Annotated in this window: 49 protein-coding genes, 2 tRNA genes, 2 rRNA genes and 1 riboswitch (2 of these 54 cut by a window edge); of the genes, 41 read left to right on the forward strand and 12 right to left on the reverse strand. The window is 48.8% G+C overall.

The window, feature by feature from the left end; genetic code table 11:
* From R4537_RS05575 to thiH, 11 genes are all read left to right on the forward strand, one after another.
* Positions 1-1,464 (forward strand): 23S ribosomal RNA (locus tag R4537_RS05575) (it extends 1,423 nt beyond the left edge of the window).
* 130 nt (positions 1,465-1,594) lie between these two features.
* A 5S ribosomal RNA gene (rrf, locus tag R4537_RS05580) occupies positions 1,595-1,710 on the forward strand.
* 75 nt (positions 1,711-1,785) lie between these two features.
* Positions 1,786-1,862: transfer RNA gene (locus R4537_RS05585), tRNA-Asp, on the forward strand.
* A 28-nt stretch (positions 1,863-1,890) separates the two neighbouring features.
* Positions 1,891-1,967, forward strand: a tRNA-Trp gene (locus R4537_RS05590).
* A 231-nt stretch (positions 1,968-2,198) separates the two neighbouring features.
* Positions 2,199-2,579, forward strand: a complete 381-nt coding sequence (gene crcB, locus R4537_RS05595) for a fluoride efflux transporter CrcB (protein ID WP_071177978.1) — start codon at positions 2,199-2,201, stop codon at positions 2,577-2,579.
* A gap of 52 nt (positions 2,580-2,631) precedes the next feature.
* Positions 2,632-2,730, forward strand: a riboswitch (TPP riboswitch).
* Between the two features lie 100 nt (positions 2,731-2,830).
* Positions 2,831-4,768, forward strand: a complete 1,938-nt coding sequence (gene thiC, locus R4537_RS05600; protein WP_071177979.1) for a phosphomethylpyrimidine synthase ThiC — start codon at positions 2,831-2,833, stop codon at positions 4,766-4,768.
* 3 nt (positions 4,769-4,771) lie between these two features.
* The gene (locus R4537_RS05605) at positions 4,772-6,094 is read left to right on the forward strand and encodes a thiamine phosphate synthase (RefSeq protein ID WP_071177980.1); all 1,323 of its coding nucleotides are present in this window, start codon (positions 4,772-4,774) and stop codon (positions 6,092-6,094) included.
* Positions 6,081-6,857, forward strand: coding sequence for a thiazole biosynthesis adenylyltransferase ThiF (gene thiF, locus R4537_RS05610; RefSeq protein ID WP_071177981.1), 777 nt, complete (start codon positions 6,081-6,083; stop codon positions 6,855-6,857). Before R4537_RS05605 ends, thiF begins: the two co-directional genes overlap by 14 nt.
* Positions 6,857-7,057 (forward strand): sulfur carrier protein ThiS, encoded by a 201-nt coding sequence (gene thiS, locus R4537_RS05615; RefSeq protein ID WP_217631768.1) that lies wholly within the window; start codon positions 6,857-6,859, stop codon positions 7,055-7,057. The genes thiF and thiS overlap by 1 nt, the downstream gene beginning before the upstream one ends.
* A 5-nt stretch (positions 7,058-7,062) precedes the next feature.
* Positions 7,063-7,833 (forward strand): thiazole synthase, encoded by a 771-nt coding sequence (locus R4537_RS05620; RefSeq protein ID WP_071177983.1) that lies wholly within the window; start codon positions 7,063-7,065, stop codon positions 7,831-7,833.
* Entirely contained in the window at positions 7,830-8,942 is a 1,113-nt protein-coding gene (gene thiH / locus R4537_RS05625; RefSeq protein ID WP_071177984.1) for a 2-iminoacetate synthase ThiH, read from the forward strand. The genes R4537_RS05620 and thiH overlap by 4 nt, the downstream gene beginning before the upstream one ends.
* A gap of 258 nt (positions 8,943-9,200) precedes the next feature.
* Here thiH and R4537_RS05630 read toward each other — a convergent pair whose 3' ends face one another.
* Both R4537_RS05630 and R4537_RS05635 read right to left on the reverse strand, forming a co-directional pair.
* A complete protein-coding gene (locus tag R4537_RS05630; protein ID WP_071177985.1) occupies positions 9,201-10,994 on the reverse strand; it encodes an aminopeptidase P family protein in 1,794 nt (597 codons plus the stop codon).
* 132 nt (positions 10,995-11,126) lie between these two features.
* Positions 11,127-12,068 (reverse strand): LysR substrate-binding domain-containing protein, encoded by a 942-nt coding sequence (locus tag R4537_RS05635; RefSeq protein WP_071177986.1) that lies wholly within the window; start codon positions 12,066-12,068, stop codon positions 11,127-11,129.
* A gap of 116 nt (positions 12,069-12,184) precedes the next feature.
* Between R4537_RS05635 and R4537_RS05640 the strand changes: the two genes are divergently transcribed.
* Both R4537_RS05640 and tsrA read left to right on the forward strand, forming a co-directional pair.
* Positions 12,185-13,375: a multidrug effflux MFS transporter gene (locus R4537_RS05640; protein WP_071178044.1), complete on the forward strand. Its 1,191-nt coding sequence runs from the start codon at positions 12,185-12,187 to the stop codon at positions 13,373-13,375.
* Between the two features lie 103 nt (positions 13,376-13,478).
* A complete protein-coding gene (gene tsrA, locus R4537_RS05645; RefSeq protein WP_000060371.1) occupies positions 13,479-13,763 on the forward strand; it encodes an H-NS-like global regulator TsrA in 285 nt (94 codons plus the stop codon).
* 88 nt (positions 13,764-13,851) lie between these two features.
* On the opposite strand, the gene asnC is transcribed toward tsrA, so the two are convergent.
* Positions 13,852-14,313: a transcriptional regulator AsnC gene (gene asnC / locus R4537_RS05650; RefSeq protein WP_001195187.1), complete on the reverse strand. Its 462-nt coding sequence runs from the start codon at positions 14,311-14,313 to the stop codon at positions 13,852-13,854.
* A 225-nt stretch (positions 14,314-14,538) separates the two neighbouring features.
* Here asnC and R4537_RS05655 point away from each other — a divergent pair, with 225 nt between their 5' ends.
* The 3 genes from R4537_RS05655 (at position 14,539) to R4537_RS05665 (ending at position 18,047) form a co-directional block, all read left to right on the forward strand.
* Positions 14,539-16,695: a sensor domain-containing protein gene (locus R4537_RS05655; protein WP_071178045.1), complete on the forward strand. Its 2,157-nt coding sequence runs from the start codon at positions 14,539-14,541 to the stop codon at positions 16,693-16,695.
* 59 nt (positions 16,696-16,754) lie between these two features.
* Entirely contained in the window at positions 16,755-17,540 is a 786-nt protein-coding gene (locus R4537_RS05660) for a class I SAM-dependent methyltransferase (RefSeq protein WP_071177987.1), read from the forward strand.
* Between the two features lie 123 nt (positions 17,541-17,663).
* On the forward strand, positions 17,664-18,047 hold the full coding sequence (locus tag R4537_RS05665; protein WP_032480446.1) for a hypothetical protein: 384 nt from the start codon (positions 17,664-17,666) through the stop codon (positions 18,045-18,047).
* Between the two features lie 95 nt (positions 18,048-18,142).
* Here the strand turns inward: R4537_RS05665 and R4537_RS05670 are convergent, their stop codons facing one another.
* Both R4537_RS05670 and uspA read right to left on the reverse strand, forming a co-directional pair.
* Positions 18,143-19,030, reverse strand: a complete 888-nt coding sequence (locus tag R4537_RS05670) for a carboxylate/amino acid/amine transporter (RefSeq protein ID WP_071177988.1) — start codon at positions 19,028-19,030, stop codon at positions 18,143-18,145.
* A gap of 56 nt (positions 19,031-19,086) precedes the next feature.
* Entirely contained in the window at positions 19,087-19,512 is a 426-nt protein-coding gene (gene uspA, locus R4537_RS05675) for a universal stress protein UspA (RefSeq protein ID WP_071177989.1), read from the reverse strand.
* 164 nt (positions 19,513-19,676) lie between these two features.
* Here uspA and ftnA point away from each other — a divergent pair, with 164 nt between their 5' ends.
* From ftnA to R4537_RS05750, 15 genes are all read left to right on the forward strand, one after another.
* Entirely contained in the window at positions 19,677-20,204 is a 528-nt protein-coding gene (ftnA, locus tag R4537_RS05680) for a non-heme ferritin (RefSeq protein ID WP_000951037.1), read from the forward strand.
* A gap of 75 nt (positions 20,205-20,279) precedes the next feature.
* Complete coding sequence (uspB, locus tag R4537_RS05685; RefSeq protein ID WP_000623073.1) at positions 20,280-20,603, forward strand: universal stress protein UspB; 324 nt, start codon at positions 20,280-20,282, stop codon at positions 20,601-20,603.
* Between the two features lie 141 nt (positions 20,604-20,744).
* A complete protein-coding gene (locus tag R4537_RS05690) occupies positions 20,745-21,932 on the forward strand; it encodes a BaiN/RdsA family NAD(P)/FAD-dependent oxidoreductase (RefSeq protein WP_071177990.1) in 1,188 nt (395 codons plus the stop codon).
* A 123-nt stretch (positions 21,933-22,055) separates the two neighbouring features.
* Positions 22,056-22,877: a TnsA endonuclease N-terminal domain-containing protein gene (locus R4537_RS05695; RefSeq protein ID WP_064114578.1), complete on the forward strand. Its 822-nt coding sequence runs from the start codon at positions 22,056-22,058 to the stop codon at positions 22,875-22,877.
* Positions 22,867-25,020 carry a DDE-type integrase/transposase/recombinase gene (locus tag R4537_RS05700; RefSeq protein ID WP_071177991.1) on the forward strand — a complete coding sequence of 718 codons (2,154 nt, stop codon included), beginning with the start codon at positions 22,867-22,869 and terminating at the stop codon, positions 25,018-25,020. The genes R4537_RS05695 and R4537_RS05700 overlap by 11 nt, the downstream gene beginning before the upstream one ends.
* Positions 25,010-26,458, forward strand: a complete 1,449-nt coding sequence (locus R4537_RS05705) for an ATP-binding protein (RefSeq protein ID WP_071177992.1) — start codon at positions 25,010-25,012, stop codon at positions 26,456-26,458. The genes R4537_RS05700 and R4537_RS05705 overlap by 11 nt, the downstream gene beginning before the upstream one ends.
* A gap of 20 nt (positions 26,459-26,478) precedes the next feature.
* A complete protein-coding gene (locus tag R4537_RS05710) occupies positions 26,479-27,900 on the forward strand; it encodes a TnsD family Tn7-like transposition protein (protein WP_071177993.1) in 1,422 nt (473 codons plus the stop codon).
* A 270-nt stretch (positions 27,901-28,170) separates the two neighbouring features.
* Positions 28,171-29,082, forward strand: coding sequence for a WYL domain-containing protein (locus R4537_RS05715; protein ID WP_071177994.1), 912 nt, complete (start codon positions 28,171-28,173; stop codon positions 29,080-29,082).
* 8 nt (positions 29,083-29,090) lie between these two features.
* Complete coding sequence (locus R4537_RS05720) at positions 29,091-32,216, forward strand: N-6 DNA methylase (protein WP_175463826.1); 3,126 nt, start codon at positions 29,091-29,093, stop codon at positions 32,214-32,216.
* Positions 32,213-33,529 (forward strand): nucleotide-binding domain-containing protein, encoded by a 1,317-nt coding sequence (locus R4537_RS05725; RefSeq protein ID WP_071177995.1) that lies wholly within the window; start codon positions 32,213-32,215, stop codon positions 33,527-33,529. Before R4537_RS05720 ends, R4537_RS05725 begins: the two co-directional genes overlap by 4 nt.
* A complete protein-coding gene (locus R4537_RS05730; RefSeq protein ID WP_217631767.1) occupies positions 33,519-34,097 on the forward strand; it encodes an SLATT domain-containing protein in 579 nt (192 codons plus the stop codon). Before R4537_RS05725 ends, R4537_RS05730 begins: the two co-directional genes overlap by 11 nt.
* Positions 34,090-37,191: a type I restriction endonuclease subunit R gene (locus tag R4537_RS05735; RefSeq protein ID WP_071177997.1), complete on the forward strand. Its 3,102-nt coding sequence runs from the start codon at positions 34,090-34,092 to the stop codon at positions 37,189-37,191. The genes R4537_RS05730 and R4537_RS05735 overlap by 8 nt, the downstream gene beginning before the upstream one ends.
* Positions 37,191-37,907 (forward strand): M48 family metallopeptidase, encoded by a 717-nt coding sequence (locus tag R4537_RS05740; protein WP_071177998.1) that lies wholly within the window; start codon positions 37,191-37,193, stop codon positions 37,905-37,907. Before R4537_RS05735 ends, R4537_RS05740 begins: the two co-directional genes overlap by 1 nt.
* 150 nt (positions 37,908-38,057) lie before the next feature.
* A complete protein-coding gene (locus R4537_RS05745; protein ID WP_071177999.1) occupies positions 38,058-39,257 on the forward strand; it encodes a hypothetical protein in 1,200 nt (399 codons plus the stop codon).
* Positions 39,258-39,318: 61 nt separating this feature from the next.
* Positions 39,319-39,486, forward strand: a complete 168-nt coding sequence (locus tag R4537_RS05750) for a hypothetical protein (RefSeq protein ID WP_172858795.1) — start codon at positions 39,319-39,321, stop codon at positions 39,484-39,486.
* Positions 39,487-39,546: 60 nt separating this feature from the next.
* Here R4537_RS05750 and R4537_RS05755 read toward each other — a convergent pair whose 3' ends face one another.
* Positions 39,547-40,458, reverse strand: a complete 912-nt coding sequence (locus tag R4537_RS05755; RefSeq protein ID WP_071178000.1) for a DMT family transporter — start codon at positions 40,456-40,458, stop codon at positions 39,547-39,549.
* Between the two features lie 122 nt (positions 40,459-40,580).
* On the opposite strand from R4537_RS05755, the gene rmuC reads away from it, so the two are divergent.
* From rmuC to R4537_RS05795, 8 genes are all read left to right on the forward strand, one after another.
* Positions 40,581-42,101 carry a DNA recombination protein RmuC gene (rmuC, locus tag R4537_RS05760; RefSeq protein ID WP_071178001.1) on the forward strand — a complete coding sequence of 507 codons (1,521 nt, stop codon included), beginning with the start codon at positions 40,581-40,583 and terminating at the stop codon, positions 42,099-42,101.
* A 44-nt stretch (positions 42,102-42,145) separates the two neighbouring features.
* Positions 42,146-42,928: a bifunctional demethylmenaquinone methyltransferase/2-methoxy-6-polyprenyl-1,4-benzoquinol methylase UbiE gene (gene ubiE, locus R4537_RS05765; protein WP_000132703.1), complete on the forward strand. Its 783-nt coding sequence runs from the start codon at positions 42,146-42,148 to the stop codon at positions 42,926-42,928.
* A 26-nt stretch (positions 42,929-42,954) separates the two neighbouring features.
* Positions 42,955-43,560 carry a ubiquinone biosynthesis accessory factor UbiJ gene (locus tag R4537_RS05770; RefSeq protein ID WP_057555636.1) on the forward strand — a complete coding sequence of 202 codons (606 nt, stop codon included), beginning with the start codon at positions 42,955-42,957 and terminating at the stop codon, positions 43,558-43,560.
* Positions 43,557-45,191, forward strand: a complete 1,635-nt coding sequence (gene ubiB, locus R4537_RS05775; protein WP_000801143.1) for a ubiquinone biosynthesis regulatory protein kinase UbiB — start codon at positions 43,557-43,559, stop codon at positions 45,189-45,191. The genes R4537_RS05770 and ubiB overlap by 4 nt, the downstream gene beginning before the upstream one ends.
* Before the next feature lie 58 nt (positions 45,192-45,249).
* Positions 45,250-45,498, forward strand: coding sequence for a Sec-independent protein translocase subunit TatA (tatA, locus tag R4537_RS05780; RefSeq protein WP_000508969.1), 249 nt, complete (start codon positions 45,250-45,252; stop codon positions 45,496-45,498).
* A gap of 3 nt (positions 45,499-45,501) precedes the next feature.
* A complete protein-coding gene (gene tatB, locus R4537_RS05785) occupies positions 45,502-45,903 on the forward strand; it encodes a Sec-independent protein translocase protein TatB (RefSeq protein ID WP_000459621.1) in 402 nt (133 codons plus the stop codon).
* A gap of 88 nt (positions 45,904-45,991) precedes the next feature.
* Positions 45,992-46,744, forward strand: a complete 753-nt coding sequence (gene tatC / locus R4537_RS05790) for a twin-arginine translocase subunit TatC (RefSeq protein ID WP_071178002.1) — start codon at positions 45,992-45,994, stop codon at positions 46,742-46,744.
* Positions 46,745-47,055: 311 nt separating this feature from the next.
* Entirely contained in the window at positions 47,056-48,057 is a 1,002-nt protein-coding gene (locus R4537_RS05795) for a cytochrome-c peroxidase (protein ID WP_002030107.1), read from the forward strand.
* A 105-nt stretch (positions 48,058-48,162) separates the two neighbouring features.
* On the opposite strand, the gene dinF is transcribed toward R4537_RS05795, so the two are convergent.
* The 3 genes from dinF to lexA form a co-directional block, all read right to left on the reverse strand.
* Positions 48,163-49,518, reverse strand: a complete 1,356-nt coding sequence (gene dinF / locus R4537_RS05800) for an MATE family efflux transporter DinF (RefSeq protein WP_071178003.1) — start codon at positions 49,516-49,518, stop codon at positions 48,163-48,165.
* 79 nt (positions 49,519-49,597) lie between these two features.
* The gene (locus R4537_RS05805; protein ID WP_001216392.1) at positions 49,598-50,410 is read right to left on the reverse strand and encodes a class I SAM-dependent methyltransferase; all 813 of its coding nucleotides are present in this window, start codon (positions 50,408-50,410) and stop codon (positions 49,598-49,600) included.
* 84 nt (positions 50,411-50,494) lie between these two features.
* Positions 50,495-51,124: a transcriptional repressor LexA gene (lexA, locus tag R4537_RS05810; RefSeq protein ID WP_069647603.1), complete on the reverse strand. Its 630-nt coding sequence runs from the start codon at positions 51,122-51,124 to the stop codon at positions 50,495-50,497.
* Positions 51,125-51,443: 319 nt separating this feature from the next.
* On the opposite strand from lexA, the gene plsB reads away from it, so the two are divergent.
* Complete coding sequence (gene plsB, locus R4537_RS05815) at positions 51,444-53,870, forward strand: glycerol-3-phosphate 1-O-acyltransferase PlsB (protein ID WP_071178004.1); 2,427 nt, start codon at positions 51,444-51,446, stop codon at positions 53,868-53,870.
* A 79-nt stretch (positions 53,871-53,949) separates the two neighbouring features.
* Here plsB and ubiA read toward each other — a convergent pair whose 3' ends face one another.
* Together ubiA and R4537_RS05825 are read right to left on the reverse strand one after the other, a co-directional pair.
* Positions 53,950-54,804, reverse strand: a complete 855-nt coding sequence (gene ubiA, locus R4537_RS05820) for a 4-hydroxybenzoate octaprenyltransferase (RefSeq protein WP_071178005.1) — start codon at positions 54,802-54,804, stop codon at positions 53,950-53,952.
* The gene (locus R4537_RS05825; RefSeq protein WP_001072869.1) at positions 54,805-55,344 is read right to left on the reverse strand and encodes a chorismate lyase; all 540 of its coding nucleotides are present in this window, start codon (positions 55,342-55,344) and stop codon (positions 54,805-54,807) included.
* Between the two features lie 203 nt (positions 55,345-55,547).
* On the opposite strand from R4537_RS05825, the gene R4537_RS05830 reads away from it, so the two are divergent.
* Positions 55,548-55,958: a flagellar basal body-associated protein FliL gene (locus R4537_RS05830; protein WP_000920142.1), complete on the forward strand. Its 411-nt coding sequence runs from the start codon at positions 55,548-55,550 to the stop codon at positions 55,956-55,958.
* A gap of 119 nt (positions 55,959-56,077) precedes the next feature.
* Here the strand turns inward: R4537_RS05830 and R4537_RS05835 are convergent, their stop codons facing one another.
* On the reverse strand, positions 56,078-57,671 hold the 3' portion of the coding sequence (locus R4537_RS05835; protein ID WP_071178006.1) for a methyl-accepting chemotaxis protein. 386 nt of this gene lie beyond the right edge of the window; 1,594 of the gene's 1,980 nt are visible here — the last part of the coding sequence; the start codon falls outside the window, past its right edge; it ends in the stop codon at positions 56,078-56,080.

Consider the following 57,671-nt stretch of genomic DNA (forward strand, 5'->3'; position numbering starts at 1 on the left):
GTGGGCCAGGCGACGGTTGTCCTGGTTCAAGTGCGTAGGCTTAAGAGTTAGGTAAATCCGGCTCTTTCTAAGGCTGAGACACGACGTCGAGCTGCTACGGCAGTGAAGTCATTGATGCCATGCTTCCAGGAAAAGCCTCTAAGCTTCAGATAGTCAGGAATCGTACCCCAAACCGACACAGGTGGTCGGGTAGAGAATACCAAGGCGCTTGAGAGAACTCGGGTGAAGGAACTAGGCAAAATGGTACCGTAACTTCGGGAGAAGGTACGCTCTTGATGGTGAAGTCCCTCGCGGATGGAGCTGACGAGAGTCGCAGATACCAGGTGGCTGCAACTGTTTATTAAAAACACAGCACTGTGCAAAATCGCAAGATGACGTATACGGTGTGACGCCTGCCCGGTGCCGGAAGGTTAATTGATGGGGTTAGCGCAAGCGAAGCTCTTGATCGAAGCCCCGGTAAACGGCGGCCGTAACTATAACGGTCCTAAGGTAGCGAAATTCCTTGTCGGGTAAGTTCCGACCTGCACGAATGGCGTAATGATGGCCACGCTGTCTCCACCCGAGACTCAGTGAAATTGAAATCGCTGTGAAGATGCAGTGTACCCGCGGCTAGACGGAAAGACCCCGTGAACCTTTACTACAGCTTGGCACTGAACATTGAACCTACATGTGTAGGATAGGTGGGAGGCTATGAAGACGTGACGCTAGTTGCGTTGGAGCCGTCCTTGAAATACCACCCTTGTATGTTTGATGTTCTAACTTAGCCCCATTATCTGGGGTGAGGACAGTGCCTGGTGGGTAGTTTGACTGGGGCGGTCTCCTCCCAAAGAGTAACGGAGGAGCACGAAGGTGGGCTAATCACGGTTGGACATCGTGAGGTTAGTGCAATGGCATAAGCCCGCTTAACTGCGAGAATGACGGTTCGAGCAGGTGCGAAAGCAGGTCATAGTGATCCGGTGGTTCTGTATGGAAGGGCCATCGCTCAACGGATAAAAGGTACTCCGGGGATAACAGGCTGATACCGCCCAAGAGTTCATATCGACGGCGGTGTTTGGCACCTCGATGTCGGCTCATCACATCCTGGGGCTGAAGTCGGTCCCAAGGGTATGGCTGTTCGCCATTTAAAGTGGTACGCGAGCTGGGTTTAGAACGTCGTGAGACAGTTCGGTCCCTATCTGCCGTGGGCGTTGGAAGATTGAAGGGGGCTGCTCCTAGTACGAGAGGACCGGAGTGGACGAACCTCTGGTGTTCGGGTTGTGTCGCCAGACGCATTGCCCGGTAGCTAAGTTCGGAATTGATAAGCGCTGAAAGCATCTAAGCGCGAAGCGAGCCCTGAGATGAGTCTTCCCTGGCACTTTAAGTGTCCTAAAGGGTTGTTCGAGACTAGAACGTTGATAGGCAGGGTGTGTAAGCGTTGTGAGGCGTTGAGCTAACCTGTACTAATTGCCCGTGAGGCTTAACCATACAACACCCAAGGGGTTTTGTATTGGACTCAAAGCTAAGCGCATAAGAATGTGTTGAGAGAATGAAGACAGCTTTCCAGAATTGTTGGTTATCACTTTTTAAGAAAAAGTGAAATCAAAAAAGAATTTTGCTTGGCGACCATAGCGTTTTGGACCCACCTGACTCCATCCCGAACTCAGAAGTGAAACGAAACAGCGTCGATGGTAGTGTGGGGTCTCCCCATGTGAGAGTAGAACATCGCCAGGCTTTAACTTGTTGTTTTTAGATGTTAAAGAAAAATCTAAAGGCAAAAAAAGTAGACGAAATGTCTAACCAGACAGCGGAGCGGTAGTTCAGTCGGTTAGAATACCGGCCTGTCACGCCGGGGGTCGCGGGTTCGAGTCCCGTCCGCTCCGCCACTTATTCGAGCTTAAGCTCAAAATCTACAGGGGTGTAGCTCCAATTGGCAGAGCAGCGGATTCCAAATCCGCGTGTTGGGAGTTCGAATCTCTCCACCCCTGCCATATATTGAACCTCAGCAGAAATGCTGAGGTTTTTCTTTATCTACGACTTAATTAATCTCTTTTTGAGAGTTTTTGTGATTAAGTGACGCATGTAACTTTTCTATTTTACTCCTTATTGTTAACACAATCCGCCACATTGTTTTTACTCAATCTATTATTTAGTTGAAATTTTGCGCTTTATCCCGATGATTGTTTAGAATACCCTCTTAGTTGGTAGATAAAGGAATCGGCATGTCATTCGCGATATTGGGTTTTATTGCTTTAGGCGGCGCGGTTGGTGCTTGCGCTCGTTTCTTAGTGTCCGAAATATGCATCACTTTATTTGGGCGTGGTTTCCCGATTGGAACACTGGCCGTTAATGTGGTGGGGTCATTGATTATGGGGGTTTTGATCGCTTGTGTTGAAAATGAGTGGTTAAGCCCTTACCCATGGAAACAAGTGATTGGCCTTGGTTTTCTCGGAGCATTAACGACCTTCTCGACGTTTTCTATGGATAACGTGCTTTTAATGCAGCAGGGCGCTTTTTTTAAAATGGGGGCGAATGTACTGTTGAATGTCATTTTAAGTATTTCTGCTGCTTGGATTGGATTCCACTGGTTAATAAAAAGTTGATCAATGAAACAGCCATTTTACTTGGTTAACGAATAAGCTTTATCTATAATGCTTCCACTTGTCGGAGTGCCATTGGGCTGAGACCGTTTATTCGGGATCCGTTGAACCTGATCAGGTTAATACCTGCGAAGGGAACAAGAGAAGACTCTCTTAGGTGACCTATTGTTATTAATAGCGTATCTACCTGTCGACTCATCTCTCATAGCATCTTTCCGTCAAGCATTTCTCCCTCTTATTAAAAAGGAAATGCTATGTCGAACCGTAAACAAGCAAGACTGGAAGCCAAGCGCTTTATCGATACCCTTTCTGTTGAACCTTATCCAAACTCTCAAAAATCTTACTTATTAGGCTCTCGCCCTGATATTCGGGTACCTGTCAGAGAAATTACTCTCGGCGATACTTTGGTCGGTGGCAGTAAAGATGCACCAATCTTTGAGCCCAATGAGCCTATCTGTGTGTATGACACATCTGGCGTCTATACGGACCCTTCACATGATATTGATCTCTACCAGGGGCTTCCTAAGCTCAGAGAGGAGTGGATTGAAGAGCGTCGAGATACGCACATCCTGCCTAGTATGAGCTCTCATTTCGCCCGCGAACGCTTAGCGGATGAAACTCTGGATGAACTGCGTTATGGCCATTTACCGCGAATTCGCCGAGCGATAAACCCGCATCGAGTCACTCAGTTATATTACGCAAGGCAGGGAATCATTACGCCAGAAATGGAGTTTGTGGCGATCCGTGAAAACTCTCGTCGTCTTGCTCATCAAGATCCAAGCCTGCTTCAGCAGCATGCTGGGCAGAATTTTGGTGCTAATTTGCCTGATCAGATTACTCCTGAGTTTGTGCGTCGTGAGATTGCGGAAGGGCGCGCCATCATCCCATGTAATATTAATCATCCTGAATCTGAACCCATGATTATTGGCCGCAATTTCTTGGTCAAGGTGAATGCCAATATCGGTAACTCTTCTGTTAGCTCTTCTATTGAAGAAGAAGTCGAGAAGTTAGTTTGGGCGACCCGCTGGGGCGCTGATACTGTTATGGATCTGTCGACAGGGCGAAATATCCATGAGACCCGCGAGTGGATCTTACGTAATAGCCCCGTGCCAATTGGTACTGTACCTATGTATCAGGCGCTGGAAAAAGTGAATGGTGTAGCGGAAAACCTCACATGGGAAGTGATGCGAGATACCTTACTAGAGCAAGCTGAGCAAGGTGTGGACTATTTTACAATTCATGCGGGCTTGTTATTGCGTTATGTGCCGATGACAGCCAAGCGCGTAACGGGCATCGTTTCTCGTGGTGGCTCGATTATTGCGAAATGGTGTCTTTCTCACCATCAAGAGAATTTCCTTTATACCCATTTTCGTGAAATCTGTGAGATTTGTGCGCAATATGATGTGGCTCTATCTCTAGGGGATGGACTTCGTCCTGGCTCGATTGCTGATGCTAACGATGAAGCGCAATTTGCTGAGTTACGTACCCTTGGTGAGCTAACCAAAATAGCTTGGGAATATGATGTGCAAGTCATGATTGAAGGGCCGGGGCATGTACCTATGCACTTAATTAAAGCCAATATGGATGAGCAGCTTAAGCATTGTCATGAGGCGCCATTCTACACCCTTGGTCCATTAACGACCGATATTGCTCCGGGTTATGATCACATTACCTCCGGTATCGGTGCGGCCATGATTGGTTGGTTTGGCTGCGCCATGCTCTGCTATGTCACACCTAAGGAACATTTGGGGCTACCAAACAAAGAAGATGTCAAAACAGGATTGATTACTTATAAGTTAGCGGCTCATGCTGCTGATTTGGCGAAAGGACATCCGAGAGCACAAATTCGTGATAATGCATTATCAAAAGCACGTTTTGAGTTTCGTTGGGAAGACCAGTTCAATCTTGCGCTTGATCCCGTCACAGCGCGCGCTTTCCATGATGAGACGCTACCGCATGAATCAGGAAAAGTTGCGCACTTTTGCTCTATGTGTGGCCCTAAATTCTGCTCGATGAAGATCTCGCAAGAGGTCAGGGATTACGCAAATAACCAGACATTTGACACCACCGTCATTGACTTGGTGATGCCTGCAGAATCTATACAGTTGGCGATGCAAGATAAGTCTCGTGAGTTTTTAGCTTCAGGCGCTGAACTCTATCATCCTTTGGTGAAAGAGCCGATTGAGGAGTAAGTCATGGTACGTTTGGTTTTTCCACGCCACCTGTCAGCCTTAATCGGTCACGTGCAACATGCACTGTTGCAAGCCAAGGAACAAGGGTTTGCTATTCAGCACATCCGTTTGGATGTGGACTCTGAGGCTCGTTTTATTTTAGAGATGAGTGAAGAGTCTTTGCGAATTGGCAGTAGTTTGTGCTCTCAAGAGGAGACCTCTGAACCTTGTGACTACTATCTAGACTATGTGTCTGAAAACCGAGTATTACCCGAGGCAACGATGTCTAACGCTCGTTGCATGGTGACTGTAGGTCTTCATGATGAATATGGTTTTTCGCTGGATAAGTGGCAGTATGGGAATGCTGCAGAGCAACTTATTATTTATCCATCAGAGAACCATCGATTAAATAGTAAGAAAAATCAGCATCTTGCTTGGGTTTTGGCTACGTTGGCCTTAGGTTTTCCGATTGAAGATGGTTTGTGCATTGCAAGAGCGGCAATTACTCAAGGGGATAGCGTTTCACGTGAAACATGGCCAACGCAATTCGAGCGTTTTCCAGCAGTGCAATCGAACATTCGCTCTCTATCTACCAAAGTATTTCCAACCACCAGAGCATTTCCAAGGATTGATAAAGCAAAATTTAATCTCTATCCCGTAGTGGATGATGTGAATTGGATTGAGCATCTTCTGAAGCTCGGTGTTAGAACGGTTCAGCTGCGAATTAAAGATCCTAAGCAGTGTGATTTGGAAGCGCAGATTATCCGAGCCATCGCGTTAGGTCGTGAATTCAACGCACTGGTTTTCATAAATGATCATTGGCAATTAGCCATTAAGCATCAGGCTTATGGTGTGCACCTGGGTCAAGAGGATTTAACGAGTGCGAATTTAACCGAGCTATTAGATGCAGGTATTCGATTGGGGCTTTCGACGCATGGTTATTATGAGTTACTGATAGCCGCAGGAATACAGCCCAGCTACATCGCCCTTGGGCACATTTTTCCCACGACCACTAAACAGATGCCATCAAAACCACAAGGGCTAGTGCGATTGGCCGCCTATCAGCGGTTGGTTAATCAAATGCCTTACCAAGGACAACATGGCATTCCAACGGTGGCGATTGGTGGAATTGATTGCAGTAACATTCGCGATGTTCTCGATTGTGGCGTCACGGCGGTTGCAGTGGTGCGAGCGATTACCGAGTCACCGGATCCTAGCCTTGCAGTACAAGCGTTGAGTTCTGCTTTTGCAGATTTTGTAGATGCGGAGTACAAGTTGATGCCAGCCAGCGAGTCATGCGAGCCACTCAGTTGCTTGGCTATGGAGGTAGCGGATGCTCACAGATAAACAGTTTCTCCGCTATCAAAGACAGATCAGCCTTGCTGAGCTCGGAGAGGAAGGGCAGCAAAAACTGCTTAATTCACGGGTGTTGATAGTTGGCTGCGGGGGACTCGGTAATGTGGTTGCCCCTTATTTGGTTGGTGCAGGTGTTGGGCAAGTGATTATCGCGGATGGTGATAGGCTGGAGTTACACAACTTACACCGTCAGATTTGCTATCACGAGACACAAATTGGTCACAATAAAGCCGAGCTTCTTGCTCGGCACTTACGCGAACTCAATTCAGAAGTACGAGTGCGGGTGATTGCTCGGGAAGTCGATGAGCTGATCCTGAACTTAGAAATCAACCAAGTGGATTTGGTGTTGGATTGTAGTGATAACCTTCCAACCCGCCACGCAATTAATCGAGCCTGTTATGCAGCGCGACGGCCACTCGTCAGCGGTGCCGTCATTGGGTGGGAAGGGCATCTAATGGCGTTTGACTATCGTCAATCTGCACCTTGTTATCAGTGTATCGTACCGGATATGGCAGAGCGCCAAGGCTGCAGTGACCGAGGCGTTGTTGGTCCTGTTGTCGGTATGATTGGTAACGGACAAGCCTTAATCGCACTGCATGCTCTGGTGGGGAGCGCCCAATTTCCTGCTAACCAATTACTGCGCTTTGACGGTAAGTCTATGAACTGGCAGAGCCTACAGCTTCATCAAGATAAGGTTTGCCCAGTTTGCAGCGCATCGTCACCTGTACAACAGAAGGAGCCGCAACCGTGCTAATGACTATCTACTTGAATCAGCAAGCCATCCAGACCTATATCTCTAGCTCATTATTCCATTTACATGCGCAGCTCAGTCTGCCTAGCCAAGGTTGCGTCTTCAGTCTCAATGGGCAGGTTGTCCCAAGAAGTGAATGGCAACACACCAAGCTTAATTCAGGGGATGAGATTTCCCTTTTCCAAGCGATAGCAGGAGGCTAAATCAGATGCTCAAGATTGCAAATAAAACGTTTCAATCCAGACTGTTTACTGGGACTGGAAAATTCTCTAATCGCCATGTCATGGCTGCAGCATTGGCCGCTTCAGGTTCAGAGTTGGTGACCATGGCGTTAAAGCGGATTGATTTGGCTCAGCGCGACGATGACATTCTTGCGCCGCTACTCAGTATGCAGATGAATCTCTTACCTAACACATCTGGAGCCAAAAATGCTGCTGATGCGGTGTATGCCGCCGAGCTAGCCCGAGAAGCCTTAGCCACGAACTGGCTTAAGTTGGAGATTCATCCTGATCCCAAATATCTAATGCCCGATCCCATCGAAACTCTGCTTGCGGCTGAACAATTGGTGAAGCAAGGTTTTATTGTTTTGCCGTATTGCCATGCTGACCCTGTCTTGTGCAAAAGATTGGAAGGGGTTGGCTGCGCTGCGGTTATGCCGCTCGGTTCACCGATTGGCAGCAATCAAGGCTTAGCGTCGAAAACCTTTCTTGAAATCATCATTGACCAAGCCAAGGTGCCGGTCATTGTCGATGCTGGGATTGGGTCGCCATCCGATGCTGCGCAAGCGATGGAGCTTGGCGCCGATGCCGTGTTAGTGAATACCGCTATTGCCGCGGCGCAAGACCCCATTGCTATGGCGAAAGCGTTTAAGTTAGCGGTCGAAGCTGGGCGAATGGCTTATGAGTCGGGCTTGCCATCACGAGTAAAAATGGCGACGGCATCAAGTCCATTAACTGGATTTTTGGATTTTTTATCATGAGCTTCATTACCCATTTCCAACAATTAAACTGGGATGACTGCCGGCTATCGATTTATGGTAAGAGAGCGCGGGATGTTGAACGCGCTTTATCTTCACCTAAACGGACGTTAGACGATTTCAAAGCGCTGATTTCACCTGCCGCAGAGCCTTATCTGGAAACAATGGCGCAAATGGCTTATCAGGTCACTCGCCAACGTTTTGGCAATACCATGTCGATGTACATTCCGCTCTATCTCTCTAATCTTTGCTCGAATTCCTGTACCTATTGCGGCTTTTCAATGGATAACCGAATCAAGCGTAAAACACTGAATGAAGTGGAGATTGAACGAGAGATCGCGGCGATTAAAAGAATGGGTTTTGATAGTGTTTTGCTGGTGACTGGGGAGCACGAAACCAAAGTGGGTATCGAATACTTACGTCGGGCACTGCCTATCATCAAGCAAGCTTTTCATTATGTTGCGATGGAAGTTCAGCCGTTGCTGCAAGAAGAGTATGCCGAGTTAATTGGGCTCGGGTTGGATGCGGTGATGGTTTACCAAGAAACCTATCATCCGTCGACTTATGCGCAGCATCATTTGCGAGGCAATAAAACCGATTTTTGGTATCGACTCGAAACCCCCGATAGGTTGGCTAGAGCGGGCATCGATAAAATTGGTATTGGTGCGCTGATTGGGCTAGAGGACTGGCGAACTGACAGTTTTTTTGTTGCGGCGCATCTGAATTATCTTGAGCGACAATATTGGAAGACGCGCTACTCGATTTCTTTTCCGCGTTTACGTCCGTGTGAGGGCGCTTTACAGCCGAAATCAGTGATGACGGATCGACAACTTGTGCAGTTGATTTGTGCATTTCGTCTGTTCAATAGCGAGGTTGAGCTTTCTTTGTCTACCCGCGAATCACCGACATTTCGTGATCAAGTGGCTAAGCTCGGGATTACCTCAATGTCGGCAGCGTCTAAAACTCAGCCGGGAGGGTATTCAGACCCTAAGGTTGAGTTAGAGCAGTTTGCGGTAAGTGATGAGCGTTCTGCCGCAGAGGTGAGTAGCGCGTTAATGGATCAAGGTTTACAAGTGGTATGGCATGACTGGCATCGAGCCTATTCAGGCTAATGTTTTACTCAAATTAGTGTTTCACGTGAAACCCAAAGCTTTTATTTTTGAAAAGCTGTATTTGAGATTTGAATAGAGCCTTTTCTGAGTTGAGACTTGGAGTAAAACTGCGATTTCTCGAGGCTAAATCCCATCTACGATAGCGACAAAAAATAGCAACAACAAAAAGAAAACCGCCATATACTGAAGTGAACCCCATTTATTGGACACTTTAATACGACGGTTTTCTTTTCTATTCTATGCGGATAACCAGCCAGGTTATACATGACTCAAGGGTGAGGTGGCTTGTTGCAACCACTCACGGACGTGATCCTCTTTGATAAGCGGACTCACTTCATCCCACACTTTTTGATGATACTGATTAAGCCAATCGAGTTCCGGTTTAGTCAGCAAGTTCACCTCAATCGCACGTTTATCGATAGGGCAACGAGTCAATGATTCAAAACCAAGTACAGAGAAATCGCCCTGAGTTGCAAACTCGGTGACCAGTTCTAAGTTCTCGATTCGAATGCCAAACGCATCGGCACGGTAATAACCCGGCTCATTGGAAAGCACCATTCCGGGGCGCAAAGCCACACTATTGTGAACCTTCGCGATACGCTGTGGCCCTTCATGTACACTCAAGAAATGGCCGACACCATGGCCTGTGCCATGATCGTAGTCGTAACCTTGTGCCCATAAGTGCTGTCTGGCCAAAACATCAAGTTGTGAACCTGTGGTACCTTTGGGGAAGCGAGCGCGAGCCAAAGCAATGTGACCTTTGAGTACTAAGGTGAATTGTTGCTTCATCTCGGTGCTGACCTGACCAATGGCCACCGTACGAGTAATGTCTGTGGTGCCATCAAGGTACTGGCCACCAGAATCGACTAAATACAGGCTGTCCATTGAAAGCTGACCCGGCTCAGGCTGATTTTGGTGGTTGTAGTGGCACATAGCGGCGTTTGTACCAGCTGCTGAAATCGTATCAAAACTCAAGTCAACCAAAGTTGGGTCTTGGCGACGGAAGGCTTCCAGTCGATCCGCCAGCTCGGCCTCATTATGCAGGCGACCATTAGCCACTTCATTGTCCAGCCAAGCGAGAAATTGCACCATAGCCGCACCATCGCGAATATGACAGGCACGCATGCCTGCAATTTCCGTGTTATTTTTTGCCGCTTTCGGCAGGAGGCATGGATCCGCTTCGTTGAGCAGTTCAGCGCCCGCATTTTGTAAGGTGAGTGTGAACCATGCATTGCTGGTCGCAGAATCGAGCATGACGCGGCGACCAGAGAGTTGATGCAGTTGAGCTTCAAGCTTAGCCGGATGATGCACGCGAACCGTACCTGCTACATGGGCATCAAAATCGGTTGCCAAGCGCGCCGGATCGAAAAAGAAATCCACACTGCTGTCGTTATGGACAATGGCGTGAGAAAGCAACACGGGTAAGCGAGATACATCTAAACCGCGGATATTGAGTAGCCATGCGATAGAATCTAGTTCGGTCAACACGACACAATCGGCGTTTTTGTCGCGCAGAGTGCTGGCGATCGATTGACGCTTTTCAAGGCTGCTTTGTCCAACACGATCAAGAGGCATTAAGCGCATTTCAGAGGCTGCGGGAGCAGGGCGTTCCTGCCAGAGCAAATCAATCGGGTTACTGCTGACTGCACGAAGGTTAATTTTTCCTGCGAGCTGTTTTTGTGCCTGTGTTAGCCAGCTACCGCGGTGCATGCGAGGATCGTAACCCACTTTCGCTCCTGCGGGCAGTTGAGTGACGAGCCAGTTTAAATAAGGTTGTTCGATCAAGTGGCAATATTCGAATAGCTCACTAGACACTTGTTTGCGGACTTGAACGGTATAGCGGCCATCAACAAAAATCGCTGCGCCGGAGACGGTAACGATGGCGGCTCCTGCGGAACCTGTAAACCCAGTTAACCAGTGTAAGCGCTCATTATGCTCAGGAACGTATTCCCCAAGATATTCATCTTCATGAGGAACAATGAAGGCATCAAGTTGTTCGGTGTGTAGCCAGTGGCGAAAATCCGCGAGGCGTTGAGAGTGTAGGTTTGACATCTGAAGTGATCCTTTTTCTAAACAGTCCTTGTTATCTCTTGTGTATGGATTATACGAACCACATACAGCAAGTGGACGAGAGCGAATAAGCTACTCTTTTTGTGTACGCTGCGCAAATATCCGACTATCAACTCAGCGTAAATGAAGCGTATTGGTTTGTATCAACTCTCTTAACCAGCGCAGCGCAGGGTCATTCTCTCGTTCACGATGCCAAAATAGTGTGTATGCCATAGGTGGAAACTCCAGCGGTAAAGGTAATTCAATCAGATCCATCTGCTTGGCGACCCAGTGGGTAAAGTGGCTCGGTGCGGTGAAAATAAAGTCTGTATAGGTGCACAAGCTGGCTGCGCTATTGAAGTCTGGTACGGTAATCGCAATGTCGCGCTCATAGCCGAGATCGGCTAATCGATAATCCAGCAGCCAGCGATCATTTCCATCACAGCGCACTTGTACATGACGTAGGTTGAGATAGCTGGATAAATTCCAATCATACTGAAGTGCCGGGTGGCCGCGGCGCACCACGCAGCGCTGATTATCGCGGTAGATCTCTTGTTCACAAATGTCAGCAGGGGGTAATAAGGTCAACTTCGCATCATTGATATCAATGTCTTTACCAGTCAGACCGAAATCCAGTTCGCCAACTTGCAATTTACGGAAGGTTTGTTCAGTCCATGCATGGGTGCTGATGCTCAGATGAGGGCCGTGGCGAAAAATCGTCGGTAAAAAGTAGGGCATGATCAATGGATAAACACTTTCGACCGCCGCGATCTGAAAGCGATATTCGCTGGATTGGGGGGAGAAATGTGCAGGCTGAGTGAGTAGCTCAAGCTGATTCACCAACACATCCAGTTTAGGTTTTAAGAAGAGTGCTTTCGGGGTCGCGTTCAGTCCATAAGAAGTGCGAACAAACAACGGGTCGTCAAACTGCTCGCGTAACTTGGCTAAGGATTTACTCACGGCCGATTGGCTCAGACATAAACGTGCAGCCGCGCGCGTGACACTTAACTCTTCAATCAATACTTTTAAACAGACCAGTAGATTGAGATCGATACGGGCCAATTTTTCAATTTGCATGAGTTTTTCCAAAATAGAATAACAGCAATGACGATATACCACTGTTTAGCATATCTTGAGCCACGTATCATGCACCGACCTTTAAAATTCAGTCGGAGTGTGAAGTGAAACAAGCAATGCCATCTCAGGTCAGTAAGCAGCAAATGGTGCTACTGACTCTACTCGTTCTATTTAGCCCATTGGCGATCGATATTTATCTACCGGCATTGCCTCAAATAGCACAAGCGTTTCACGTGGAACACGCTTTAGCACAAGACACGATTACCTGGTTTTTGTTTGCTATGGGCGTCGGGCAGTTATTTGCTGGCCCATTAGCAGATAAGTATGGTCGACGAACTGTTGCATTAGGGGGCATTAGCATTTATGCCTTGAGCGCTTTATTGGCGTGGAGTGCTCAAAGTATTGAATGGATGTTGATGGCTCGGTTGCTACAAGGCTTAGGAGCGTGTGCGACCTCCGTAGCAGCTTTTGCAACAGTTCGCGATTTATTTGGGCCGCAACGCAGCGGTAAGATGATCAGTTACCTCAATGGAGCGATCTGTTTTATTCCGGCACTCGCGCCGATTCTGGGCAGTTGGTTAACTCAGCAATTCGGTTGGCGAGCAAACTTCAGCTTTATGACCGGATTTGCGCTGCTGGTAGGGCTAGCCATGGCTTTGCGTCTGCAGGAGAGTAATCCGTACATGGACAGTCGACCTGCCGTCTTTAAGCTTTCTCGTTATGCCGCCGTATTAAAAGCGCCGACCTTCATCTTCCACGCATCGCTGTGTCTGCTGGCGATGGCGGTGATTCTCGCTTACGTGACCTCTGCACCCGTGATTCTCATGGAGCGTTTACAGCTCAGTATGAATGAATTCACCTTCTGGTTTGGCGTTAATGCGGTGATCAATATCATTGCCTGCATGACGGCCCCCAAAGTGATGGATAAATTGGGCACTCGTTGGTCTTTGATCATTGGCATTACGACGTTAATGATCGCTGGCAGTCTAATGCTGGTGCTGCGTAATCAGGCAAGCGCACTGGCGTTCATGTTGCCAGTGTTTTTATCATCGATTGGTTTTGCATGGATACTGGGCGCAGCCGCTGGTAAAGCGTTAGCTCCGTTTGGTGATAAAGCCGGTACGGCGGCGGCATTGCTCGGACTATTCCAGATGAGTGGTTCAGGGTTATTGGTCGGTACGCTGCAACGCATTATGCCAGAGCCGCAACTACTGATCGGTTTGACCATGTGGTTAGCGGCACCTGCGTTACTCATTTTATTCTCACCGCTTGGTTTTCGTTGGCACGCCAGTGTCTCTGAGTGTTGATAGAACAAGATAAATTCACGCTGAGGCTATTTTACTCAGCGTGTATCCTGTGTATATTGTTTGCCTCTTCGATATTGACTAACCGTTTGGAATCCAAAACACCATGTCTCTAACCACCTATGAAATGGCTCGCATTCTGGAACAACTTGATGAATCTCCAGAAAAGGTGATGTATGGCAAATTGCTTAATGAATTAGGTAATCAAAGCAGTGAGCGCATTCGCAGTGCAGCCAAGCAAGTGCCACTGACAGTACTACGCGATCTGGTTTACCAGTTCCAGCAAGTGATCGAGTCACGCAAGGGCGAGCAAGTCGAAACCATGGCTAAAGAACTCGCTAAGCAGGGCATCTCTGCGGAAGAGCTTCTGAATTACTTACAAAAACGCTAATCGAACGCTCGTTCCCTATATCACCTTGTCCGTGTACCACGATAAGTCAATGACAAAACTTAGTGATACTCAGTGATCCGTTATACCGTTAAGGATTAACGTTACGGCTGATCGGGTTTTGCAGGGAAATCAGCGTTTCGGTGGATTGCACTTCATCGATGGCTTGCAGTTTGTCGATCAATACATGCTGCAGTTCTTCAATCGAGCGGCACATCAGCTTGACGAAAATGTTATAAGCCCCTGTGGTGTAATAAGCTTCAACCACTTCATCCAGTGCATTCAGTTTGGCGAGCGCTGAATGGTAATCACGCGCGGCATTCAAATTAATCCCAATAAAACAACAGACGTCATAGCCGAGCTTTTTGGTATTTACGACCACTTCGGTGCCTTGGATAATATCGGCCGCTTTCATCTTCTCTATTCGCACGTGAATCGTAGCTGGACTAACATTAAACTGTTTGGCCATTTCTGCGTAAGGCGTGCGAGCATCGTCCATTAGAATTTTCAGGATGGCGCGATCCAATTCATCGAGTTTGGTGGTGGTTTGCATTGTCTTTCCTGACAGTCATGCCGACATGAAATTAAAGTGTGCTTACTTTACCACCATTAAAACGATTGTTTAACCTTGGAGTCTGACTTGAGCCGATTGCGACACTGGTACAACAAATATGCGCTACCTCTTGCTTTTGGGTTGGGCTGCTTTTGGACGGCCAACCTAGCCGCGCAAGAACCAAGCGTATCGAGCCAACCGTTAGACAATCTAGGAACGAGTCGCGTGCCATGGGACAGCGAGCTTGCAGCAAACGCCATGTTGTGGATTGTGGCGCTTGTCGCCATCGTGGTTTTAAGCATCCTAACAGTGCGCCAGTACCACTATATTCAACGCTTACGCACCAATCAAAAATTACTGGAGTCGATCTTTGATCAAAGCACACACTACATCGGTATCTTTGACTTAGAAGGTCGGATTATTTCCTGCAATGGCAAGTTACAGGGCCTGCTGTATCGACATGGTGAAAGTTTGCTAAGACCGATCTGGCAGCACAAAGGTTGGGAAGATTCGGCGGTCGAACACATTCAGAACTATTTCTCTGAGTCAGTGCCGCAAACTCGCCAGTTTAACGCCGAAATTTGGCATCCAGAACTTGGGGCCATTGTGCTGGAGTGTCAGTTTAAGCCGCTACCGACTCGCGAAGAGTCACAAATTCTGCTTGAAGCACAAGACATTACTTGGCGGAAAATTACCGAAGATAAACTCTTTCAGCGTGAAGCCAGCCTTCGCCATTATTACGATCAGCAGCCAGTGATGATGCTAACCTTGGATGAGCGTAACCACATTCAACAAGTGAATCATTTTGCTGAACAGCTGCTGGGTTATCCCGCCGATGTCATGCTTGGGCACCATATCCGCGATTTTTATCAAGATGAAGAGGTACTGACACCAAGGCAGATGCTACTGCTACCGAGCCGTCATGCTTCTTCTGTTTGGCGGCGAGAGGTGTGTTATCGCCATCACTCCGGTGAAACGGTGTGGGTACGGGAGAACATTCGTCCGTTGGTCGAAATGGGCACGCTGTTAATCGTTGGGGAAGACATTACCGAAACCCGCCAGCTTGCCGACCAACTGGCGTATCAAGCTCGCTATGATTTATTGACCCATACTTTAAACCGAAACCAGTTTGAGCTAGAGCTAGCCAAGGCGTTGAAAGAAACCGAAAGCCAATTACGCACCCACGCCATGCTGTATCTCGACCTCGATCAGCTTAAAGTGCTCAACGATACCGCTGGCCATGATGCAGGGGATGGCGCGATTCAGTTTTGTGCCAGCATGCTGGAAGACGTGTTGCCCTTTAAAGCCACCTTGGCGCGTATGGGCGGCGATGAGTTTTCCGTATTATTGCGTGATTGCACCGAGCGTGATGCAGTGTTGGTGGCGCAAAGTATTATCCATGCGCTCAGTGAAGTGGCGTTTGTCTGGGAGCATATTCGCTTTAATCTGACCTGTTCGATCGGGATCCGTATGATTGACCATACTGCGACATCACCACAAATGGTGCATGCACAAGCTGATACGGCGTGCCATGCCGCCAAAGAGGAAGGACGCAATCGCTTTAACCTCTACCGGCAGGATGATGAAGATTTGCGCCGGCGCCAATTGGAAATGGAGTCGGTGAATCTAGTGCACGATGCGCTCGCCAATGAGCGAATTGAGTTATTTGCCCAGCGCATTGTGCCGCTCAACCAGCCCGATGTGCTGCTTCATTTCGAAGTCTTAGTGCGAATTAAAAACGCTGCAGGGGAGTACGTTTCACCGGGTATTTTCGTTCCCGCCTCTGAGCGCTATAACTTGGCGCACCGTCTGGATCGGAAAATTGTTGAGCAGACCTTTAACTGGCTAGAAGCACGTCCGCAGGTGTTAGATAAACTGGGTCGCGTTTCGATTAACCTATCGGGTAACTCGATAGGTAATCCAGATTTTGTGGCCTTTTTGCTTGAAAGATTGCGCTATAGCCGCATTCCCTGCAGTAAAGTCTGTTTTGAAATCACCGAAACGGCTGCGATGCGCAATCTCAACCAGGCGATCAAGGTGTTATCTCAGCTCAAAAGCTTAGGTTGCGTGTTGGCTCTGGATGATTTTGGCTCGGGGCTCTCCTCGTTCGGTTATCTGCAGAAACTGCCGGTCGATATCGTCAAAATTGATGGTATTTTTGTGTGTGATATGGACAAAAATGAGATGGATCGCTTGATGGTCCGCTCTATCCATGAATTGACCAAGCAGATGGGCAAAAGCACCGTGGCGGAGTTTGTTGAAAACCAGCAGATACTTGAGGCTTTGCAGCAGATTGGTGTGGATTACGCGCAAGGCTATCTATTCAGCCGCCCACAACCGATCGCCGATTGGGTTGCCGAGCAACTCAAAGAGAAAGCGTAGGGTTTGCCGATAAAATCCGCTACACTGAGCGCCGTTTTATCTCGGTTTTCGGAGTTCCCTTGTTGATTCAACTGATTTGCCAAGCGCCTCAACGTGCGCAAGAGTTGGAGCAGATTGCTGCGCGTTGGCAACTGCAAGCCAGTGATGATAGCCCATTTGCTTTGGTACTCAGCGAAGAGCGCCTTGAGCTACGCAAATTAGATGAACCTAAACTGGGCGGAATTTACGTTGATTGGGTGGAAGGTGCGGTCGCACACCGCCGCAAATTTGGTGGTGGCAAAGGGCAATCGATCGCCAAAGCGGCTGGGCTAAATAAAGGCGTCACGCCAGTGGTTTTAGATGTAACGGCAGGTCTAGGCCGCGATGCTTTTGTATTAGCTTCGTTAGGCTGCCGTGTGCAGATGGTGGAGCGACATCCTGTGGTTGCCGCCTTATTGGAAGATGGTTTACAGCGCGCCAAACAAGATGATGAAATCGGTGCTTGGGTCAGTGAGCGCATCAGTCTGCTGCACGCATCAAGTCATGATGCACTGCAGCAATTGGTCGCCGAAGCGAGTTTTGTTGCGCCGGATGTCGTTTACCTCGACCCCATGTATCCACACCCTGAAAATAAGAAACAAACTGCCCTGGTTAAAAAGGAGATGCGCGTGTTTCAGTCTCTGGTGGGGGCAGATAATGATGCCGATACTCTGCTTCAACCTGCGCTGCAACTGGCGCAAAAACGGGTTGTGGTTAAGAGGCCTGATTACGCGCCGTGGTTGGATAATCGCAAACCGAGTATGGCGATTGAAACTAAGAAAAACCGGTTTGATGTCTACGTGATTGCTGCGATGAGTGGCGAATAGCGTACTGACCAATCAAGCTGCTTTACTCTCGAAGTGAGCGCACGCCACAATCTGACTTGTGTTTTTGGATGAAGGACGTAATATCTGCGTCTGAGAATAATTCGTATTTTAGCTGGAGTGGTTGTGGCTAAACGTCTATGCAAACTCAGTCGTCATGAGATTGCGACTTCCCTAAGTGAAATTGAGCGTCTGGTCGCTGAGCCGCAGTTTTTGTGTCGGGTTTGCGCGCGTGTGGCGGTGGATAAAAAAAGCTTGTGTAAACCGCAAGCCATGAGTCTTCCGGCGCCCGTAGCGACTGTGGTGGCACTTCCTGCTCATGAAAGTGGTGTGGTCAGCCTGCTTCCCAAAGCCAGCCTTAAAAAGCAGCGCAAATTCCACAAAAAGCTGGAAAAAGTGCTTAAAAAGCAGCGTAAGTTAATGAAAAAGCAGCAACTGCTGGAAGGCAAAGTTGGACAAAGGCATCCAACACCAGTGGTAGAGAGAGCGACAGCGCAGAGCATGCATTGAGCCGAATCATTGCGCTGAAGTGTCAACTATCGCAGACCTAAAAAAGCCCATCTCCGATGGGCTTTTGCGTCTCTAGATGAGTTATTTTATCTCGGTTAGAGTAAACCTTGACGCTGATAATCACTCTCTACTCGGCGTTTCACCCAAGTTTCATTAATCCACAGCGAGCCAAGAATAATCGCACCACCTAGCGATAAGCGCACCAAATCGACTTCGCGGTTCCAAATCAGAATATTTACCACCAAGCCTGCAGGTACCAAAGCGTTATTCATGATGGCTAAGGCTCCCGCGTTGACCATGCAGGCGCCTTTGTTCCAAGCAAAGTAACCAAGCCCAGAAGCAATCAGTCCCAAATAGATCAAGATGCTCCATTGCACTGAGGTCGTCGGGAGCTTTTCCGGATTACCCAGCAGCAGAAAAGCGACGCTGGCCACCAGCAAAGCGCCAAGATAGAAATAGCCAAATACCGTGTGTTGGGGCAATTCGGTAGACTCTTGTTCCATCACGTATTTGTAGCCGACTTGGCCAATCGCGAAGCAGAGGTTGGCTCCCTGCACGACCAGAAAACCGGTCACGAAGTGTTGATTAATGCCAGCGAATTTAATGAACACGGCACCGAGCACAGCGATGAAAGCGGTCACTAAATACCAAGGCGAGAAACGCCCTTTAAGAAAATCGTAAATCAGCGTGACATAAATCGGGGTAAATACGGTAAACAGTAAGACTTCGGGAACCGAGAGCAGCAAGAAGGACTGATAGTAGAAACAGTACATCAAGCCAAGTTGAACACCGCCAATCGCCATTAATTTGGCAATCAGGGCGCGCGGTACACCTTTGAAACGCAGAAAGGGAATGAAGACTAAACTCGCGAGAGCCACTCGCATCCAAACGGCAAACCAGGAATCAACCTGACCGGCAAGATAAACGCCGATCAGGCTAAATGAAAATGCCCATAACAGGGTGACTGCTGAAAGATAAACCATAACGCTATTGAATGAGTGAATGGAAATCAGCAGTCTACCTGAGTATTTTCTGTTCGTCAGTCGTTGAGTGGAATGACTAACATATCCACTGGCGAGCTGTTGATCAGTTGCCGTGTGGAAGAGAGCAGTTTGCTCCAGAAATCTTGGTGATGGCCACACACCAGTAAATCCACGTTAAACTCGCTGATGGTTTCGCACAGCTCATTGGTTAAATCGCCGCTACCGGCCAAGGTATGCTTGATGGGGTAATTGGCATGCTGCGCCAAATCCTGCAGTTGCTTTTGTGACGCTTCCATCGCGTGATGTTGCGTTTCGGCCAAATTAATGTCGATAAGGCCCGTGTACAGCTCGGCGTAGTTCACGTCGATATGAATAAATGAGACTTCCGCATTGAGAGGTTTGGCCAGAGCCACCGCTTTTTCAACCAGCAGTTTGCTGTCTTCAGACAGGTCGACCGCAACCAAAAGATGTTGATAACTCATTGTACTGACTCCTATTCGGGTGACTAAACACAGCGTAGCACTGGAGTGGCGATTTTTTTGTCGCAGCGATCTCAGTTTGATGGCGATGGGTTAGGTGATGACTACAATAACTACCGAACATGCTATAGTGCGTTCAAATAGTTAGAGTGAATCAGGAGTTTTTTATGTTGTCGCAAGCGATGGTAGAACATCTCAATGAGCAAATTAACCTCGAATTTTTTTCATCCAATCTATACTTACAAATGAGTGCTTGGTGTGAAGACAAAGGATTTGACGGAGCTGCAGAGTTTTTACGCGCTCACGCGGTAGAAGAAATGCAGCACATGCAGCGTCTGTTCACTTATGTGAGTGAAACCGGTGCATTGCCAATCCTTGGTGCGATCGCTGCGCCACGCCACGAATTTGCTTCACTGGGTGAAGTGTTTCGTGAGACGTACCTACATGAACAGAAGATCACGCAACAGATTAATAAACTGGCTCATGTGGCGTTCACCTCCCAAGACTACTCAACATTTAACTTCCTTCAGTGGTACGTGGCTGAACAGCACGAAGAAGAGAAGTTGTTTAAAGGGATTTTAGATAAGCTAGAGCTGGTTGGTGAAGATGGTAAGGCGTTGTTCTTTATCGACAAAGATCTAGCTGCATTGGCAAAAAAAGGCTCATCTTCTGTCATGGATGCCCCTGCTGAGTAAGATCAGCAAAAAGACAAACTGAAGCGATCGTCTTTTTCTCTGGGCATTCTCAACACAAGATGTAGGGAGGAAAAGATGATCAGTGGAGATACCATTCTATTTGCGCTTATGCTCGTGACTGCGATTAATGTGGCACGTTATGTGACAGCGCTGCGCTCGCTTATTTACATCATGCGTGAAGCTCATCCGCTCCTTTATCAACAAGTTGATGGGCGCGGCTTTTTCACCACCCATGGCAATGTGACTAAGCAGGTGCGTTTATACCATTACCTGAAAAGTCGTGAGTATCACCACCATCATGATCCTGTGTTTACTGGTAAGTGCGATCGGGTACGTGAGCTGTTCATTTTGTCGGGTTCACTGTTGGTGCTCACCACTGTTGTCGCGTTTATGCTTTAGTGCGCCGGAGAGCTTTTCGAATGCGGTTTGCCAACACGTGCATTGCGTTGGCAGAGTAGCGATTTGCCGTTAGAATAGCCGCCCAAGTGAGTAAGGATGTGCACTCAGCACATCCTTTTTTTATGCGATTAGGTGGCAGTGATGAGCAAAACAGTCGATGTGGTAATTATTGGCGCAGGTGCGGCGGGATTAATGTGCGCAGCACAGGCGGCGCGACGCGGCCGTAAGGTATTGCTGCTCGATCATGCTAAAAAACCGGGTCGAAAAATTCTGATTTCCGGTGGTGGGCGCTGTAATTTCACCAATTACGATGTCTCGGCGGCGAACTACTTGTGCCAAAACCCACACTTTGTGAAATCGGCGCTGTCGCAATACACCAACTGGGATTTTATCTCGCTGGTCAGCAAATACGGTATTGCCTTTGAAGAGCGCGATCACGGTCAGCTGTTTTGTCTTGATTCGGCCAAAGAGATTGTGGACATGCTACTCAGCGAGTGTAACCAACCGAATATCGAGCAGCGCTATCAAGTTGAAATCAGCGCCATAGCCCACACCGAACAAGGTTTTACTCTGCAAACCACCATAGGTGAGATTGAGTGCGCGTCGCTGGTGGTTGCCACCGGCGGTTTATCGATGCCGAAACTGGGTGCCACGCCGTTTGGCTACAAAATTGCAGAGCAGTTTGGCTTGCCCGTGATCAGTACCAGCGCAGGTTTAGTGCCATTTACGTTGCATGTGCAAGATAAGGAAGATTTCGCGCCGTTATCGGGTGTGGCGATTCCTGTTGAGATGCGCGCAGAATGCGGCAAAACCTTCAAAGAAGCCTTGCTCTTTACTCACCGCGGCTTATCTGGCCCTGCAGTACTACAAATTTCCTCTTATTGGACGCCAGGACAAACCATTACCACCAATTTAGTCCCTGACGTGGATTTGGCTGAGTTGTTGAGTAGTGAAAAAGAAGCGCACCCGAACCAGAGTTTGAAAAATACCTTATCGAAAGTGTTGCCCAAGCGGCTGGTTGAAGTGCTGATTGAACGCCAACTGTTTGCCGATAAACCGCTGAAACAGTATTCCCCCAAAGAGCTTGACGCGGTGCAAACCCGTTTAGAGCAGTGGTCGATTGTGCCAAACGGTACCGAAGGTTATCGCACTGCTGAAGTGACACTCGGCGGCGTGGATACCGATTGCCTCTCATCCAAAACCATGGAGTGCAAAACCGTCAAAGGCTTATTCTTTATCGGTGAAGTGATGGATGTGACTGGCTGGCTCGGCGGCTATAACTTCCAATGGGCTTGGTCGAGTGGCTACGTCGCCGGCCAGTGGGTTTAGGTGTGTAGTAACAATAAAGTTTGTACATTGCTCATAAAGTTTGTACACAAGGCCATTTTGTAACAATAAAGTTTGTACACTGATCTATACTTCATTCTATTTTCTGTAATGGAGTGAAGTTCCTTGGGCCGACGTAGAAAGTTAGAGGCACTGGCTGATTTTCAGCGAGCACTAAAGAACAAATACGGTCTTGGCGAAGGCAGCAGCTACAAGCCATGGATTCGGGTACAAGATGTTCGCTCTCGGGGTAATAGCGGGAAGATTCAGGGCATCAAGGTCAACCGAGAGCATCACATACTTTCTGAACACGAAAGTTGCTTTTTCTATATTGCCGAGTTTTGCGATTCCGTTATAGATATCAGGGAACAGTTCCCTCTCTTACCTCTAGACCTATCGGTAAAAATTGCCAAAACCTTTGGGGTGGACCATCCCATTGTACCTGGAACCAAGTCGCCTAATGTCATGACCACGGACTTTGTCTTGACTCGCTCTGATGGGGTGAACACCTGGTATGAAGCCGTGAGTGTCAAACCTGCGGAGAAGCTGACCGATAAAAGGATTGCGGAGAAACTGGATATCGAGCGTAACTGGTGGCAGTTGCAGGGAGTTCCGTTCCATCTGTTCGTGATGACCAAACAAAACCAAATTCAGTCAAAAAACATTCAATGGGTAACGGCTCCTGTCCGGCAAGGCCGAAAGTTTCCAACTGACTTAGTCGAAAGCGCTTTAGCACTTATTTCTCCCGGAACCATATTGACAGAGGAGATATGCAATGAGTTTGTTCGAGAATTTGAAATTGTGCATGACGATGCTTTGGTCCTGTTAAAAAACTTGATTGCGACCAAAATGGTTAATGTTGATCTCGATAAGCCCATAGCTGATACAGGTATTTTGAATATCGTCAAAGTTACAGACTCTAAAGTGGTGCGGCATCATGCAAGTTGAGCGTAACAGTGTTTGGCAGGTCACTAGAGTGGACGGCGTTAAGGATGGTAAGTACAGGGTTCTTGAGCACTATGCAAATGATGACCTCTTGATCCTTTTTCGACTGCATGATGGAAAAGGTCTGGAAAAGCCAGTTCCCGTTGAGTATCCCCTATTTTTAGAGTCTGCCAAGTACGGAAACAGCAAAACATCCAGTTATCCGACACCTTTTTACCAGCTAACATCTGAAGAAGAGATCTCCCCTGTTCACCGGGATAAGCGGAATAAGCGCTTAGAAATGATACATGATTTGATCAGTAATCCAGAATTCTTGCTTGATGTATCGTTAAACCAGCGTAGCAAAATAGTAGCTAGTCATGCCAAGGAGCGAGGGATCTATGTCCAAAAAATCTATCGCTCGTTAAATCAATACTGGAGATTCGGTCAAGAAATCAATGCACTACTGCCAGCATACAAACATTGTGGTGGCTCAGGTAAGCCTCGATTGTCTGGTGAGGCAAAAAGAGGGGCACCGATCCAACTGTCAACACCCTGCATGATGGCCCCTTCGGGAGTGAATACGAAGGAAGAAGATAAGGCCATGTTTCTTCTAGGCATGAAAAAGTATGGGCTAAAGGGGAAGAAGGTTTCTCTAAGCCGTGTTTATGAACAAATGCTTAAAGAGTTCTATGCTGATGAACTCCGATCAGCTGAAAAAGAAAATCGAGAGCCTGAGATCCCTAGCCTTAGGTCATTTCGCTACTGGATTAAAAAGCTGATTCCTGAAGCTGAGTTGATCCGTAGGCAAACTACGGTTGGGGACTTTGAGCGAAATAGGAGAGGTCTTCGAGGAGCGGCCACGGATCATACGGAAGTGCCTGGTAGCTGTTTTGAGTTGGACGCGACAGTTCTGGATGTTCATATAGTTTCAGAGTTTAACCGCAACCATGTGCTTGGGCGTCCTACAGTTTACTGTGTGGTGGATAAAGAGAGCCGAATGATGGTCGGCCTTCATGTATCTATGGAGTATGCATCCTGGCGAGCAGGAAGGCAGGCTCTGGTGAATAGCTTCACCTCGAAGAAAGCTTATTGTGCCCGCTTTGGCATAGAAATTGAGGAATCGGAATGGCCCTGTCATCACATTCCCCAGCGTCTCCTGTGTGACCGAGGGGAATTCATCTGTAATAAACCGGAAGAGCTTGCAGTCCCATTGATCGGGCATCTGAGCATTGCTCCTCCTTACCGTGCAGAGTTGAAAGGTATCGTCGAGCACCGATTCCAAATTCTGAACGAAAAGCTTGTCCATGAGCTGATGGGGACGACGAGGGGGCGTCATTATATCCGTGGAGACCGAGATCCTAGGCTGGATGCCACTTTGACTCTTTCTGAGGTAACCAGGCTTCTCATTGACCAGGTTTTAGAGCACAACAGCTCTATTTTTGATGGGCTGGCTGGTCAAACACCTCTGCTAGTGGAGTCAGGGCTTTCCCCTACGCCACTGAACTACTGGAATACACATCTGAAAAAACACCGTCATGCATTAAATAAAGCGGATGAAGCAGATATCAGAGCTCGGCTGCTTCCCGTTGAACAGGTCTCTATGACCAGCAAAGGAATCCGCCTCAATGATGATATGTATTACGAATGTGACCGAGCAGAGTTTGAAGACTGGAAGGTGATAGCTCGCTCGAATGGACGTTGGAAGCTGGAAGCTAGGATTGACCAAGATAATGCCTCCTTTATCTATGTGCGCCTTCGTCCAAGCGAAGGTTTTACTCGGTGCATGCTGATGACGCGCTCGTCTAGCTTTGAGGAGCGCCATAGAGCAGATGTACTGTACTTTGAGGATTGGAAAAAGGTTGCGAAAAAACGTTCTAAACCGACCAGTAAATCCATTGAAAGGCACAATCGAAGAAAAACCATCACGGCGAATGCTAGGGAAGAACTTAAAAAAGAACCTGCTCTCAAAACAAAGGCAGAAAAAATCCTCGGCATAAAAGAGCGGCGACGAGAAGCCATAATGGAAGCCAGGATTTCCAGTGATGATAGTAACTATACGGAGCCTTCAGAAAATCAGTCATCAGTTGATAAATTAGCTGCTGATAGAGCTAGCAAGGTCGTATCGTTGCTGAAGAGGGATCGGAGCTCTAATAGTGAAACTTGAGAAAGCAAAGTACCAGCCTGCGATTCTCCCCGAGCATCGGGGGAACCCATTAATTGAGGCGCTACCAGCGAAGCATACCGATGAGGAGCTTGTAGACAGACTCAGTTTTTACCCGTCGCACTCTTTTGATGAGACTCAACTCGATCCCTTTGAACGAGTTGAGTATCTGACCAGACTGAAGGATCTACGGCAACCATTACCCATCTATCTGGACTGTTTTAGAGCGGTGGAAATGGCAATAAAAGAGGGTTACTCAGTCAAGAATCCGCTTTCACCGACGACAATGAATTATTTACATTATCCAATAGATCGTCGTCCAAATATTGAACCAAGAACTGGGTATTTCAAACCAAAAGGGTGTGGAATCACTGTAATAGGTGAAAGCGGTGTTGGAAAAACCTGCATGCTCGAACAGATATTAGGATGTTTCCCCGACACAATTGAGCACACGCAATATAAAAAACACTCGCTACCATTACGCCAAGTAGTATGGATCAAAGTGGATTGCCCTGATGACTCCAGCGTTAGAGCTCTGTGCCACAAGATTCTGTCCGAATTGGATAGCAAGCTTGGCTTTGAGCCGACTAAGCGAGCCGGAACTATCCCTCTTCTGTTAGACCAAATCGAAGCTCGTATCAAATCCAGCTTTTTAGGGATCTTGGTCATCGATGAGATGCAGAATCTGAATCTGGCAAAAACCGGTGGTGCTGACCGCCTGTTGGGTTTCATCCACAATCTGGTTAACAATCTCGGTATTCCTATCCTGTTCTGTGCCAACCCACCGTTCAATCAGTTGCTCAGTCGAACTCTTAAAGCGGCACGACGGGCAGAAAGCAATGGTTATTTTGATGTCGTGCTGATGGAAAATGACAGTGTATGGGAACTGTTTATAGAAGAGTTGTGGGAACTCCAATGGACCAACGTAAGAACTCCATTAACTGGAGAGCTGAACGACAAGCTTTATGAGCTATCTGTTGGCAACCTAGATCTGGCCGTTCGAATCTTCCGTGAAGCACAGCGTTACATTATAGGTTGTGGCGATGAACGCATCACGGAAGAGTTGCTTGAGCATGCCGCAAGTATTGCTATCAAGGCTTCGAAGGCGGTCACTGATGAAATCAGGCGAGAGCGCTCAATTACTGCGTTAAAAAGGAAGCGGAATACTACTTCACTCCCGGCCCGCGCAGATATGGCTCATACACAGCAGAAGGAATTGGTGGCAGTTGAGGGAGTGCCTCAATCAATACCTGGTGACCTGAGCCGACCTCACCATCCTGAGTTTGCCGATGCACTTACGATACTGCAAACAGCGGATGACCTTTTTGAACGAATCGGTAATCCTGATTTAATACAGCATGCTGCGGCTGAGGAGAAGCCATTGGAGTTGTTGCGGCAAGAAGGCGTTTTCTGTGAACATCCGCTGAAAGTCTTTGCGTAAAAGTCTTAAGGGCGTACCGAATGAAATTGCCCGTAAGCCTACCTGATGAATTACTACTAAGTCGCCTGATCCGCTATGTTACGGCTTCAGGCTATAAAGGGGATAGCTTTGCTAGCAAGGTCTTTGGATCAAGAAAGGTGTCCATCCATCCCTTTCTGACAGCGAGGCTTGAGCAACTGGCCGGATGGGGCCTTGAGAGTGCTGACGTAATGTTGTTTCGGCAAACGTTGGCACCGTTGTTTCTTTTTTTCCTCCCGACTTATGCTGATAAGCTTAAGCAATCAATGTTGACAGGTGATGGCGCAGATGCACATCGAGCAAGCCAATTGTCTTTATTTGGCTGTGGTAATTCGCTTTGCTTGAAATGGTGCCCGGTGTGTGCTCAACAAGATTTGCGCCAGTACGGTGTTGCCTATTGGCACCGAGCACATCAGATACCAGGCGTAACGGCTTGTGCATTTCATCCCGTACTCCTGGAGAAGCTGGAACTGGTTAGGCGACAGCGGATCATTGCGGAATTACTCCCCATCTTCTTCGACCATCCACGAGTTGCTTTTGATGTTGAGGTTCAGGTAGCCAATTTTGGCTTCAATCTTCTTCAATTGGTCTCGGGCGGTATCCCTCGCGTTGACACCGTACTAACCTACCGCTCTAAGCTGTCTGAGTTGGGGTATATTACAGCTCATCATCGAGTAAGGCGTAAAAGTTTAATGGAGGACTTCTGTGCTGAAATAAAGCACTACCGTCCAGGCCCTGATACTCCATTTCCTCGCCATCCCGATGACCATCGATACCTATCCCAGCTTTTGGAACCTCACACCAGTCACCACCCATTTCGGCATCTATTGTTTGCCTACTGGTTATTTAGAGAGCCGGAAAAAATGCTTTTTACCAAGCATCTTTGTGCAGCATCGCTACAACCAATATCTTTGAAAAGTCTCGAAGAGGAAATAAATACAGAGCAGCAATGTTTACAGCTGCTTCGAAAGCAATGCTCATTGAGTGAGATTTATCGCCTGACCGGTAAAAGCCGATGCTACCTTAGGCGACTTGCCTTACTAAACGATATTCCACTCGAGCTTAAACCCAAGAAACTTACTGGGGAATGCCAAAAAAAGATCATTGAGTTGGCCTACGGTGGGATGCACAGAAAGGCGATATCGGAGCGATGCAGTATCGGTATCGGCTCAGTGGAGCAGGTAATTTCCAGCCAGCCGGGACTTGTCGAACACCGTAAGCGGTGTCATTGGGAATCCAAGCGTCGACGTTGTCGGCTTGAGATTGCCAAATATCTAAAATCGCATCCTAGAGCGCTTCGCAGGGATTGCAAAGCTCAGTGTAATGCGGCTTTCTTTTGGTTATACCTCAACGACCCTCTTTGGTTAGAAGAAATTTTGCCCAAACCGAATATTCCTGTTGGGAGATATCCAATTTACAGATAGAAATAGCTTTGTTGCGTAAAATAATTATCGACTTCGTCGATGAACAAAATGGAGAATGTGCGTAACACATAGCATGTTTAGGCTTAAGGGGGGTCACTTACTTGCCACCTAACTGCGACTCCAAGTAGTTAGGGTATAAATTAATTAACATGGCTTTTTTGAATTGTGTTTATACAAATATTGGTGCATGATGGTCATCAATTTGATTAGGTTGATGGCGCGGTATGGAGCATATATTTCAATTACTGTCTTCTCTTGTAGTTAGAATTGATGTCTAGTTCATCTTCTAAGCACGTAGATGATTTGAGTTTGGCTCAGCGCGAGCGATTGGCGTACATCGACTTTCGCCTGTACTTCATGGGTGAAATCGGCCGTCCAGACTTGTCGCATCGCTTTGGGGTGGCTCCAGCAGGAGCAACGCGCGACTTGGCTCTGTATCGGGAAATTGCGCCGCAGAACATCACTTTTGACGGCAGCCACAAGATCTACCGTATCGGCAAGACGTTCTCTCCGATCTTCGAGCACGCGACGCAGCGTGTCTTGTCGGCGCTTGCTCTTGGATTTGGCGATGGAGTGAACGTCGAGTCGCAACCGCTGTTGCCCTGCGAATCCCCCGCAGCTTTGAGCTGCCCTCGGATGGATGTGTTGGCACCGATTTGCCGAGCAATCCACGCCAAGAGACCCATCGCCATCCGTTACCACTCGATGAGCAATGGAGAGGCCGAGCGGGTCATCGTTCCCTTTGCGCTGGTTGACACCGGCCTGCGCTGGCACGTTCGGGCGTTTGACCGCAAGTCCGGTGAGTTCCGCGACTTCGTTGTCACCCGCATTGAAGCGCCGACTTTGCTTGATGAGGAACCCAAAGCCAATGAGTGCCCGGATAATGACATCCAGTGGACTCGGATCGTGGAGCTGGACTTGGTGCCGCATCCGCGTCTCGCCCACCCCGAGATCATCATGATGGACTACGGGATGACCGATGGCTCGATCCGGATTCGCATTCGCGCTGCGGTCGCGGGCTACATGCTGCTGCGCTGGAGCGTGGATGCTTCACCAAATCACAGCCTCACAGAAGAACACTACCGTCTTTGGCTCAGCGATTCGCTGGCCTTGTATGGCGTCGAAAACGCAAAGATCGCCCCCGGCTACTGCGCCCCGGCGACCAGCACAACACGGAAATAGGATCACAAATGGCAATCAAAAAATCGGATCTTTACTCATCGCTTTGGGCATCTTGCGATCAACTACGCGGCGGTATGGATGCTAGTCAGTACAAGGACTATGTCCTCTTCATGCTTTTCATTAAGTACGTCTCAGACAAGTACATTGATTCTGACGACTTTGCCCCGCCAGTCACCATTCCGCCCGGAGCCAGCTTCAAGGACATGGTTGCCCTCAAGGGCAAAAGCGATATTGGCGATAAGATCAACACACAGGTCATTCAGCCACTGATCGACGCCAACACCCGTCTTGCACGCAGCGACTTCCCTGACTTCAATGACCCGAACAAGCTCGGCGAAGGTCAGGCTATGGTGGATCGCCTCAGCAATCTGATCGGCATCTTCCAAAAGCCCGAGCTGGATTTTTCGAAGAACCGCGCCGAGAACGACGACATTCTGGGTGACGCCTACGAATACCTGATGCGGCATTTTGCCTCGCAGAGCGGTAAGAGCAAAGGCCAGTTCTATACGCCATCCGAGGTCAGTCGTGTCATGGCCAAGGTTGTGGGCATCTCCCCTGTGAATGCAGTGGCCTCGACCACCGTGTATGACCCCACCTGCGGCTCTGGCTCTTTGCTGCTCAAAGTGGCCGCTGAGGCTGGCAAGCACATCACGTTGGAAGGACAGGAAATGGACGTGACCACGGCTGGTCTCGCCCGAATGAACATGATCCTGCACGATTTTCCAACCGCCACCATCCTGCAGGGCAACACGCTGGCCTCGCCGAAATTCAAGGATGGCGAGTCGCTGCGTACCTATGACTACGTCGTCGCCAATCCGCCGTTTTCAGACAAGACCTGGAGCACAGGCCTGATCCCAGCCAGCGATGCGCACCAACGTTTTGCTTGGGGCGAGCCGCCGAAAAAGCAAGGCGACTACGCTTACCTGCTACACATCATTCGCTCAATGAAAAGCACCGGCAAAGGCGCCTGCATTCTCCCTCACGGTGTCCTCTTCCGGGGCAATGCCGAGGCTGTCATCCGCGAGAAGCTGGTGCGCTCGGGCATTCTCAAAGGGATCATTGGCCTGCCAGGCAACCTGTTCTACGGTACGGGTATTCCCGCCTGCATCCTGGTGCTGGACAAGGAAAATGCTTCTGCACGCAAAGGCATCTTCATGATCGATGCCTCCAAAGGCTTCATTAAGGACGGAGCTAAAAACCGCCTGCGTGAGCAGGACATTCACAAGATCGTCGATGCCTTCACCAAGTTGGCAGAGTTGCCAGGCTACTCGCGCATGGTGCAGCTGACCGAGATCTCGGATCCCAAGAACGACTATAACCTCAACCTGCCACGCTACATCGACAGCACCGAACCTGAAGATATCCAGGACATCGATGGCCACTTGCGTGGTGGGATTCCAGAGCGTGACCTTGATGCGTTGGGCGACTACTGGAAGGTAATCCCCGGTGTGCGGGGCGCACTTTTCGAATCAGCCGGACGCACTGGTTATGCACAGTTGAAACTGCCCATCACCGAGGTGAAGACCACCATCTTTGCGCATCCCGAGTTCACAGCATTCAATCAGGCGGCCATCCAGGTCTTTGCTGATTGGAAGCAAGCTAGCACCCCGCAGCTAAAGGGTTTTGCACAAAACGGTCATCCAAAGCAACTGATAGAGGCTCTGTCCGAGGACTTGCTTGCCCGATTCAAGCATACGCCCCTGGTCAATGCCTATGACGTGTACCAACACCTCATGGACTACTGGGCGGAAATGATGCAAGACGACTGCTACCTAATTGCCGACGCTGGCTGGAAGGCTGGTGCGCAGCCACGTGAAGTGGTCAAAATCAAAGATGCGAATGGAAAGTTGGTGTGGCCGAAAGAAGCCTTTGATTACACTAAAGGCAAGCGCCGCTTTAAATCAGATCTGATTCCCGCACCAATTCTCATCGCCCGCTACTTCATCGCCGAGCGCGACGCCATTGAAGCACTCGAGGCAAAGCAGACCGACGTAGAGCAGCAACTTCAGGAAGCGATGGAAGAGAACAGCGGCGAAGAAGGCTTGCTCGCCGAGGTCATTGAAGGCGAAGGCGACAAGCAGAAGATCACCGCCAAGACCGTCAAAGCCCGCCTGAAGGAGATCGGCAAAGATCCTGACTACGCCGACGAGCGCAAGGCGCTGCAGGAATATGCCGCCTTGCTCGATAAGCAGACCGATATCAAAGCGAAGCTGAAAGCGGCGCAGGATGACCTTGAGGCAAAGCTAGATGCCAAGTACCCCAAGCTGACCGAGGATGAGATTAAGACGCTTGTGGTAGACGACAAATGGACATTCACCATGCAGAAAACTGTTAATGGTGAATTGGATTTGGTCGCGCATAAGTTGACGCGACGAATTCGAGAATTGGCCGAGCGCTATTCGATCACCTTACCTTCTCTCAAGGAGGAACTGACGATTTTGTCCAATAAAGTGGCTGGGCATCTGTGCAAAATTCAAGAGAACTCACGCACGCCTCAAAATTGCAAGAGAACGGAAATAGGCCTAATTCCTATTGACTGGAATAAGAAAGACATTGGCGAAGTAATCACAAACTGCTTTAGTGGTGCAACACCAAGAAGAAATCGACCGGATTTTTTTAAGGGCACCATTCGATGGATTAACAGCGGCGAACTCAACTACAACACAATTACAGACACCGCAGAGAAAATTACCGAAGAGGCCGTTGAAAAAACTAATTTAAAAATATTGCCACGCGGCACATTCCTAATGGCAATAACTGGTCTTGAAGCCGAAGGCACGCGTGGGGCATGTGGAATAGTAGGGGAGCCTGCTACTACAAATCAATCTTGCATGGCTATATTTCCGACAAGTGAATTGGAGACCAAATACCTATTTCACTACTACGTCTATCGAGGGAAGGCCCTTGCGCTTCAATACTGCCAAGGTACTAAGCAACAAAGCTACACAGCAAAGCTTGTAAGGCAATTGCCAATTGCGCTACCACAATCAACTAATGAGCAGAAAAAAATTTCCAATGCTCTGGATGATGTGGATGCGGAGATAGCCAATCTGGAAAAGCGGTTGGAAAAAACAAAAGCAATTAAGCAAGCCATGATGCAAGAACTGCTCACTGGTAAAGCGAGGCTGGTGTGAGCGTTGCGGAGATGTTTTCCGACTTTATCAGCAATCTGGCCATTAGCAACACAGAAACCATCAGCACGCGCTATGGCGAGCTAACGGCTGCGTTGAACAAGCAGTTTCGAGACACGGAATCAAAAACCGCGAACACGCTTCAGGTCGGATCGTTTGGCCGGAAAACGGGCATCAATGGAATTTCCGATCTGGACATGCTGTACATCATGCCCAAAACCAAATGGAGTGATTACAACAAAGCCGGTGGGCAACTGAGTTTGCTGCAGGATGCGAAAGAAGCGATTCTCAAGCGCTACCCGACGACGAAAGTAAAGGTAGACCGCTTGGTAGTAACGGTTACCTACACAAATTTCCACGTCGAGGTTCAGCCTGTTTTTGAGCAGGACGATCAAAGCTATCTGTATCCGGACACGAAAAACGGCGGTAGCTGGAAAACCACCAAGCCGCGAGCAGAGATGACCGCAGTGGCGGATTTGGATACGAAGAAAAATGCCAATTTAAGGCCTTTGTGCAAGATGGCCCGGGCTTGGAAGAACAAGCACGGTGTCGGAATGGGTGGGCTGCTGCTGGATACGCTGGCCTACAACTTTCTGGCCTCAACCACGGATTTCGACACCAAGAGCTTCCTCTACTACGACTGGCTGAGTCGGGACTTTTTCAAGTATCTGTCTGAACTGCCAGAGCAAACGGAGTACGCTGCTCCAGGTAGCCGTCAGCGAGTGAAGGTCAAAAAGAAATTTCAGAAAAAGGCCCAAAAAGCCCACAAACTCTGCGTAGAAGCCATCGAGGCCGATAACCAGAAGAACGTCAACGATAAGTGGAAGAAAGTTTATGGGCGACCATTCCCCGCATCGGCGACGGTGGCTCAAGAGGCCGTGGCCAAGAGTTTTGCACAAGGCTGGGATGACACCGAAGAGTTTATCGAGGACAAATTTCCCGTTGATATTCGAGAATCCATGCAACTGGATTGCGAGGTCAAGCAGAACGGATTCCGTGAGTTTTACCTCCGCGACATGTTGGCCAGGAGGATTCCTTTGATGACCAAAAAGAGCTTGCGCTTTGAAATTACAGGTGTTTCGGTAGCCAAGCCGTATGACATCTACTGGAAGGTCTTAAATCGCGGCGATGCGGCCCGTAAGAGAAATTGCATTAGGGGACAAATTATCAAAGATGATGGACTGATGCAGCGGACGGAGTCTACCAGTTTTCTCGGCGATCACATTGTTGAGTGTTATTGCGTGAAGGACGGCGTGGTGGTCGCCAAGAACCGGATTCACGTTCCTATCGATGGGGAGCAAAACAGTGACGACTGAGCATATTAATGTACTGGAAGGACAGTTGCGCGAGTGTTACGGGCGCGTTGTCTACTCCCACAAAACACACGAGAAATGCGCGGATATCCTGCTTGGGCAGCAAGGGCGCATTAAATTCTGGCAGATTGTTATTTCCGCTGTGGTCACTGGCGGCATTGTGTCGACGTTCTTCGGGACAAATGACGTCGGAGCCGCAATTAGCGCGGTACTCTCTGCAGGCCTGCTGGCGCTAAATGCCTACACCAAGGATTATGATCTTGGCGAGATCGCACAGAAGCATCGTCAAGCAGGATCGAGTCTTTGGATTATTAGAGAGAAATACCTTTCGTTGCTCACCGATATCCGTGTTGGAGATGTTGCACTTGAATTGATTCGATCTAAAAGAGACGCACTTGCTGAAGAACTGCACGGTGTTTATGCCGGAGCTCCCAGCACAAATTATGCTGCTTACAAAAAAGCGCAGGAAGCATTGAAGAAGCTGGAAGACATGACTTTTTCCGACGAGGAAATTGATGCTTTTCTTCCAAAGGAATTGAAGAGAACTTCCAAGGGAGGTGGCAATGTCTGAGCAAGCCCGATCTGAGCGCAAAACACAAAACCGTGTTGCCGCTCTGTTTACCAATGCAAGTCGCCCGGACTGCCTTGGGTACGCTCACCTAGGTGAGTGGAGTAAACGTGACAACAACCGCTGCATCGAAGCCGATTTTTTGCGCAACAACCTCAAGAAGCGTGGTTATCCCGATGCGCACATTTCAGCGGCGCTGCAGAAGCTCCTGACTGCCGCCGACTCCACCGGAATCACCCTGTATCAAGCCAATCTGCGAACCTACCAGCTGCTGCGCTATGGCGTACCGGTACAGATTGCAGCCGGGCAGGCACATGAGACCGTACACCTCATCGATTGGGAAACGCCCGGTAACAACGACTTTGGCCTAGCCGAAGAAGTCACCTTGCGCGGCGGCTACGAGCGGCGGCCTGATCTGGTCGTTTACATCAATGGCATCGTGGTTGCCATCATTGAGTTGAAACGCAGTTCGGTGGAGGTAGCCGACGGTGTTCGCCAGCTCATCACCAACCAGGAAGAGATTTTCAATAAGGGATTTTTCAGTACGGTGCAGTTGGTGCTGGCGGGAAGCGACTCGCAGGGCTTGCGCTACGGCACCACAGGCACCCCGGAGAAGTTCTTTGTGGAGTGGAAGGAACGCAAAGATAAAGGCACCGCTACATCAGACCCACTCGCTGAGGGTGCGCTGCTAGATAAACCATTGGCGCAGATGTTTGACAAGGTGCGTCTGCTGGATTTGATCCGCAACTTCATCATCTTCGATGGCGGGCAAAAGAAGGTGCCTCGTGTCCACCAATACCGCGGTGTGAAAGCAGCCCAGGAGCGAGTGAGACTGCAGGAAGGTGGTGTTATTTGGCACACCCAAGGCAGCGGTAAGAGCATTCTGATGGTGCTGATTGCTAAGTGGCTGCTTGAATTTGACCCGCACGCCCGTGTCTTGGTCATCACCGACCGTGATGAGTTGGACAAGCAGATCGTGGGTGTGATGCGTAATGCAGGCGTGATTGGCGAGGATGCGGCATCGCCGCGCATCACCTCTCGCGCGGAACTGGTTGAAAAGTTAGGGGCTGCCACGCCGCGCCTGATGTGTGCGCTGATCCACAAGTTTGATACGACCGACCTGAAGGGCGAGCCCCCGAGGGTGGAGGGACATGTTTACGTCTTTGTCGATGAATGTCACCGCACGCAAGGCGGGGACATGAACAAGCAGATGAAGCGGTGGCTAAAGAACGCCATCTTCATCGGTTTTACCGGCACGCCTCTGCTGCGCAAAGACAAGCAGACCACCCGCGAGGTTTTCGGCACCTACATCCACACCTACAAGTTCGATGAAGCGGTGGCCGACAAGGTTGTGCTTGACCTGAAGTACGAAGCGCGCGATGTGCCTCAGCGCCTGACGTCAAAGAAAGCTATAGACGCGTGGTTTGATCAGAAAACCAAGGGGCTGAACAACTTTCAGCGTTCGGTTCTGCGTAAGCGCTGGGCGACGATGGAAGAGCTGATGAGTGCCGGTGAACGCAAGCAGCGCATCATTGCCGACATCATCCACGACTTCGGAGTCCAGCCGCGTCTGAACAATGACCGGGGCACGGCCATTCTGGTGGCAGCCTCCATCTACGACGCCTGCCACTACTTCCGTTTGTTCCAGAACACGTCGTTTGGCAAGTACTGCGGAATCATTACGTCCTACGAGCCCAACCATAACGCGATTTCGCGCGAGCCCAAAGACAGCGACGAGCGCTACAAGTTTGACACCTACACCCAGCACGTCCTGCAGAAAGATCAGACCACCAAGGACTACGAGGACAAGACCAAGCAGCGCTTCATCGATGAGCCTGCTAATCTGAAGCTGTTAATCGTGGTGAGCAAACTGCTGACCGGTTTCGATGCGCCTTCTTGCACCTACATCTACCTCGATAACGAGCTGCGCGATCACAACCTGTTCCAGGCTATCTGCCGCACAAACCGGCTTGACGGCGACGACAAGGACTATGGTCACATTGTCGACTACAAAGAGCTGTTCGAGAAGGTGCAGGACTCCATCGCCGTTTACACCTCGGACGAGCTGGACATCGATGAAGGTGGCGATGACGGCAACGTAGTTGTGAAAGATTGGCTTAAGGAAGGCAAGGCGCAGCTCGATGCAGCAAGGGAAGCACTGCACTACTTGTGTGAGCCGGTGGCCATGCCCCGCGAGATGGAGCAGTACCTCCACTATTTCTGCGGTGATGCCAACGATCCAGAAGCGTTGCTGAACACCGAGCCGTTGCGAATTTCATTCTACAAATCCACGGCCGCATTCCTACGAGCCTATGCCGCAATTGCCCAGAACCTTGAAGACGCAGGGTATTCAGCGGCTGACATTGCTGCACTCGAAAAGGACATTGAGTTCTACAGCGACACTCGCACAGCGATCAAGAAGCATTCAGGCGAAGAGCTGGACATTAAGCCCTATGAGGCTGATATGCGCCACCTCATCAACTCCTACATCCAAGCAGACCCAGCTGAAGATTTGGGAAATCTCAGCTCGCTTTCACTGACCGAGCTGATCATCGAAACCGGCATTCACGATGCCATTGCAAAGAAGATAAATCAGAAGGGCAAGTTGTCTAAAAAGTCAGTCGCCGAAGGAATCATTAATAACATTCGCAAAGTGATTGTCCGTGACCAATTAACAGATCCCAAGTTTTATGAGGAAATGTCGCAGCTTTTGGATGACCTGATACAGCAAAAACGAGACGAGACTGCTGCATACGAAGAATTTCTAATTAAGGCTGAGGCGTTAGTAAGAAAGATGTCGGCAAAGAATACGGGAAGCCATCCGCACGTACTTGAAGGTCACCCTGAGGCGATTGCTCTCTTCAATAATCTGGCCAGTATTCCGGCTGTGACTTTCGTTTGCCCTGCTGACGATCATAACAAGGCGATGCTCGCGCTAGAACTCGATCAGGCGATGAGAGAGCAGGCTCCTGCAGGCTGGAAAGGTGATGACACCCGTGAGAAGCAAGTGCTGAATGCGCTGTTCCCCATTATGTCGCGGGATCGGGTGGCGACGCAGGCCATTTTTGAAATCATCAAGAACCAACCGGGGTACTGATGAACGAGATGATTCAACTGGGTGAGATTTCAATAGCGGTTATTAGGAAGGACATCAAGAATGTCCATCTTACAGTTCATCCGCCTGATGGGCGTGTGACCCTTGCTGCTCCACATAACACTCGCCTAGAAGTAGCTCGTGCTTATGCGATTACGAAGCTTGCATGGATTCGTGACCAACAGAGAAAGCTGGACACTCAAGCTCGGGAATCGCCACGTATGTTCATTGAGCGTGAGAGCCACTACGTTTGGGGGCGGCGCTACCTAATGACGGTGAACTACCAGGATGTAAAGCCCAGTGTTGTCCTCAGCAACAAACGGATCATCCTGATTGTTCGTCCGGGCAGCAGCGAAGAAAAGCGCGCGGAAGTGATGCATGAGTGGCACAAGTTATTGCTACACGAGGCCGTGCCACCACTGATTCAAAAGTGGGAGCGAAAGCTCAATGTGAGCGTTTCAGGCTACTTTCTGCAACGCATGAAAACCAAGTGGGGTAGCTGTAATCACTCAGCTGGAAACATCCGCCTCAATACGGAATTAGTAAAAAAGCCTAAGGATCTGCTGGAGTATGTCATCGTGCATGAAATGGCTCATTTGATAGAGCCAACCCACAGTGAGCGTTTTATATCTATTCTTGATGAGCACTATCCGAGCTGGCGCGAGGCTAGAGTTGAACTTAATGAGCTGCCTCTGGCGGCTGAAGTATGGAAAAAGTAAAGGAAATTTACCTTAACGTTGCCACCAATGAAACAGTCATGATTTTTATTTGAACAAGACTATTGGGAATAGTTTTCATGACTTTGGCTTAAAAGTCCTTGGACTTGAAAGCAATATCAGAACAGTCAATTTTGCCAATAAACATTAACATTGAATAAGATTAAAGAACTTGGCCCTCAATCGGATGAATCTGTTCAGGGGTTTATCTTTAGGGTTATGCTCCTAAATAGCTGCGGCGATTTTACAACTCTTATTACTCATGGAGGCTGGGGAAGCGAGCCGTCCGCACCATTTGAATCCAAGCAGTTCTTTAATGTATTTGATGCTTATTTATTATTGAATATATTTGAAAAACAGTTAGATAGACATACTGAATACAGTTTTTTTAGCGATAGGTTCTCACATATAAATCTTTTTCGAGAAACTTTCTTCCCTCATAAAAGAAAAGCATCTTGTGGAAGCTCGATACCATTGCGATTCTGTCGTTTCTGCATTGAGGAGCAACTCTATGACAAAGGATTCTCATATTTTAAGTTGGAATGGCTTACGGATACGTTCTGCAAGACTCACTTAACGCCAATGTATGAATTCAAGAAGAGCTCTTCATTTGCAAAGATAAAAAACGCATTAATGTCGGTTTTATTAGCTGACTGGGAGGCAGTTGAGGATCTTCTGTCAACCCCTTCATTTTGCGGTGAGCCGCGCCAAAGAAGCAGCTTGAGTTTATCTAGATATGAACGAGTCGTGAGCTTCTCTCCGTGTGCTCAAAGAATTCTGGTTGGATATTTCATGAGCCATTCGGACTACTATCCTACCGGTTGTTTTTCAGTAGCAGACTATGGATTTCTCTCTGCCATCCAAAGAAAGTATTTCTCTAAAAACCAAAGAAGAGCTCAATTAACAAAGAATCTTAAAGAGGTATACGAATATGAAATTAGTTATAACTATCAAAGAGTAATGGACTTCAATGTTAAGAATTTGGAATTGAAGCAGATTCGTCATTTTGGCAAATTGCACTGGTTGATTAAATCTAAAGTTAGGTCATGTGAGTTTTGCTTTAAGCACAGTTCGGATGATTTTAGGTTATGTCTAGCTGCTGGTCTTATCTACTACTCGGGAAAAGGGTTTTCATCAAAAGAAAATCTATGTGATAAATCATTTGAAAGACTTGAACTAGACATCGAGTTTCATCAAAGGCGATTGAAGATATCTGATGGCGAGCGTGCTGTTTGCAAGAGTATTGAGAAAAGTAATCATATCGCTGCAGTCGGAGGGTCGGAAATTTATCAAAGAGAGCGAGAGTTACGCTTAAAGGCAGCAGCAAAAGCACTAGATTCACTGATTTTTTAAGTACCTACGATGCTATACTTTTCTAGCATGTAACTAATTGATCTTGAGCGAGGGGTGTACCATGGGAAGAACGCTGGAAGAGGTTATCCAACAGGAGAAGCCTGAAGTTGTTGATGCTGCCAAAGTTAAAGCTAAAGAAATTCTCAAGGAAATTGAAACCTCAAAACAGAGCATTTCATCTGGCGAGCTAGATATATCGCCTGATAACCCGTCCACAGCATCTGATTAGTGTACAAACTTTATTGTTCCAAACTTGCGATTAGTGTACAAACTTTATTGTCACTACACATTAGGGGTTAAGTTTTGCTTCGCTAGGTTGCGCTTTACGGCCTTGCCACTGCTGAACCACAAGCCCCGCAATAATCAGCACTAAACCGATCAAAGTGGTTGGGTGGATCGCTTCGCCAATGATGGTCGCGAGTAGAAACAGCGAAATAAAAGGCGAAGCAAAAATCAGGTTACTGATGCGTGCGGTGTTCTGAGTATTTTGCAGTGCGCTGAGCCAGAGTACAAACGTGATGCCCATTTCAAACAGTCCCACGTAAGTGACCGCTAACCAACCTTGGGTGGTGATGCCTTGCCAATTGAGGTTTTCGTACCAACACAGCGCCAGTGCAAACGGGATGGCGAGCAGAAAGCCGAGTAACACCCCAACGATCGGGTCAGCTTTATTTTTGGTGTTGAGAATCCAATATCCCGCCCACAGCAGAGTCGACAGCAGGGCGAGACCAACCCCGAGTGGACTTTCAAATTGCAGGCCGAGCAGATCGCCTTTTGTGGTAATCACCACGACACCAAAGTAACTTAGAGCACAGGCGATCCAATCTTGTTTACGAATGCGTTGGCCGAGAAACAGCGCCGCCATCAAGGTGAGGGTGATCGCCCAACTGTAGTTGATGGCTTGCGCTTGTGACGCAGGCAGCAGCGAATAGGCTTTAAACAAAATCAGGTAATAGGCGAGTGGGTTAATTAGCCCAAGCAACAGGTAGTAAAACGGATTCGCCAGTAAAGTGGGGACGATCAGCTTAAGCTTGCCCATCGCAGCACAAATCACCAGTAACGCGAGTGCAGAGACAATGCTCGCCACGGTCACCATTTGCAGCGGGCTTAACTCGGCCAGCGTTAATTTAAAGGCAGTCGCGACCGTTGACCACAACAGCACCGAAGCCAAGCCCAAACCTAACGCGCGTTTTTCATTCATCCTGAAACTCTCTTATCCTTGTTTTTCGCTAGTCTAGGGGAGAATAAACGCGCAACAAACTGGACATTTATCCAGTGCCGAAATACCATTTTGATCGAGATAAATCACAGTAAGTGTTCAACATGCAATGGATTTTTGAAAATCAAAGCGCATTGTGGTCGGCGTTAGTGAGTGCAGGATCCACTGGAGTGGCGATCGGCTGGTGGGTCAAGCAGCGCTACCAACTGAAAACCCAATTGCTTGAGCAGCAGAACCACTGGCATGCGCAGCAAATTCAGCAACTTAATGAGCAGCTCACCACAGCGCAGCAAGAGTTGGATGAGCTAGATGCGTTACGTGACAAAAACGAACTTGAACTCAAGCAATCACACGGCAAGTTAATGGCAGTGCTGGAAAAGCTGCGTTATTTTGAGGCGGTGAAACAAGAGCGCCAGCAGTATGCCGATGAGCTAAACCAAGTGCGCGCCGCGAAAGCCGAGTTAGAAAGCCAATTACGTGAACAAGAAGCGCGTCATCAGCAGCAATTGGTGGCGAGCCAAGAAAAATTGCAGCTGCTTGAACGGGCTGAAGAGCGCCTGAAACAACAATTCGAGCATTTAGCCAATCAGGTGTTTGAGCACAAAACCGCAACGGTCGATGTGCAAAACCGCCAGAGTTTGGAAGGCTTGCTCACACCACTTAAAGAGCAGCTCGAAGGTTTTAAAAAGCAGGTCAATGATAGCTTTAACCACGAAGCCAAAGAGCGTCACACCTTAGTGCATGAACTGCGAAACTTGCAGCGCCTTAATGAGCAGATGGCCAAAGAAGCGGTCAACCTGACCCAAGCGCTGAAAGGGGATAATAAGCAGCAAGGCAACTGGGGAGAAGTGGTGTTGGCGCGTGTGCTGGCGGAATCTGGGCTGCGCGAAGGGCATGAATACCAAACCCAAGTCAGCTTACAAAACGAAGCGGGTAAGCGTTTTCAGCCAGATGTGATTGTCCATTTGCCGCAAAACAAGCAGGTGGTGATCGACTCAAAGATGGCTTTGGTCGCGTATGAGCGCTACTTCCATGCCGAAACCGATAGTGAGCAAGATAGCGCATTACGTGAGCACTTACTTGCGCTGCGTAACCATATTCGTGGGCTAGGGCAGAAAGATTACCATCAACTCAAAGGCATTCAGAGCCTCGATTACGTGCTGATGTTTATTCCAGTTGAACCTGCGTTTCAAGTCGCGATTCAAGCCGATCCAAGCTTGGTCAAAGACGCGATGGAGCAGAACATTATTTTGGTCAGCCCCACCACTTTGCTGGTGGCGCTGCGCACCATTGATAACTTATGGCGCAACGAGCGGCAGAACCAAAATGCGCAGTTGATCGCTGAACGTGCTAGCAAGTTGTACGATAAGCTGCGTTTGTTCGTAGAAGATATGGAAGGGCTAGGCGGCGCGCTGGATAAAGCTAATCAGAGCTACCAAGGGGCGATGAATAAGCTGGTGACTGGGCGTGGTAACGCCATTCGTCAGGCGGAAAGTTTCAAACAGCTTGGGGTGGAAATCAAACGTTCTATCCCTCAGCCATTGATTGAACGCGCACAACAAGCGCCGGATCAGGAAAATGCCCCTTTAGTAGAAAGACATCCGATTGAGGATAAAGTAAACTAATCGCCCGCAGTCGCCGCAGTCATGACGGCCAAAGAGGAAAAATAATGACGGACACCAACGTGCTAGCAAACTCTGCAACAGACAATCAGGAAACGACCCACTTCGGGTTTGAAACCGTACGTAAAGATGAAAAAGTACATAAAGTCGCGCAAGTGTTTCACTCGGTTGCGGCCAAATACGACATCATGAATGACCTGATGTCGGGCGGTATCCACCGTTTATGGAAGCGCTTTACCATCGATTGTTCAGGCGCACGTCCGGGACAACGCATTCTCGATTTGGGCGGCGGTACAGGCGATTTAACCGCGAAATTCTCGCGTATTGTGGGCGAGAAAGGCCATGTGATTTTGGCCGATATCAATAACTCAATGCTCAATGTCGGCCGCGATAAACTGCGCGACAGCGGCGTGGTAGGCAATGTGCATTACGTGCAAGCCAACGCCGAAGAACTGCCTTTCCCAGACAACTATTTTGACTGCATTACCATCAGTTTCTGTCTGCGTAACGTGACCGACAAAGATAAAGCACTGCGTTCGATGTTCCGTGTATTGAAACCCGGTGGCCGCCTGTTGGTGCTGGAGTTTTCTAAGCCGATCCTTGAGCCGCTGTCTAAGCTTTATGATACTTACTCGTTCCATATTTTGCCTAAGATGGGGCAACTGATCGCCAATGATGCAGACAGCTATCGCTATCTTGCTGAGTCGATCCGCATGCATCCGGATCAAGAGACTCTAAAAGGCATGATGGAAGAGGCGGGTTTTGAACAAACCACCTATTACAACCTGACCGGCGGCATTGTGGCGCTGCATCGTGGTTACAAATTTTAAGGGCTGCTATGTCATTGCTTGCAACCATGCCACTGTCTCCTTTGCTGACCGCAGTGATTGAAACCACGCTCAACACGCTCATCAATGATGATCCGGCGTTAGGCCGCAAACTGCTGCGTCTGAAAGGCAAAGTGATTTCGCTGCATCTGCGTGAATTAAATCAATCCCTGACTTTTGTGTTCAGTCAGCGCATCGATGTGATGACGGGCTTTGAAGGTCAGCCGGATTGCTATCTGGCATTAAACCTCTCGATTCTTCCTCAGCTGCGTGAGCAAGCCAATATTACCCAGTTGATCAAGCAAGATAAGCTAGAGCTGGAAGGCGATATCCAACTGGCGCAGAAGTTTTCCGAGCTGATGACCGATTGCAAACCGGATGTGGAAGAGTGGTTATCGCGCATCACGGGTGATGTGGTGGCACACACGGTCGTGCATGGTGTGAAAAGCATCGCCGGCGCGCTAAAACAGCAAGCGCATAAGCATCAAAACCACTTGGCACAGGTGCTCACTGAAGAGTGGCGGATTGCGCCGCCACCGTTGGAAATTGCCTATTTTTGCGATCAAGTGGATGACGTGAAAAGTCACGCTGCGCGTTTAGAAGCGCGTTTGAACCAGTTACTGGAAAAAGCATGAAACCTGCAGAGCTGAAACGTTTATACCGGATAGTTAAAGTTCAACTCGAATATGGCTTAGATGAGCTGTTGCCAGAGCATCATCTGACCCGAGCGCCGCTACTGGCGCGTAAATCTCTTTTTTGGCTGCGCAATCAACACGCCGATAAAGCGTTAGGCGATCGTTTACGTTTGGCACTGCAAGAACTTGGCCCGGTGTGGATCAAGTTTGGGCAGATGATGTCGACTCGCCGTGATTTGTTTCCGCCGCACATCGCCGATCCCTTGGCTATGTTGCAAGATAAAGTTGCGCCGTTTGATGGCCTACAAGCCAAGCAATTGATTGAAGAAGAACTCGGTGCACCGCTGGAAACTTGGTTTGATGACTTTGATATCAAACCATTAGCTTCCGCGTCGATAGCCCAAGTACACACCGCCAAGCTCAAGAGTAATGGTCGTGATGTGGTGCTGAAAGTGATCCGTCCGGATATTCGTCCGCAGATTGATGCCGACATTAAGCTGATGTATCGCGTGGCACGCATTGTGGCTAAAGCGCTGCCGGAAGCACGCCGCTTAAAACCGGTGGAAGTGGTACGCGAATACGAGAAAACCTTGCTCGATGAGTTGGACCTGCGCCGTGAAGCGGCCAATGCGATTCAGCTGCGCCGCAACTTCGAAAACAGCGAAGAGTTGTATGTCCCTGAGGTGTTAACGGATTTCTGTAATGAAACTGTCATGGTTTCTGAGCGAATATACGGCATCCAAGTTTCTGACTTGGCAGGACTTCATGCCAACGGCACCAATATGAAGTTACTGGCGGAACGTGGCGTGAGTGTGTTTTTCACCCAAGTATTTCGCGACAGTTTCTTCCATGCGGATATGCATCCAGGTAACGTGTTCGTCAATCCTAACCATCCTGAAAACCCGCAATGGATTGGTTTGGACTGCGGCATAGTCGGGACACTGAATAGCGAAGATAAGCGCTATCTGGCCGAAAACTTCCTTGCCTTCTTCAATCGTGACTATCGCCGCGTAGCGCAACTGCACGTCGATTCCGGTTGGGTACCACTGGATACCAATGTCGATGAGTTTGAAGTGGCGATCCGCATGGTGTGTGAGCCGATTTTCGCCAAACCGCTGTGTGAGATTTCATTTGGTCACGTGTTACTGAATCTGTTTAACACCGCGCGACGCTTCAATATGGAAGTGCAACCGCAGTTAGTTTTGCTGCAAAAAACACTGCTGTATGTCGAAGGCTTGGGCCGTCAGCTCTACCCACAACTCGATTTATGGCAAACCGCCAAACCGTTTTTAGAAAAGTGGATGGCTAACCAAGTGGGGCCACAAGCTTTCTTGCATGCATTGAAAGAGCGTGCACCCTTATGGTTTGAAAAAATGCCTGAGCTGCCAGAATTGTTGTATGACAGCTTAAAGCAAGGTCGTAACTTGAATCAGCGTTTAGATAATCTTTATCAAGGTTATCGCCAATCCAAACGCCAACAAGGGACGGGAAAGTTTTTGTTTGGTGTTGGAGCCACATTAGTCGTATGCTCGGCGATATGGATCTCCAACCAATTAGAACCTTTAGCGATCGGTAGCGCGACCATTGGCGTGTTATGTTGGCTATTGAGTTGGCGAGCTTATCGCCAGTAGCGCCTTGTCGCGTCGATAAGTTCGAAGATTTGTTCACACATAACCCGAGGTAAAAGAGATGGGTGGTATCAGTATTTGGCAACTTCTTATCATTGCAGTGATAGTGGTATTACTGTTTGGCACTAAGAAACTGCGCGGTATTGGCAGTGATTTGGGCAGCGCGGTCAAAGGCTTTAAGAAAGCCATGTCGGAAGAAGAGTCAAACAGCGCAGCAAATCAGAAAGATGCTGACTTCGAAACCAAAAATCTTGAGCAGGCCAAAACCAATGCGTCTGCTGAAGTGAAAAAAGACAAAGAGCAGGCATAAGTCGTGTTTGATATCGGTTTTTGGGAACTGGTATTGATCGCTATTGTGGCGCTGGTGGTGCTTGGCCCTGAGCGATTACCCCATGCGATTCGCAGCGTGGCAAAGTTTGTCTCTGCAGCGAAAAGCATGGCCAATAGCGTGAAGGATGAGTTAGCGCATGAGCTGAAAGTGCAGGAGTTGCAAGAAAACCTGCGCAAAGCCGAGCAGATGGGGATGCAAAACTTATCACCAGAACTGCAAAAATCGGTGGAATCACTCAAGCAAGCCGCGCAGGAAGTGCAGCGTCCTTACGCCGCAACGCCGAGCAGTGAAGCTAGCTCTACCAGTAGCAACCCCAGTTCGGCTACAGAGCCCGATGTTCGCCTCGATAGCGCGTCGCAACCGGCGGAAAAAAAGGCCGAATAAGCGTTTTTTAAGCTCTCTTTATCAAGAGTTATCCTAGGTTTCAGTACTGATGTGATAACTCTTTTTTGATCTGTTACATGAGGTTTGCATGTCTTCCGTTGAACAGACCCAACCTTTGATCAGCCATTTGCTGGAACTGCGTAATCGCCTGCTGAAAGCGGTGGCGGCTGTGGTGGTGATATTTATTGGCTTGATCTATTTCTCGAATGAAATTTACGAGTTTGTCTCAAAACCCCTAGTCGAGCGACTTCCCGCGGGCGCAACCATGATTGCGACCGATGTGGCTTCACCCTTTTTCACGCCCCTCAAGCTGACGTTGATTGCCGCTGTGTTTCTCGCTGTGCCTTTCATTTTGTATCAGGTGTGGGCATTTGTGGCTCCCGGTTTATATAAGCACGAACGGCGTTTAATCTTCCCGCTGCTGGTCTCTAGCTCGCTGCTGTTTTACTGCGGTGTCGCGTTTGCCTATTTTGTGGTGTTTCCGCTGGTGTTTGGATTTTTCACCGCCATTTCACTCGGTGGTGTGGAGTTCGCGACCGATATCGCGAGTTATCTCGATTTTGTATTGGCGCTGTTTCTAGCCTTTGGTATTGCGTTTGAAGTGCCGGTTGCGATCATTTTGCTGTGCTGGACGGGCGCAACCACGCCTAAAAGCCTATCGGAAAAGCGTCCTTACATTATTGTTGGGGCATTTGTGGTCGGCATGCTATTGACCCCACCGGATCTGATTTCGCAAACGCTGCTTGCGATTCCTATGTGCTTGTTGTTTGAAGTCGGCTTGTTCTTCGCCCGTTTTTATACCCGTGATGAAGCCGATGAAGGACAAGAGGAAGAAGAATAAAGAGCCGTGCTTTGAGCGCTGCGTAAAGTCAAGAAGGGCACCTTATCGGTGCCCTTTGTTTTTGGAACAGCACAAAGTTTGACCGACTTCGCTTTTTGATGATGTTGTCATCGCCATCTTTGATTTAAAGCAAATCTATCTTGGTTAGTGTTCGCACCGCTGCGAATTTCTACTATTCATATAAGCAGGCTCTAATTTAAAGCGATTCGTAAACGCTTAGAGCATAGATTCAGTTGCACGTCAGGAGCCGTAACACATGTCAGCAACGTAAAGCCACAATAAAACCAATAACATAAAACAAGGAAGCCATTATGAAAGTCGTTCTTACCTCGCTGAGCTTAGCGATATCCCTCTCCTTCGCTGGGTATGCTTTTGCGGCATCGCCAAGAAGCGAACCTGTTTCCCCCATTTTACCTGCGCAGGAAATCCACATTGGAAAAGCCGAGCTGGGTAAAAAACTGTACTTTGATCCGCGCTTATCCAAATCAGGATTCATCTCGTGTAACTCATGCCATAACTTGAGCATGGGCGGCAGTGATAACTTAAAGACGTCCATCGGTCATAACTGGCAACAAGGTCCAATCAACTCACCGACTGTGCTCAATGCCAGTTTGAATATTGCCCAATTTTGGGATGGTCGAGCGGCTGATCTGAAAGAGCAGGCGGGTGGGCCGATTGCCAATCCGGGTGAAATGGCTTTTACGCATACGTTAGCCATTGATGTGTTGCAATCAATCCCAGCTTACGTGAGTGAGTTTCGTCTAGTGTTTGGTAAGCCAACCCTAGATATCGATCAAGTGACTGAAGCGATTGCGGAGTTTGAAAAGACCTTAGTGACCCCATACTCACGTTTTGACCAATGGTTAATGGGGGATGATAGCGCGATAACGGCTCAAGAGCTGGCGGGCTATGAGTTGTTTAAAAACTCGGGCTGTGTGGCTTGTCATAACGGCAGTGCGTTAGGTGGCAATTCGTTCCAAAAAATGGGTTTGATTGAACCGTATCAAACCAACAATAAAGTCGAAGGACTCAGTGCAGTAACTGGCGCTGACGCTGATCGCTTTAAATTTAAAGTTCCGACACTGCGCAATGTGGCGTTAACGTATCCCTACTTCCATGACGGAGAAGCGGCCACGCTTAAAGACGCTGTGGATATCATGGGGCGTTTACAGCTAGGGCGTAAATTTACCGATGATGAAAACGGTAAGATAGTGGCTTTCTTGCATACCTTAACAGGAGAGCAACCAAGCTTTGCTTTACCCATTTTACCGCCATCCAACGACAATACACCTAAGCCTCAGCCTTTTGATTAGTTGAGGTAAGCGCCTGCTGGCTCGGTGTTTCACCTGCCAGCGGGCTTTACTATGTTTCGGGATGGCGATATCTAAACAGCTGCTACTTAAACGATCGGAGGTGGTTTAAATGGAAAAGCGAGCCGGTAAAAAAGTCCCCGCGCGCCATTGCGTATAAAAGGTAAGCCCTAAGGTGAAACCACGCAGTGCCATAAAGCTGAGCATGGCTAGCCACAGAGCGTGATTACCGTAGTGGGTCATGAACCCGTAAATGACAAAGAAGGCGACGGCCGCAATAGCCATGCTATTTCGCATCTCTGTGCCTTTGGTCGCGCCGATAAACACACCATCCAATAGAAAACACCACACGGCGATTAATGGCATGGCGACCAGCCAAGGCAGATAATGTTCCGCCGTTGCTTGAACGCTCGGAATGTTAGTGATCATTTGGATCAGAACCGATCCAAAACCTAAGAAGATCAGGCTTAACAGCAAACAGATCATGGTAGCCCAAAAGGTACTGCTAATCATGGCAGTACGCAGTTGGCGATCATCCTTGGCACCAATTGCTTTACCGACCATGGCTTCCATCGCGTAGGCAAATCCATCCATGCCATAGGAAATCATCATCAAAAAGCTCATCAGCACCGCATTAGCAGCGACGATGTCATCTCCCAACGCTGCGCCTTGAAAGGTCATAAAGCTAAATACGGCTTGCAGACAGAGTGAGCGTAGGAAGATGTCACGATTGAGCGCCACTAAACGGGAAAGCTCTTTGCTGAGAGAGGGGATAAAAGAGAAAGGGGCTGGGAGCTGATGCTGCCGCCAGTAACGCACCACACACAGGAGACCAAACAAGAGACCAGCATAATCGGCGATAACCGACGAAATGGCGGCTCCTTCGACTTTCAGCCCAAGCCCGAGTACCAACAGCAGATCGAGCACAATATTGGTCAGGTTGGTAATGATCACCATCCACATCGGGGCGCGGGCATTTTGCGTACCGAGTAACCAGCCCAATAGCACAAAGTTAAGGAGTGCGGCTGGGGCGCTCCACGCACGAATAGAGAAATAGGCGTGAGCGTAGGTTTTGACTTCGCTGCTGGCATCGCTGAAGTGAAAAATCAGTTCGGCGACAGGGCGATGAAACAGTAAAAACAGTGCGGCTAAACCCAGTGCAATGACGCTGCCTTGCAGTAAAACTCGAGCAAGCTGCTGTGAATTTTGCGCACCGTGCGCTTGGGCGGTTAAGCCTGTGGTCGACATACGTAAAAAGCCGAGCAGCCAGAATGTCACGCTAATCATAGTGCTGCCGAGTGCCACGCCGCCTAAATACCAAGCGTGTTCGAGATGACCGATCACCGCGGCATCGACCAAGCCGAGCAGTGGAACGGTAATGTTAGACAGCACCATAGGCAGCGCGATCGCCAGCACTTGGCGATGTACATTCGGTTGTTTCAACGTTTGCAAAATCAGTGACACACAGAAAACCTCAGTAACGACTTGTGGTTAGTGTAACTGAGTGGGGATAGTTGGGCTATGACATGACCGAGATGGCGGGTTACCAATCTAGGTTAACAACAACAGGGGTTAAGCGTGTTTTGTAAATGCCGGAGCGTGCAATCGCGCGTTGCCAAAATTTCCAGCGATCACAATGGCGATCCAGTGGTGAGAAAGTGCGTACTGATTTCGCCCACGGCAAGCAATTGATGATGGCATCACCTGCGCAGGTAAACCCGTGGGCATAAGCTTCACAGCCCAGTTTTTGGCCTAGATAGCTGGAGGTTTTATCTCCCGCCACCACAAGGCAGGCGCTGGCTTTGGCAAAATGTAATCCGATAGAGCGCACGAAACGCGCCACTTGCTGAGCATCGCAATCGAGCAAGGCATGTTCACAGACCAACAGCACAGGAGCGAATTCAGGGATCGGCAGTTCGGCAAGTCCTTGTGGTTGCATCACATCACCACACACCAGTTGATAACGCTCACTGCGGTGAAATAGCTTCTCACGCCATAACAGGTTTTCAGTAATATCCCACTCAATCCAGTGGCAGCGGCCGTTATCAACCCGATAAAAGCGGGTGTCGAGGCCTGCGCCGACATTAATGATCCAGCCATCAGGATGAGTATCAAGAAAGTGGCGAACTTGTTGGTCACAAAGTTGAGTCAAAGTGACGTGGAGTAACTGCTTTTGAGCGATATCGCCCGTCAGGCAGTCTTGGGCTAAAGCGCAACGACGACAAGCATTGGCGGCAATCGGATCATACACCAAGCCATTATCGACCAAGCTTTCTCGGCTGCGCAGCCAAAGTGGCTGAACCAAATTCGCAGGAACTTGGTATGGGTCTGAGGTGGGTGAATCTGAGTGACGCATGCTCATCTTCCTATGCTGGGATAGGAAGATGATAATGAATATCAAATAAGAAGGCAAGTTGTTGAGAATTTATCTCAACAAATCTTACATCCAAGTGCTGTTGCGAATGACGCCGACTGCAATGCCTTCAATGGTGAGCGATTGCGCGGCTAAATCGACTTCGATTGGCGCAAACTCTTCATTCTCCGCATGCAGGAAAACTTTGGAACCTTTGCGCTCCAGACGTTTCACAGTGACGTCATCTTCTACGCGCGCCACCACGACTTGGCCGTTGCGTACATCTTGCGTTTTGTGCACAGCAAGTAAGTCACCATCGAGGATACCGATGTTCTTCATACTTTCGCCATGTACACGCAGCAGAAAATCGGCTTGTGGGCGGAACATGCTTGGGTCTACTTGGTAGTGTGCTTCCACATGCTCTTGAGCAAGAATCGGTTCACCCGCGGCAACGCGGCCAATCAAAGGCAAGCCTATTTCGGCTTCTTCTTCGTTCGCGGCGTTATCGATGAGGATGCGGATCCCGCGTGAGGCTCCGGGCACCATTTCAATCACTTGTTTACGAGCCAGCGCTTTGAGGTGTTCTTCAGCCGCATTGGCCGAACGAAAACCCAGCTCTTTAGCAATTTCGGCGCGGGTTGGGGGCATTCCGGTTTCATCGATCTTGCTTTTGATCAGATCAAACACTTCTTGTTGGCGAGGGGTTAACGGCTTCATGAGTCACCTGTCTTTTTATACAGTTGACTGTGAGTATATCCAGTGCAATGAGAATTGCAAAGCCAATTGCTTGTTTTTTGTGTGATTGTGAAGTTAGCCACTGGATTGCGTTCTCCGTAATGGCTTCAAGGACGGTGTGGCAGCCACCCATTTCACTCGGAAATGCTGCGCATGTAAGCAATTAAATTAAAAGGTTTGACCAGTTTCTGGTATTCTTGGCGCGCAAAAAACGATACCGCACGATGGTGAGCTCTCACGTTGGCCGTGAAAGCAGACGTACTGTCGCGCTTATTTCAAGAATCTTGAGGCTTTGAACTCTATGTCTTCAGGACACCTATTATCCCGTTCACTACTGAAGTTGCCGATGTCGGTGCTGGTGAAAGGGACGGCGATTCCGTCTAATCCGATCCAAGATCTGGATATCGATACTCATAAACCGGTGATTTACGCCTTACCGTTTCGCTCCAACGTCGACTTGCTGACGTTGCAAACACATGCCAAAGAAGCTGGTCTGCCTGACCCTTTAGAGCCTTTGATGCTGAATGGCAAAGCTTTCCAGCGCTATGTGTTTATTGCTTCGCGCCCAACGCTATTGAGTAGCGATCAGCATGTGCCGAGTGACTCTATTGCGCTGTTTTCTGAGCTGCTGACCGAGCATAAGCTCGACAGTGAGTTGGATGTGCAGGTGATCCCAGCAACGGTATTATGGGGACGTAAACCGGGCAAAGAAGGGCAAGAAAGACCCTATTTGCAAGCGTTGAATGGTCCGGAGAAAGCGCTGGCCGTTTTGGCTTCTGGCCGTGACTGCTTGGTGCGTTTTAGCCCTGTGGTGTCGATGCGTTACATGGCGGATACCCACGGCACCGATGCCTCGATTGCCCACAAATTGGCTCGTGTAGCACGCATTCACTTCTCACGGCAAAAACTGGCGGCGTCAGGCCCTAATTTGCCGCAGCGAGCACAACTGTTTGCCCGCTTGATGAACTCCCCCGCGATTGAAAAAGCGATTGCGGATGAAGCGAAATCCAAACAGATCCCGTTTGAGAAAGCGCGTAAAGAAGCGCACGACATTCTGGATGAGATCGCGGCGGATTTTTCCTATTCGCTCGTGAAAAAAGGCGATCGCATTTTAGGTTGGTTGTGGAACCGCATCTATCAAGGTTTGAACATCAATAACGCGGCGACCGTGCGTCGCTTGGCGCAAGATGGCCATGAAATTGTCTACGTGCCTTGTCACCGTAGCCATATGGATTACTTGCTGCTTTCTTATGTGCTTTATCATGAAGGTATGGTGCCGCCGCATATTGCTGCTGGGATTAACTTGAACTTTTTCCCTGCTGGGCCGATTTTCCGCCGCGGCGGTGCGTTCTTCATTCGTCGCAGCTTTAAAGGCGCGCCACTTTATTCAACGATTTTCCGTGAATATCTTGCTGAGCTGTTTGCGAAAGGCTATTCGGTGGAATACTTCAGCGAAGGTGGCCGCTCGCGTACTGGTCGTCTATTACCTGCCAAAACCGGCATGTTGGCGATGACCATTCAAGCTATGTTGCGTGGTTTGAATCGTCCGGTGACTTTAGTCCCAGTCTACATCGGCTATGAGCATGTGATGGAAGTGGGTACTTACGCCAAAGAGTTACGCGGCAAACGTAAAGAGAAAGAGAATGCGGGTTTAGTGCTGCGCACGCTGCGTAAGCTGCGCAATTTTGGTCAAGGTTACGTGAACTTCGGTGAGCCGATCCCACTCAACCAGTTTTTGAATGAAACCGTACCGCAATGGACGCAAGATATTGACCCGATGGGCGAGAGCAAGCCGCAATGGATGACGCCAACGGTGAATAAACTCGCGACCCGTATGATGACGCACATCAACGATGCGGCTGCGGTGAATGCGATGACCTTGTGTGCGACGGCGCTGCTGGCTTCGCGTCAGCGTGCCTTGGCGCGTGACAACCTGATTAAGCAGGTTGATTGTTACTTATCACTGCTGCGCAATGTGCCGTATTCCGCCACTTCAACGCTGCCGAGTGAGAGTGCAGAAAAGCTGGTTGAACATGCGGAGTCGTTGGATAAGTTTGTGGTGGAAACCGATACCATGGGCGACATTATTTCGCTGGATCGCAACCAATCGATCCTAATGACTTATTATCGCAACAACATTATCCATTTGTTGGCTCTGCCATCGCTGATCGCTCAGTTGTTGATTCGTCAGCAAAGTGTATCGCTGGAAAAGGTGCAAGCGACCGTTGCACAAATCTATCCTTTCCTGAAACAAGAGCTGTTTTTGCGCTTTGAGGCAGAAGAACTCAACGATCTGGTACTGCGTTATGTGGCTGAGCTAGCACGCCAAGGTTTGGTCACGGTGGAAGGGAAAAACGTCACCCTGAATCAAGCGCAAACTCAAGTGCTGATGCTGCTGGGAAGAATTATTTCTGAAACCTTGCAGCGTTATGCGATTGCACTGAACCTGCTGGTGAGCTGCCCACATTTGGGTAAAGCAGAGCTGGAAGAGAAGAGTCAGGAATTGGCTCAGCGCCTTGGCCGTTTGCATGGCATTAATGCGCCTGAGTTCTTTGACAAAGGGGTATTTGCTTCGCTGTTCGTGACGTTGCAAGAGCAGGGATATCTTGATGAGCAGGGGCGTTGCGTATTAGAAACGGCGAAGCCGCTGTCTCGTCAGCTTTATGCGCTGATCTACCCAGAAGTGCGCATGACGATTCAAGAAAGCTTGTGTCAGGTTGACGTGTAACGAATGTGTTCTAGCCAATCGAACCGAATGAAAAAGGCATCCTGCGGATGCCTTTTCTTTTTGTCTTCACTCTGAATGATTACCAGACACTGAAGAGAATGCCTGCGGTGATGGCCATCCCCACATAGTTGTTATTCAAAAACGCCTGAAAACAAGGCATACGTTCGCGATTACGGATTAAATGTTGCTGGTAAGCAAACAGTCCCGCTGCGACCAGCAGACCCCAGTAGTAACTGGTGCCAAGCGCTAAACCTTGGCCTAAAGCGACCAGTAAGCACAGTGTCGCCAACTGCAGTAGGCCGATGATGCGTTTATCCCAACGCCCAAATAAGATCGCAGTCGATTTGATGCCAATTTTCACATCATCATCTCGGTCGACCATGGCGTATTGGGTGTCGTAAGCAATCGTCCATAACGCATTAATCAAAAACAGTACCCAGACTTGTGGAGGCAGCGTATCTGCTTGAGCAGCCCAAGCCATAGGAATCGACCAACTGAACGCGAGGCCAAGCACCAGTTGAGGTAGGTGGGTGAAGCGCTTCATAAACGGGTAAACAAAGGCTAACAGAATGCCGATAAAAGAGAGCTGGATAGTTAGGGTATTCATGGTTAACACGAGTAAGAACGAGCTGACAGCAAGAAGGACAAATAACAGTAACGCTTCTTTGGCCGAAATTAACCCAGCGGGCAATGGACGTTGGCTCGTGCGCTTCACATGGCCATCGACATGGCGGTCGGCGTAATCGTTGATCACACACCCAGCCGAGCGCATTAAAAAAACCCCTAACACAAATACGACTAAGACGCGCAGATCCGGCAAGCCTTGTGCCGCTAAAAGCAGAGCCCACAGAGTCGGCCAAAGTAACAGTAGGGAGCCAATCGGGCGATCCATGCGCATCAGTTGCCAGTAAGCGCGCGCTTTAACAGCGGTCATTTACACTCTCTCCTTAGAGTAAATCGGGGATGTGGCGAGAAACAGCTCCGTCACTAACATGGGTTTGTTGTTCATCCATAAGCGAGAGCGACGAGCTAATAGTCGTCCGAGTTCTGTCTCTACCCAGCCAACTTGCAGTGCATCTCGCTTAACATTATCCGCACTAAATACGGTGAGACCTAGTGGAATTTTCCCCTGTTGGGTTAAATCAAACGGCTGATTGTGCATCGATGAGAGCGGGATCAAGGTATGGCCAAATACCCAAGGTTGTTGGTCGCCACAAATAATCACTTGGCGCAGAAGATACTCTTCAGAGGCGAGCAACTGAGTCTCATCATGGCTAAGGGTGTCCGCTGGCATGATTTGGTTACTTAATAAGTCTACGGTCAGATGCTCACACTGCGTCGCCATTAGGCGCGAAAGAGAGCCTTGTTCGAGTAGCCATTGCTTAGCTAAAGGGGCTGGAAATTCAATGTCATCAGGCTGTTGCCAAGTGACGTGATTCAGTGCGGCTAAATAGAGCGAAGTTAATTGATTCATACTATTATTCAATTTGACGCTTTACCCGATTACCCTAGCTACCTGCAATACCACCGAGTTTGGGTATACAATAAAGCTCAGATTTTGATTCCAAACCAAAGAGTTCGAACGCGGAAAGCATTTTATTTACCAAATGGATGCTCTATTGTAACAAGACTCCGGCGGTTCGAGTATTGCGAACAGAATAAAGAGCAGACAGAAATATGCTAAAACGTTACGTCGTCCAAATAATGCTCGCTTTGAGCTTCATTGTTCCTTTCCATGGTCATGCGGAAGAGAAATCTGCTGTACCTCAGTTGGCTTATTTCACTTTAGAACCCGAACTCACCACCAATTTTTTTACCAAAGGTAACAAATTGGGTTATATCCAAGTGCGTATCGATATCATGGTTGCTAGGGCCTCCGATCTCCCGATTGTGGAGCAACATCAGCCTTTGATCCGCGATGCCGTGGTTGAGCTGCTCGGTAAGCAAACAGAAGACACTATCAAATCCTTAGCGGGCCGTGAGGATTTGCGTAAGTCGCTTGTCAATCGCCTCAACAATATCCTATTGCCGGAGGTAGGGCGTACCGTGATTGCGGATTTGCTGTTTACTAAGTACATCTATCAATAATCGGCTTATGTTAGGAGCATCGCTCAGCGACGAGCCAGTAAATAAAAAAGCGGCGGTTGCCGCTTTTTTACTCTCAGAGTATCGATGTCTGCTGCGCCATGGTTTAATTCAATCCAGGCTCAAAAACTCTCCCATTCTTCATCGTGCGCAACCTGCATAACGGGTTGTGCTCTCGAGCTGGCTTTGGTCGTGATTTTTGCTGGCGTTTTAGCGATGTGGCTGGCCGGATGTCGAGTCACTGGTGCGGATTGCGCGCGCTTATTGACCACTTTCAGCGGTGATGGGGCGCTCGTGTCCTGATCTGGCAATCTGAACATAGCGACATGGTCATAGAGCTGCTCGGCCTGTGCTAATAGGCTTTCTGAAGCCGCGGCTGCCTCTTCGACGAGCGCTGCATTTTGTTGGGTCATCTCATCCATCTGATTGACCGCTTGGTTCACTTCATTAATCCCCGTTGCCTGCTCGGCTGACGCTGAGGCGATATCGGCCATTAAATCATGGACTCGCTTGATCGACACGACTATGTCTTTCATGGTGCTGCCGGAGCGATCCACCAATTCATTCCCATTGCTGATTTTACTCACTGAATCTGAGATGAGCGCCTTAATATCTTTCGCTGCATTGGCTGAGCGCTGTGCGAGTGAGCGTACTTCGGAGGCGACTACGGAAAATCCGCGGCCTTGTTCACCGGCTCTAGCGGCTTCTACCGCAGCATTGAGTGCCAGAATATTGGTTTGGAAAGCAATACCATCGATCACACCAATAATATCGGCGATCTTTTGCGCGGATTCGTTAATCGAGGCCATAGTCACCACCACTTGCTCAATCAGTTCTCCGCCGCTGGCGGCGATTTCCGTAGCTTTACCCGCAAGGATGTTCGCCTGCATGGCGTTATCCGAGTTTTGTCGCACCGTACTGTTTAGCTCTTCCATGCTGGAGGCCGTTTGCTCAAGATTGGAGGCTTGTTGCTCGGTTCGGCTAGAGAGGTCGGTATTGCCATTGGAAATCTCCGTTGCTGCTAGCTTGATGGTCGCGGCGACGCTGTTGATGTCAGTAATGATTTGACGCAATGTGACAATGAATTGACTGATCACCTCACCGAGCTCAGCAAATTCACCTTCAAAAGGATGCGTGAGTTGTGCACTGAGATCGCCGCTGGAGAGCGCCGTCATGACGCGTTTGACTTCATTGACCACCATCTTACGCTGAGTCACGTTGGTGGCATATTTGACAACCTTATACGGTTTACCCTCACTGTCCATAATCGGGTTATAGCTGGCTTGGATCCAGATCTCTTTCCCCCCTTTGCCGAAACGTTTGTATTCGTCGACAAAGAATTCGCCGGAGCGCAAACGTTGCCAGAAATGTTGGTACTCTTGACTCTGTTTATACTGCTCATCGACAAACATGCTGTGGTGCCGCCCTTGGATCTCATCCAACTGATAGCCCACCGTTTGCAGAAAATTCTGATTTGCAGTCAGAATGGTGCCATCGAGCGTAAATTCAATCACGGCTTGAGTGAGATTGATTGCATTCATTTGACCACTACGGTCAATTTTTTCCAGCTTGGCCGCAGTGATATCTTGCAGCAGTACCACCACGTTTTGTAATTGACCGTTTATCGCCTTGATGGGATATAGATCCGCTTTTATCCAGATTGCCTCTTGCGGGCGGCTGAGCTGTAATTCGGCAGAAACAGGGTGTCCTTTTTTG

It is taken from the genome of Vibrio paracholerae, assembly GCF_037672085.1.
In the GTDB taxonomy this organism is placed as follows: Bacteria; Pseudomonadota; Gammaproteobacteria; order Enterobacterales; family Vibrionaceae; genus Vibrio; species Vibrio cholerae.

Excerpts from the sequence above, each read along its gene's own strand:
- crcB (WP_071177978.1), top strand. The coding sequence starts at position 2,199 with ATGTCATTCGCGATATTGGGTTTTATTGCTTTAGGCGGCGCGGTTGGT.
- thiC (WP_071177979.1), top strand. The coding sequence starts at position 2,831 with ATGTCGAACCGTAAACAAGCAAGACTGGAAGCCAAGCGCTTTATCGAT.
- R4537_RS05605 (WP_071177980.1), top strand. The coding sequence starts at position 4,772 with ATGGTACGTTTGGTTTTTCCACGCCACCTGTCAGCCTTAATCGGTCAC.
- thiF (WP_071177981.1), top strand. The coding sequence starts at position 6,081 with ATGCTCACAGATAAACAGTTTCTCCGCTATCAAAGACAGATCAGCCTT.
- thiS (WP_217631768.1), top strand. The coding sequence starts at position 6,857 with ATGACTATCTACTTGAATCAGCAAGCCATCCAGACCTATATCTCTAGC.
- R4537_RS05620 (WP_071177983.1), top strand. The coding sequence starts at position 7,063 with ATGCTCAAGATTGCAAATAAAACGTTTCAATCCAGACTGTTTACTGGG.
- thiH (WP_071177984.1), top strand. The coding sequence starts at position 7,830 with ATGAGCTTCATTACCCATTTCCAACAATTAAACTGGGATGACTGCCGG.
- R4537_RS05630 (WP_071177985.1), bottom strand. The coding sequence starts at position 10,994 with ATGTCAAACCTACACTCTCAACGCCTCGCGGATTTTCGCCACTGGCTA.
- R4537_RS05635 (WP_071177986.1), bottom strand. The coding sequence starts at position 12,068 with ATGCAAATTGAAAAATTGGCCCGTATCGATCTCAATCTACTGGTCTGT.
- R4537_RS05640 (WP_071178044.1), top strand. The coding sequence starts at position 12,185 with ATGCCATCTCAGGTCAGTAAGCAGCAAATGGTGCTACTGACTCTACTC.
- tsrA (WP_000060371.1), top strand. The coding sequence starts at position 13,479 with ATGTCTCTAACCACCTATGAAATGGCTCGCATTCTGGAACAACTTGAT.
- asnC (WP_001195187.1), bottom strand. The coding sequence starts at position 14,313 with ATGCAAACCACCACCAAACTCGATGAATTGGATCGCGCCATCCTGAAA.
- R4537_RS05670 (WP_071177988.1), bottom strand. The coding sequence starts at position 19,030 with ATGGTTTATCTTTCAGCAGTCACCCTGTTATGGGCATTTTCATTTAGC.
- uspA (WP_071177989.1), bottom strand. The coding sequence starts at position 19,512 with ATGAGTTATCAACATCTTTTGGTTGCGGTCGACCTGTCTGAAGACAGC.
- ftnA (WP_000951037.1), top strand. The coding sequence starts at position 19,677 with ATGTTGTCGCAAGCGATGGTAGAACATCTCAATGAGCAAATTAACCTC.
- uspB (WP_000623073.1), top strand. The coding sequence starts at position 20,280 with ATGATCAGTGGAGATACCATTCTATTTGCGCTTATGCTCGTGACTGCG.
- R4537_RS05690 (WP_071177990.1), top strand. The coding sequence starts at position 20,745 with ATGAGCAAAACAGTCGATGTGGTAATTATTGGCGCAGGTGCGGCGGGA.
- R4537_RS05700 (WP_071177991.1), top strand. The coding sequence starts at position 22,867 with ATGCAAGTTGAGCGTAACAGTGTTTGGCAGGTCACTAGAGTGGACGGC.
- R4537_RS05710 (WP_071177993.1), top strand. The coding sequence starts at position 26,479 with ATGAAATTGCCCGTAAGCCTACCTGATGAATTACTACTAAGTCGCCTG.
- R4537_RS05715 (WP_071177994.1), top strand. The coding sequence starts at position 28,171 with ATGTCTAGTTCATCTTCTAAGCACGTAGATGATTTGAGTTTGGCTCAG.
- R4537_RS05720 (WP_175463826.1), top strand. The coding sequence starts at position 29,091 with ATGGCAATCAAAAAATCGGATCTTTACTCATCGCTTTGGGCATCTTGC.
- R4537_RS05735 (WP_071177997.1), top strand. The coding sequence starts at position 34,090 with ATGTCTGAGCAAGCCCGATCTGAGCGCAAAACACAAAACCGTGTTGCC.
- R4537_RS05740 (WP_071177998.1), top strand. The coding sequence starts at position 37,191 with ATGAACGAGATGATTCAACTGGGTGAGATTTCAATAGCGGTTATTAGG.
- R4537_RS05750 (WP_172858795.1), top strand. The coding sequence starts at position 39,319 with ATGGGAAGAACGCTGGAAGAGGTTATCCAACAGGAGAAGCCTGAAGTT.
- R4537_RS05755 (WP_071178000.1), bottom strand. The coding sequence starts at position 40,458 with ATGAATGAAAAACGCGCGTTAGGTTTGGGCTTGGCTTCGGTGCTGTTG.
- rmuC (WP_071178001.1), top strand. The coding sequence starts at position 40,581 with ATGCAATGGATTTTTGAAAATCAAAGCGCATTGTGGTCGGCGTTAGTG.
- ubiE (WP_000132703.1), top strand. The coding sequence starts at position 42,146 with ATGACGGACACCAACGTGCTAGCAAACTCTGCAACAGACAATCAGGAA.
- R4537_RS05770 (WP_057555636.1), top strand. The coding sequence starts at position 42,955 with ATGCCACTGTCTCCTTTGCTGACCGCAGTGATTGAAACCACGCTCAAC.
- ubiB (WP_000801143.1), top strand. The coding sequence starts at position 43,557 with ATGAAACCTGCAGAGCTGAAACGTTTATACCGGATAGTTAAAGTTCAA.
- tatA (WP_000508969.1), top strand. The coding sequence starts at position 45,250 with ATGGGTGGTATCAGTATTTGGCAACTTCTTATCATTGCAGTGATAGTG.
- tatC (WP_071178002.1), top strand. The coding sequence starts at position 45,992 with ATGTCTTCCGTTGAACAGACCCAACCTTTGATCAGCCATTTGCTGGAA.
- R4537_RS05795 (WP_002030107.1), top strand. The coding sequence starts at position 47,056 with ATGAAAGTCGTTCTTACCTCGCTGAGCTTAGCGATATCCCTCTCCTTC.
- R4537_RS05805 (WP_001216392.1), bottom strand. The coding sequence starts at position 50,410 with ATGCGTCACTCAGATTCACCCACCTCAGACCCATACCAAGTTCCTGCG.
- lexA (WP_069647603.1), bottom strand. The coding sequence starts at position 51,124 with ATGAAGCCGTTAACCCCTCGCCAACAAGAAGTGTTTGATCTGATCAAA.
- plsB (WP_071178004.1), top strand. The coding sequence starts at position 51,444 with ATGTCTTCAGGACACCTATTATCCCGTTCACTACTGAAGTTGCCGATG.
- ubiA (WP_071178005.1), bottom strand. The coding sequence starts at position 54,804 with ATGACCGCTGTTAAAGCGCGCGCTTACTGGCAACTGATGCGCATGGAT.
- R4537_RS05825 (WP_001072869.1), bottom strand. The coding sequence starts at position 55,344 with ATGAATCAATTAACTTCGCTCTATTTAGCCGCACTGAATCACGTCACT.
- R4537_RS05830 (WP_000920142.1), top strand. The coding sequence starts at position 55,548 with ATGCTAAAACGTTACGTCGTCCAAATAATGCTCGCTTTGAGCTTCATT.